General features: G+C 54.8%; 37 protein-coding genes (1 of these 37 cut by a window edge). 30 read left to right on the top strand and 7 right to left on the bottom strand.

The annotated features are described in order from the left end of the window. Positions 1-1,902: S-layer homology domain-containing protein (locus ACLD72_RS11250; RefSeq protein ID WP_458475764.1), on the top strand; the 1,902-nt coding region annotated here is incomplete at its 5' end. A gap of 134 nt (positions 1,903-2,036) precedes the next feature. Here the strand turns inward: ACLD72_RS11250 and ACLD72_RS11245 are convergent. From ACLD72_RS11245 to ACLD72_RS11230, 4 genes are all read right to left on the bottom strand, one after another. Continuing rightward, positions 2,037-3,098, bottom strand: coding sequence for a Gfo/Idh/MocA family protein (locus ACLD72_RS11245; RefSeq protein ID WP_410996963.1), 1,062 nt, complete (start codon positions 3,096-3,098; stop codon positions 2,037-2,039). Between the two features lie 19 nt (positions 3,099-3,117). Beyond that, on the bottom strand, positions 3,118-4,173 hold the full coding sequence (locus ACLD72_RS11240) for a Gfo/Idh/MocA family protein (protein WP_410997376.1): 1,056 nt from the start codon (positions 4,171-4,173) through the stop codon (positions 3,118-3,120). A gap of 125 nt (positions 4,174-4,298) precedes the next feature. After that, positions 4,299-5,147, bottom strand: a complete 849-nt coding sequence (locus ACLD72_RS11235; RefSeq protein WP_410997378.1) for a sugar phosphate isomerase/epimerase family protein — start codon at positions 5,145-5,147, stop codon at positions 4,299-4,301. A 557-nt stretch (positions 5,148-5,704) separates the two neighbouring features. Beyond that, a complete protein-coding gene (locus ACLD72_RS11230) occupies positions 5,705-6,877 on the bottom strand; it encodes a Gfo/Idh/MocA family protein (protein ID WP_410996965.1) in 1,173 nt (390 codons plus the stop codon). 312 nt (positions 6,878-7,189) lie between these two features. Between ACLD72_RS11230 and ACLD72_RS11225 the strand changes: the two genes are divergently transcribed. The 3 genes from ACLD72_RS11225 (at position 7,190) to ACLD72_RS11215 (ending at position 9,612) form a co-directional block, all read left to right on the top strand. Continuing rightward, positions 7,190-8,017, top strand: a complete 828-nt coding sequence (locus ACLD72_RS11225; RefSeq protein WP_458475763.1) for a helix-turn-helix domain-containing protein — start codon at positions 7,190-7,192, stop codon at positions 8,015-8,017. Positions 8,018-8,138: 121 nt separating this feature from the next. After that, complete coding sequence (locus ACLD72_RS11220) at positions 8,139-9,014, top strand: GyrI-like domain-containing protein (RefSeq protein ID WP_410996969.1); 876 nt, start codon at positions 8,139-8,141, stop codon at positions 9,012-9,014. A gap of 112 nt (positions 9,015-9,126) precedes the next feature. Beyond that, positions 9,127-9,612 (top strand): low molecular weight protein-tyrosine-phosphatase, encoded by a 486-nt coding sequence (locus tag ACLD72_RS11215; RefSeq protein WP_410996971.1) that lies wholly within the window; start codon positions 9,127-9,129, stop codon positions 9,610-9,612. Between the two features lie 110 nt (positions 9,613-9,722). Here ACLD72_RS11215 and ACLD72_RS11210 read toward each other — a convergent pair whose 3' ends face one another. Together ACLD72_RS11210 and ACLD72_RS11205 are read right to left on the bottom strand one after the other, a co-directional pair. Further along, positions 9,723-11,351 carry a response regulator gene (locus ACLD72_RS11210; RefSeq protein WP_410996973.1) on the bottom strand — a complete coding sequence of 543 codons (1,629 nt, stop codon included), beginning with the start codon at positions 11,349-11,351 and terminating at the stop codon, positions 9,723-9,725. Next, a complete protein-coding gene (locus tag ACLD72_RS11205; RefSeq protein WP_410996975.1) occupies positions 11,326-13,182 on the bottom strand; it encodes a sensor histidine kinase in 1,857 nt (618 codons plus the stop codon). The genes ACLD72_RS11210 and ACLD72_RS11205 overlap by 26 nt, the downstream gene beginning before the upstream one ends. A gap of 199 nt (positions 13,183-13,381) precedes the next feature. Between ACLD72_RS11205 and ACLD72_RS11200 the strand changes: the two genes are divergently transcribed. The 9 genes from ACLD72_RS11200 (at position 13,382) to ACLD72_RS11160 (ending at position 27,711) form a co-directional block, all read left to right on the top strand. Beyond that, complete coding sequence (locus ACLD72_RS11200) at positions 13,382-14,827, top strand: ABC transporter substrate-binding protein (protein WP_410996977.1); 1,446 nt, start codon at positions 13,382-13,384, stop codon at positions 14,825-14,827. A gap of 893 nt (positions 14,828-15,720) precedes the next feature. Continuing rightward, on the top strand, positions 15,721-16,590 hold the full coding sequence (locus tag ACLD72_RS11195) for an ABC transporter permease (RefSeq protein WP_410997380.1): 870 nt from the start codon (positions 15,721-15,723) through the stop codon (positions 16,588-16,590). Positions 16,591-16,602: 12 nt separating this feature from the next. Further along, positions 16,603-17,493, top strand: coding sequence for a carbohydrate ABC transporter permease (locus ACLD72_RS11190; RefSeq protein WP_410996980.1), 891 nt, complete (start codon positions 16,603-16,605; stop codon positions 17,491-17,493). Between the two features lie 61 nt (positions 17,494-17,554). Beyond that, entirely contained in the window at positions 17,555-19,072 is a 1,518-nt protein-coding gene (locus ACLD72_RS11185; protein ID WP_410996982.1) for an ABC transporter substrate-binding protein, read from the top strand. A gap of 137 nt (positions 19,073-19,209) precedes the next feature. Continuing rightward, entirely contained in the window at positions 19,210-22,620 is a 3,411-nt protein-coding gene (locus ACLD72_RS11180) for a polysaccharide lyase family protein (RefSeq protein ID WP_458475762.1), read from the top strand. A 174-nt stretch (positions 22,621-22,794) separates the two neighbouring features. Further along, complete coding sequence (locus tag ACLD72_RS11175; protein ID WP_458475761.1) at positions 22,795-24,477, top strand: glycoside hydrolase family 3 protein; 1,683 nt, start codon at positions 22,795-22,797, stop codon at positions 24,475-24,477. A gap of 46 nt (positions 24,478-24,523) precedes the next feature. After that, positions 24,524-25,594, top strand: a complete 1,071-nt coding sequence (locus tag ACLD72_RS11170) for a glycoside hydrolase family 88/105 protein (RefSeq protein WP_458475760.1) — start codon at positions 24,524-24,526, stop codon at positions 25,592-25,594. Further along, complete coding sequence (locus tag ACLD72_RS11165) at positions 25,591-27,321, top strand: hypothetical protein (protein ID WP_410996988.1); 1,731 nt, start codon at positions 25,591-25,593, stop codon at positions 27,319-27,321. Before ACLD72_RS11170 ends, ACLD72_RS11165 begins: the two co-directional genes overlap by 4 nt. A 15-nt stretch (positions 27,322-27,336) precedes the next feature. Continuing rightward, the gene (locus tag ACLD72_RS11160; RefSeq protein WP_410996990.1) at positions 27,337-27,711 is read left to right on the top strand and encodes a hypothetical protein; all 375 of its coding nucleotides are present in this window, start codon (positions 27,337-27,339) and stop codon (positions 27,709-27,711) included. 129 nt (positions 27,712-27,840) lie between these two features. Here the strand turns inward: ACLD72_RS11160 and ACLD72_RS11155 are convergent, their stop codons facing one another. Beyond that, on the bottom strand, positions 27,841-28,614 hold the full coding sequence (locus tag ACLD72_RS11155) for a Cof-type HAD-IIB family hydrolase (RefSeq protein WP_410996997.1): 774 nt from the start codon (positions 28,612-28,614) through the stop codon (positions 27,841-27,843). A gap of 693 nt (positions 28,615-29,307) precedes the next feature. Here ACLD72_RS11155 and ACLD72_RS11150 point away from each other — a divergent pair. From ACLD72_RS11150 to dhaL, 17 genes are all read left to right on the top strand, one after another. After that, positions 29,308-30,033 (top strand): FadR/GntR family transcriptional regulator, encoded by a 726-nt coding sequence (locus ACLD72_RS11150; protein ID WP_410996999.1) that lies wholly within the window; start codon positions 29,308-29,310, stop codon positions 30,031-30,033. A gap of 19 nt (positions 30,034-30,052) precedes the next feature. Continuing rightward, positions 30,053-31,240, top strand: a complete 1,188-nt coding sequence (locus ACLD72_RS11145) for a M20 metallopeptidase family protein (RefSeq protein WP_251590996.1) — start codon at positions 30,053-30,055, stop codon at positions 31,238-31,240. Positions 31,241-31,440: 200 nt separating this feature from the next. Further along, a complete protein-coding gene (locus tag ACLD72_RS11140) occupies positions 31,441-33,018 on the top strand; it encodes an ABC transporter substrate-binding protein (RefSeq protein WP_410997001.1) in 1,578 nt (525 codons plus the stop codon). A 75-nt stretch (positions 33,019-33,093) separates the two neighbouring features. Next, positions 33,094-34,011: an ABC transporter permease gene (locus tag ACLD72_RS11135; RefSeq protein WP_410997003.1), complete on the top strand. Its 918-nt coding sequence runs from the start codon at positions 33,094-33,096 to the stop codon at positions 34,009-34,011. Between the two features lie 81 nt (positions 34,012-34,092). Continuing rightward, the gene (locus ACLD72_RS11130; protein ID WP_410997384.1) at positions 34,093-35,016 is read left to right on the top strand and encodes an ABC transporter permease; all 924 of its coding nucleotides are present in this window, start codon (positions 34,093-34,095) and stop codon (positions 35,014-35,016) included. Positions 35,017-35,234: 218 nt separating this feature from the next. Next, on the top strand, positions 35,235-36,212 hold the full coding sequence (locus ACLD72_RS11125; protein WP_410997005.1) for an ABC transporter ATP-binding protein: 978 nt from the start codon (positions 35,235-35,237) through the stop codon (positions 36,210-36,212). Beyond that, positions 36,209-37,198: an ABC transporter ATP-binding protein gene (locus ACLD72_RS11120; protein ID WP_410997014.1), complete on the top strand. Its 990-nt coding sequence runs from the start codon at positions 36,209-36,211 to the stop codon at positions 37,196-37,198. The genes ACLD72_RS11125 and ACLD72_RS11120 overlap by 4 nt, the downstream gene beginning before the upstream one ends. Positions 37,199-37,649: 451 nt before the next feature. Further along, positions 37,650-39,842 (top strand): prolyl oligopeptidase family serine peptidase, encoded by a 2,193-nt coding sequence (locus tag ACLD72_RS11115; protein WP_410997016.1) that lies wholly within the window; start codon positions 37,650-37,652, stop codon positions 39,840-39,842. A gap of 16 nt (positions 39,843-39,858) precedes the next feature. Next, complete coding sequence (locus tag ACLD72_RS11110) at positions 39,859-40,317, top strand: hypothetical protein (protein WP_410997018.1); 459 nt, start codon at positions 39,859-39,861, stop codon at positions 40,315-40,317. Between the two features lie 221 nt (positions 40,318-40,538). After that, on the top strand, positions 40,539-41,291 hold the full coding sequence (locus ACLD72_RS11105; protein WP_410997020.1) for a GntR family transcriptional regulator: 753 nt from the start codon (positions 40,539-40,541) through the stop codon (positions 41,289-41,291). A gap of 227 nt (positions 41,292-41,518) precedes the next feature. After that, positions 41,519-42,310 (top strand): SDR family oxidoreductase, encoded by a 792-nt coding sequence (locus ACLD72_RS11100; RefSeq protein WP_410997021.1) that lies wholly within the window; start codon positions 41,519-41,521, stop codon positions 42,308-42,310. Positions 42,311-42,341: 31 nt separating this feature from the next. Next, positions 42,342-42,761, top strand: a complete 420-nt coding sequence (locus ACLD72_RS11095; RefSeq protein ID WP_036625494.1) for a PTS sugar transporter subunit IIA — start codon at positions 42,342-42,344, stop codon at positions 42,759-42,761. Further along, a complete protein-coding gene (locus ACLD72_RS11090) occupies positions 42,755-43,249 on the top strand; it encodes a PTS sugar transporter subunit IIB (RefSeq protein ID WP_410997023.1) in 495 nt (164 codons plus the stop codon). The genes ACLD72_RS11095 and ACLD72_RS11090 overlap by 7 nt, the downstream gene beginning before the upstream one ends. A 3-nt stretch (positions 43,250-43,252) precedes the next feature. After that, positions 43,253-44,002, top strand: a complete 750-nt coding sequence (locus ACLD72_RS11085; RefSeq protein ID WP_410997025.1) for a PTS mannose/fructose/sorbose/N-acetylgalactosamine transporter subunit IIC — start codon at positions 43,253-43,255, stop codon at positions 44,000-44,002. A 5-nt stretch (positions 44,003-44,007) separates the two neighbouring features. After that, complete coding sequence (locus ACLD72_RS11080; RefSeq protein ID WP_410997027.1) at positions 44,008-44,859, top strand: PTS system mannose/fructose/sorbose family transporter subunit IID; 852 nt, start codon at positions 44,008-44,010, stop codon at positions 44,857-44,859. Positions 44,860-44,898: 39 nt separating this feature from the next. Beyond that, the gene (locus tag ACLD72_RS11075) at positions 44,899-46,080 is read left to right on the top strand and encodes a mannitol dehydrogenase family protein (protein ID WP_458475759.1); all 1,182 of its coding nucleotides are present in this window, start codon (positions 44,899-44,901) and stop codon (positions 46,078-46,080) included. A gap of 6 nt (positions 46,081-46,086) precedes the next feature. Beyond that, a protein-coding gene (gene dhaL / locus ACLD72_RS11070; protein ID WP_410997031.1) for a dihydroxyacetone kinase subunit DhaL crosses the window boundary here: on the top strand, positions 46,087-46,215 show its 5' portion. Its footprint extends 516 nt past the window's final position; only the first 129 of its 645 coding nucleotides appear in the window; its start codon is at positions 46,087-46,089; the stop codon falls past the right edge of the window.

Here is a 46,215-nt window from a genome sequence, read left to right as displayed (position 1 = left end):
TTCAGCGAAACGATTCATCTTGGAACCGGAGAGATCGCGGTGTACCGGCAGTCGGACAACCAGATGGTAGAGCGGCTGAGCGGAGGAAACGTACGGTTAAGCGGGAATATGGCGATCATTAGCCTGAACTCTCCGCTGGTAGACGACACGTCGTATTACGTGGAAATCACCTCCGGAATGTTCCTGGATGGAGCGGGGCAAGGGTTTGGCGGTATTCGCGGCCCCTGGACGTGGAGCTTCCGGACGATGGACCAAACCGCGCCGCAGCTGGTGAGCAAGAGTCCGCAAGGAAGTGGAGCGAGCTTAACCCCTTGGCTGAACATGACGTTTAGTGAACCGGTACAGTGGGGAACCGGGGACGTAATCATCCATGAGGCAACGGATGGTAGCGTAGCGGGACAAGCCCATGTATCAGGCGGCACGTTAACCGATGGCTATGGGTACTTAAACGGAAATGAAGCCGAGTTATATCTATACAACTGGGGCCTGGAAAGCGGGACGTCATACTATGTGGAGGTCACACCGGGAACGCTGGTGGACCGGAGCGGGAACCCGTTTGCAGGAGTCCTTGGTTCGAGCGAATGGGCATTTAAAACGAAATCGAGCACGCCAAGCGCTACACCACAAAAGTCCAGAAACTCAACCGTTACCAGCCAGGATTTGATTTCCCCAGTTTCCCTGGATTCGCCACAGAGCGGAATAATGTCTTATGCCCAAATCACGGTCGGAGCAACCGAGGCCGGCGAACAGACAACGATTAATATTCATGCTGAAACCTTATCCGGCGAACTGCAACAAAATGGAGCCGCTCATGATGAACCGCGAGTGTTGATGATAGATGCTGCCAAATACGGATCGAATATTATCATCAATCTGCCTTTGGAGGCTTTTCGCAATGTGGGCCCATTGGAAAACCTGCGCATTGGATTCGGATCTTCAAATGCCCAGTACTTGTTGCCTGCAGAGCTGATCCAGCAATGGTCTAGCACGTATGAAGATGATTCATTGTCTGTTCAGATCATGAAATTGGACGAAAAGACGGGTTCATTGATTCAAGGTATAGTGCTGGATGAGGGGGCTGTTCAAGCAGAACCCGGCCCTATCGACTTTTCGATTCGGATTGGAGATGTGGAGGTATCGGATTTCTCTAAGGAATACGTAGAACGAAAAATCCTTTTGAATCAACTGGTTCCCGCAGACCGTTCGACAGCGGTTTGGATCAATCCCGAAACAAATCGGGTATCCTTTGTTCCTTCGTTGTTTCAAGATAAGAATGGGGCTACGGAGGTTTCGATAAAAACCGACCATAACAGCATATATACCGTATTGTCAAACGATAAGAGCTTTGCTGATATGAATAGCCATTGGGCTCGTAATGATGTGGAACTTATGGCGAATAAATTACTTTTGCATGGGGCAGCCTCTGATAAATTCGAGCCTAATCGTGCGATAACCCGAGGTGAATTTGTCGTTTTGGTAGTCCGTGGGTTGGGATTGAAGGAAGAAGAACCAGGGTCAGACCTATTTTTGGACGTGTCCGCTAATGATTGGTTTGCGGGAAGCATCGGAGCGGCACTAAGAGCAGGATTGGTGCAGGGTTATGGTAATAAATTCAATCCTAACACCCCAATAACCCGGGAAGAAATGGCTGTTATAGCGCAAAAAGCGGTTGAGTATGTCGAAGGTAGCGGGATAAAGACGGATTCGGAAGCCCGGACACCAGTTTTCAAGGATGAAGAAACGGTATCGCCATGGGCGAAAAACGCTATGAATCAAGCCTTGAATCAAGGGCTGATCCAAGGCACAAACCAAGATACGATTGCTCCAAAACAAAATGCCTCTCGGGCAGAGGCTGCTTCATTTGTTAAAAGGTTGCTGAAATACTTGAAATTTATCAATTAGGTAAATTTCTGGAGAAATCTAGAAGTTGAAGCTTCCCGAAAGTCGTTATGCGACTTAGGGAAGCTTTTTTAAAAGAAGTTTACTAGACTGTCCAAGTCGCTGTCGCGCTACTCATGATGATGGCGCCATATCGTTTATCCGCTTGTTGGTGTTTTGTCTCCTTGTTCGTTTTGTTTATCTCGGTCCCGCATTTGCGACGAACGGTACAACTCCATAATAATCCGCAGCGTTTTGATCCCTTCCGCCTCATCAATCCAAAACTTGCGTCCTTCCCGGACATGATCGTAGAAATCGGCAATGAGCAGCTCATGGCTGCTGCCCCAATACGATTTACCCGGAACGGTATTGTTGTTTGGGCCTGAAGCAGGCTCATCCAGTCGGGTTTCCGCGCCGTTTTGCTTTAAATAAAGGCGGTCATCACGTTGGTGGAGCGTTCCCGCTTCAAAGACGAGTTCGAGCTCGACGGGGGAATTGGCGGCGTAAGCATTGGTAGCGTAAAAAATAGCCCAAGCCCCGTTTTTAAAAGCGATGCCGGCATGCGCGGTGTCTTCCACTTCGATCGTATCAGCGAGGACGTCTGTCGTGACATTCCCCTGTACGGAGGCGATGTCGCCGCCAAACCACTGCAACAAATCGAGCGTATGAATGGCCTGATTGATCAGCACGCCGCCGCCTTCGGTTTCCCAGCGTCCCCGCCATGGGCTGCCGGTATAATAATCGCGGCCCCGGTGCCAGGTGACGATTCCCTTCATGCCAAGCAGCTTGCCCAAAGCGGCGGAATTGATCACCTCCCGGATTTTTTGCGAGGCCGCATTATACCGGTTTTGAAACACGATGCCGAGTTGGGTGGGCATTACCTGGGCAGTCTTTAGCAGCCGCTCCGCCGCCTGCAAGTTATGGGCCAGCGGCTTTTCGCACAGCACATGTTTGCCTGCTTGAAGCAGGGCTTCCGCCATTTCCGCATGCAAATGGTGGGGCGTACATAAGTGAACGACCTGTATATCCTCACGTTCCAGAATGGCGCGGTAATCCGCTGCCGCCGCGCAGTCGTATTCAGTCGCGGCTTGCTCCGCCTTACGCTCGTTGGTGTCAACGACCAGCTTCAAGCTGGCGGCTTCCATCCGGCTAACAGCCCCGGCATGTACCGGAAAAATCGTTCCGCAGCCGACGATGGCCGCCCCTGTTTGTTCCCGCATCGCTAATCCCTTCCGTTCCTTAGCAAATTCGCACCGCTTGCTGCTGCGCTTTCAGGCACAATTCCGCGGCTTTGAAGGCATGCTCCTGGGGCATGGCGTTTTCCGTCCGGTGGATGCAGTCGAGGATCAGCTCCCCGAAATACGGGTAACCAACCTGCCCGCGAACGTTAAAATAATGCTCCCCGCTCCGGTTGACGAGATAAACGTGATCGCCGCCGGCGTCCAGGGCGATATCGGTGTATTTCCGCAGCTCAATGTATCCTTCGGTGCCCAAAATAAACGTCCGCCCGTCGCCCCAAGTACCAAGCCCGTCCGGCGTGAACCAGTCAACGCGAAAATATTGCGTGGCCCCGTTGTCCCCGACCAGGGTAGCGTCCCCGTAATCCTCCAGCTCGGGATATTCCGGGTGATGGTAATTGGCAACTTTGCTGTGCAGCACCTGCGCATCCTGGCAGCCGGTGTAGTACAGAAACTGCTCGATTTGATGGCTGCCGATATCGCAGAGAATGCCGCCGTATTTTTCTTTCCGGAAAAACCACTCTGGACGCGAGGCGGCGTTCAGGCGATGGGGGCCGAAGCCCGTAACCTGAATCACCCGGCCGATCGCTCCCTCCCGAACCAATTGGCCGGCGTACACGGCGGATTCGACGTGAAGGCGTTCGCTGTAATAGACGGCGTATTTTTTGCCCGTCTCGCGCACCTTTTGTCTGGCGGCTTCCAACTGGTCCAGGCTCGTAAACGGCGTTTTGTCGGTAAAATAGTCTTTGCCCGCATCCATCACCCGCAGGCCGAGCGGCCCGCGTTTCGACGGGACGGCTGCGGCCGCGACCAGCTTGACCTCGGGATCGGCGAGCACCTGCTCAAGGCTGTCGGCCGCAGCGGCCTGGGGAAACTGTGCGGTAAACGCCTTCACCTTGGCCGGGTCGGGATCATAGACCCATTTCAGGGTGGCCCCGGCTTCGATCAGCCCGCCGGACATGCCGTAAATGTGGCCATGATCGAGGGCGACGGCCGCGAATGCGAACTCGCCCGGCTCTACCACAGGGTTCGGGCGTCCTTTCGGAGCGTAATTCATGCCGTCGCTCGTCTGAAAAGACTCGGGCTGGCGCGAGGGCGAGGGGCGGCTGTCGTTTTGCTGGTCTGGGACATGCTCCTTCATTGGACTCGTCGGCTTCTTTTCGAATGGTCCGCTCATCGGTTTTACATCCTTTCACGCATAAATTCGGCAAACGCTTTGAGCAGCGTCTTGGTATCGTACTGACCGCTGAAATCCTCAATGCCGAGATAGCCGTCATACCCTACTGATTTCAGGGCGCCCAGCAGTTTGCGGAAATCGACGATCCCGCCCGCCAACGGGGCCCATTCGGAACGCCAGCCGGTCGTCCCGTCAGCGCGTGCGCCGTCCTGCACCCAAAGAGCGTTTTTCATGTGCACATGCGCCAAATACGGTCCGAGCAGTTCCAGCCCCAATTTGAACCTTTCATACCCTTCATGCACCATGTTGCCGGGATCAAACAACACGCCGATATATTCCGGATCGCAGTGGCTGACTAGCCGATGGGCAAGCCCGGCGCTGGGCGCGATCGTATAGTGATGCGTTTCGACAACGCCTTTGATTCCGTATTGCTTCGCCATCCGCTCGGCTTCCTTCAAATAGCGGACGGTGGCTTCGTACAGCTCGGGATATGGCGCCGACCCGTCGTAGCCGGCCGCGCCGACGCGGATCATCTTCGCCCCAAGCAGGCGGGCGGCGCGGAAGGCCCGCTCCGTCTCCTCCAGGTTCAAGGAATTTAAGTACGGCGTTACACTAACGACTTCCAGGCCCTGCGCCTCCGTGATCTCCTTGAACCGCAGCATTTCCGCTTCCGAAAGCCCCGGGTCGATCGAGCACAGATTGTTGCGCCAAAACGACGGCGCTTCGCCCTTGGCTTCGGCGGGCACTTCCTTGAAGCGCCACTCGACGCCATCCATCCCGGCTTCCCGCGCCGCAAGAACCAACTCCTCCGGCGTTAAATCCGGCGTGGCCACCGTAAACACGGACAACTTCATCATCGTACATCGCTCCTCCTTTGGTACAATCCTTAGGTATAAGCTTGTGTCGGCATAAAACAAGTCGCTCGGACCAGCACGGCGGCTTTCTTAGAGAGGGGGTGACTGAAATGAAAATGGGATGCATTGACTACAGTAGCAGGGGAAGGGGAAAATAGCGGAATTTTATGGCGTTATTTTTTTACCAGGGGGCTTTGAACGCAAATAGCGGAAAATATTGTCTCTATTTTTAGAGCAACCCCGGCTGAACTGGCATTTTTCCACTCTGTCCCTTAAATAGTGACATAATTTTCCCTTATTTTCCTTAATCAGTAGAAAATCGAACAAATAACGACGTTTTATACCGCTATTTTTACGTCCAGCCGCTTAGCTATCCAATCGCCTAACGTCCAACCGCCTAACGTCCGCCTAGCTTCCAACCGACTAACCATCCAGCAACCTGTCCACCTACCCGCCCATACTCCTACCCGCCCAGATCACCACCCCCGCCAACCTACACTAATCACATCAGTCTCCACTAACCTCATCAGCTTCGCCCAGCCTCAGTTGGTCCTCCATCAATGCGTACTCGACACATCCAGCATTTTGTCGCCGCCTGCGCCCCCGTTGTCTTTGCGGAAGACTGACGTTTTGATTTTCTCCTGCAGCTTTTCATGGAACAAATCTTCATCGAGCGGCAGTTCCACCCAATCCCCCGTCCACGCGGACAGGTGCATGGCGTTGGAAATTGTCAGGCCAAGGATGCCTTCTTCTCCCGGCGCCAGCAGCGGTTCGCCATGCAGCACCGCGTTTGTGAAGTTCTGCAGGATGCCTCTGTGCTGCGAGCCTTCGCCGCCTTCCACCGGGATTTCGCATTTCCAGCATTCCGGCTGCCCGAATCCCCCGGTATATTCGGCGTTGAATTTCGGCTCCGGAACACGCAGGCGCCAAAACGTCAGCTTGCCGTCCTCTACGACGATTTTGCCGCCCTCACCAGCCAGCTCAAACCGGTTCGTCCCCGGCGTTTCGCCGGTAGTCGTGACGAACAGGCCGGTTGCGCCGTTTTCGTATTCCACATAGGCGGTGACGTCATCCTCGACCTCGATGTTGCGGTGCTTCCCGAAATGGCAGAAGGCGCGCACCCGCTTCGGCATCATGCCGGTTGTCCATTGCCACAGGTCAAGCTGATGCGGGTCCTGATTCAGCAGCACGCCGCCGCCTTCCCCGGCCCAGGTTGCCCGCCAGCCGCCGGAATCGTAGTAGCTTTGCGACCGGTACCAGTTTGTGATGATCCAGTTCGTCCTGCGGATCGCTCCCAGCTCTCCGGACAACACGAGGTCGCGCAGCTTGGCATACAGCGGGTTCGTCCGCTGATTGTACATGATGCCAAACCGTTTGCCGGATCTCGCGGCGGCTTCGTTCATTTCGCGGACCGCTTTGGTGTACACGCCGGCCGGCTTTTCCACGAGCACATGGTAACCGCTCTCAAAAGCCTGCACCGCCAGCGTCGGATGGTCGTAATGCGGTGTCGCGATCAGCACCGCGTCCATAGCTCGCGAAGCGAAAAAAGCATCCGCCTGATCAAACACACTCACTGCCCCCGGCAATTGCTCCTTTGCCCACTTTAGTCTTTCCGGGTTCCGGTCGCATACGGCCGTCAGCTCCGCGCCTTTAATGTCGCTAATTAGAGACAACGCGTGCGAGGTTCCCATATTTCCGATGCCGATGATGCCAAACCGTATTTTGTCCATGCTGCTCCCAGCCTTTCTCATTTTTTTGGGTGGAAGGATGTTCCGTTCGGTAACGGTGAATCTCCTTAAGCTCCCTTCTCCGCTACAGTTTTTAAATTACCCGGGTATGTACCTCATGCCCCCTTAGCTTAGCTTGAATTCCGAAGGATGAGAATGGCAAAGATTAAGTCTATTTTGCACAAAATTAAGGTGTATTTGGTAAAAACGCGATGCTACAATAAAAACATCGAACAACCAATGAAAGTGCTTGCAAAATGGATCCGTAAGAGCCGAACCAACGAAGCCAAGGAAACGAAGGAGACGACAGTTCCTATGAATGAAACTGTACTTTTGGCCGGGCGGCTGCCCGAAAGTCTGACCGTAACGGTAACGCATGTCCAGCTTAAAAGCGGGTTCCTCGGGTGGAACCGGGCGGAGCAAGCCCCAAGCTTCAACCGGCTGTATTTCATTGCCCAAGGCGAAGGTTCGGTGATCATCAACGGAGCGACGTATTATCCGCGGCCGAACCAACTGATGATCATGCCGGCGGGGTCAAGCCAAACGACCTTTACTGCCCCGGACAATCCGTATACCCGGTATTTTTGCCATTTCGACGCGCAGGTGGGGGAGTGGCCGCTGTTTCACGCGGGGAGCAAGCTGTATATCAGCGATGTCCGGGACCCGGAATATGTCCGCACGACGTTTGACGCGATGATCGATCTGTTCCAGGCGGGCGGACCGTTTGCGGGCCTCAGGCTGCAGGCCGGTCTGCTCAATTTGCTGGCGTGTTGTTTGGAAGATGGCGGATACCAGGAATATTTGAAGGATTACATGCAGTTTACCGAGCGGGAAAAGCTGGCGGGCGTGCTGAAATATATCCACGAGCACCTGCACGAGCCGATAGAGATCGAAGCTTTGGCCGATATCGTCCATTTGCATCCGAATTATTTTATCCCGTATTTTAAAAAAATCATGGGCATCACGCCGATGCATTACGTGCAGCGCAAGCGAATGGAAGAGGCCAAGCGGCTGTTGACGTACACCGACGAAAGCATCGCCGAAATCGCCGAACAGATCGGCATGCAGTTGGCCCATTTCTCCCGCCAGTTTAAAGGACATACGGGGATTTCCCCGACCGCTTACCGGGCCTGCACCCGGTAAAATCCGCTTCTGCTCCTAATGGCTGCGGAACAAGGTGAACGCCCCGCCATTTTCGGGCACGAAAAGTCGGATCAGGCGAGCTTGATCCTGTTATCCTGTGAATGTGAAGGAGGTGCAGACGATGGATTCGCTTAAAAACTTAAACGCCGCATTAAACTATATCGAGCAGCATCTGGCGGATGAAATCGATTATAAGGAAGCGGCCAGGCTCGCCGTTTGTTCGGAATATCACTTCAAACGGATGTTTTCTTTTCTAGCCGGCGTGACGTTGTCCGAGTATATTCGCCGCAGACGGCTGACGTTGGCCGCGTTCGAGCTGCAGCATCAAGACGTCCGGATTATCGATGTGGCGGTGAAGTACGGATACGGTTCGGCGGACGCTTTTACCCGGGCGTTTCAGATCATGCACGGCATCACGCCGTCCGAAGCGAGAAATCCGGGCCAACAGTTAAAAGCTTATCCGCGTATGACCTTCCAACTTACCATTCAAGGAGGAAGCGAAATGAACTATCGTATTGTGGAAAAAGAGGCTTTTCGGATCGTAGGGTTATCCAAACGAGTGACGATCCAATTTCACGGCGTCAATCCGCAAATCGCGGAAATGTGGCAGAGCTTGGACGAGGAGACCATTCGGCTCCTGAAGGAGCTGTCCAATGTGGAGCCGGCCGGCATGATCAGCGCGTCGGCGGATTTTTCGGAGGGACGGATGAAGGAGCAAGGGGAACTCGATCACTATATCGGTGTGGCCACCACACGGGAATGTCCTGGGCATTTAGCATCGCTTGAAGTCGCCACTTCAACATGGGCTGTGTTCACGGCGGTAGGGCCTTTCCCCGAGACGCTGCAAAACATTTGGGGACGGATTTACGCCGAGTGGTTCCCGTCCGCAAATTACGAGCTGACCGAAGGGCCGGAAATTCTCTGGAACGAAAGCCCAGACGTCACCTCGCCGACGTACAAAAGCGAAATCTGGATTCCGGTGGTGCGGAAAGAGTAACGTTTGTCCCGGGGACGGCGGATTTGCCCAACCGGGGCAGCCGGAAAAACCACCGCGGCGGGTTGTTCTTGCGTAGATCCTATAGTAATATCTGACCAGGGGGGAAAGCGTAATGAAGGACAAGCAACGACCGATCGGCGTTTTGTTTGTATGTCTCGGAAACATCTGCCGCTCGCCGATGGCCGAAGCCGTGTTCCGGCATCTGGTGGCCGAAGCGGATTTAAGCGGCCGGTTTCGCATCGATTCCGCGGGAACGGGCAACTGGCATACCGGTAATCCGCCGCATCACGGGACACGCCGCATTTTGGATCAATACGGCATATCGTACGAAGGGCTTCAGGCCAGGCAGGTTGCGCCTGCGGATTTTTCGGATTTCGACTATATCATCGCTATGGACAACCAAAACGAGCGGGATTTGAAGTCGCTGGCACGGCAGCCGGACGCCCAAATATTGAAGTTGCTCGACCTCGTTCCGGAGTCTACGGTCAAGGAAGTGCCCGACCCGTACTATACGGGCAACTTCGAAGAGGTTTACGAGATGGTGCAGCAGGGCTGCCGGGCTTTGCTGGAACGGATCCGGCGGGAGGCCTTGGCGTAGGCTGAACCGGCATGGTGCCGCATGTTACAATGTGCGGCATTTTTCTTTGCTTGTTCGGCGATTAAATGCCGCACGAACCGTTCAGGATATGCCGAGGACATACAGCGGCGCTATATCTGGCCTTTCCCGATATCCTCGCGGTATTTAAGCGGGTGGCAGCCGACGTTCTTTTTGAAGACCGTGCTGAAATAATGCGGATTCTCGTAGCCGACTAGCTCGGCGATTTCCATGACCCGCAGGTCGGAATTGTGCAGCAGCTTTTTGGCCTGCTCGATCCGTACTTTGGTGATGTAATCGCTGATCGTCTCATTCGTGCCCTGCTTGAAAATCAGGCTGATGTAATTGGGAGTCAGATACACCTGCTCGGCGATTTTCGCGACGGACAGCTCCCGGGCGTAACCCTCGTGGATAATCTCTTTGATTTTGTTGATCGTCTTGCTGTTTTTCGTCGTGTTTTTATTTACCAGATAACGGGTCAGATCGGTGAAAAGCTGCAGCATATAGTCCTTAAGCTGTCCGATTTCGGTTTTGCCGTAAATTTCCTTGATGACCGTCATCCGATCGCTATGGACGTGCTCGCCTCCGCCATCCAGCTCATAAAGCGTGCGCGCGGATGTGAAGATCATTTCCGCACACAAGCTTTGCACATAATCCAATTGCGGCTTCGGTTCGCTGAGACGCCGGAACAGGTCCTCAAGCAGGGCGGCCGTTTTGCTCGTATTGCCCACCTTTAGCGCGTTCATCAGGTCGGTATGCAACTTGTACAAATAAGAGCTTTGCAGTGTTTCGTTGTCAGGCCGAATGTCCCGGATATGAATGATGGAGCGCTGACCGGTATAAAACTTATAGATAAGGGCGGTTAACGCTTCTTTATAGGACTCTTCCACCCTTTGGATTAGCCTGCAGGTATTCCCGATGCCAATCGACACGGAAAGCTGCAAATACCGGCCGATATTAAGGGTGCAAGCCTCGCACAGCCCCATGATCTCCTGGACTCCCACTCCGCCGCCGCTGCAAAACAGCAAAATGAATTCATTTTCCCGAGCGACGAAGCTGAGGCCGGCCCGTTGCTCCGCCATGATCTCGTTGATAATATTTTGCATGGAAAAATAAAGCAGCTGCTTGTATTCCTCGGAGTACTTCTCCAGCGCTTTTTTATAGTCGTCAAGCTGCAGGACGCCCACCGTAAATTGCTGGTCCGGGGATAATGGCATCCCGAAAAATGCGATCTTTTCCCAAATTTCCTTCGCCTCGGGGTACAGCCCGGCAAGTAAATTTTGCAGAAATTTATCCCGGATCAAGGGCGTATTCTCCTGCAGTTGTTTTTTGAGACGATCCAGATTGAACTGCACGGTCCGGTCATTATGGATGCCATCCACCGTCTTGCGAAAAATTTCCTTCAGCTCGGGCAATTTCACAGGCTTTAAAATGTAGCCTTCCGCATTGATCTTTAATGCGTTTTGCGCATAAGAGAAATCCTGCACACCGCTGATAATGATGATTTTAGCCGGGCATTCCGCCTCCTTCAGCTTCGCGGCCACCTGCAGTCCGTCCCAATACGGCATCATAATGTCGATAAACAATATGTCGGGCTTGAGCTTTAAACAAAGCTCGTAGGCCTCCTGTCCGTCCTTCGCCTCGCCAATGATCTGAATGCCGAACTCCTCTTCCCAGCGGATGGCCGTTTTCAGGCTGTCCCGGATAAACGGCTCGTCATCCGCGATGATCATCGTGATCATCTTCGTTCACCTCGTTCCATGTTGTCACCACAGGACAGCTTACAACCACCAGCAATCCCTGCTCGTCCTCATCATTGCGGTAATACTTGATCCCGTAGGCCTCACCGAAAAATTGCTTAATTCTCGCATGGACGTTGCGGATTCCATACGAGCCGCCGCTTGGCTGCCTGGCGTTCAGCAGATCGTTCAACTGCCGGGGATCGGCGCCGGCGCCGTTGTCGAAGACGGAAATCGTCAGCAGGTTATCGGATTCCTGCCGCACCCTGATCCGGATCATCCCCGGTCCCTGTTTTTTCTGGATGCCGTGGACGATGGCGTTTTCCACCAGCGGCTGCAGCGTCAGCTTGACGATCAGGCAGCTATTGAGCAGTTCTTCATCCACTGCCTCCAGCTGGTATTCCAGCTTATCCTGAAAGCGGAAGCGCTGAATTTCCAGGTAGCTTTCCACCTGCCGCAGTTCGTCCCGCAGCGGAATGACGTTGTTGCCTTTACTGAGGCTGTACCTGAAAAAATCGGCCAAAGAAGTCACCATGCTGCTGAGCTCGGGAACATTATGCCGGATCGCCAGCCAGTTCATCGAATCCAGCGTGTTATACAGGAAATGGGGGTTGATCTGAGCCTGCAGCGATTTCAGCTCGGCTTCTTTTTTGCGCAGCTCGGTCACGTATAATTTATCGATCAGCGCTTTGATCTGCTGCATCATTGCGTTGTAGCGCTGGAACAGGTAGGCAAATTCGTCCTTGCGTTTATAAACGATTTTGATGTTGAAATTCCCGGTCTCGGCATGGGACATCGAATGCACGAACTTGCGGATCGGGGCCGAGATGTTTTCCGACAGCAGTAAAGCCATCATCAGCGATAACAGCATGCAAACGGTGATGACCAAATACATGACCCGCCGAAAAGAGAACAGATCGCCGCTCAGCTCAGAGATCGGGGACAACGCAATCACCTTCCACCCATAGGGCGTGATGTCTTTGTAGGTCACGAGCATGTTTTCGCCGCCCTGCTTGTATTGAAATGAACGGAATGGATCGTCCGTTTCGGAAGTGGACATGTTTCGCGAATATTCCAGAGTGCTCAGGCTTTTTCCGATGAGTTCCGGGTCGGGGCTGAGCACAATCCGGTCGTTTTGATCGACGACATAGATGTTGCTGCCTGGGGTAGGCTTGTAATTCTCGACGGTGGAGCTGAAATCGCTGAGCGGGATGTCGAGCGTCAAGATGCCCACATAAGGAAGCTGAATATGGCGGATGCCGAACAAGCGCTTGGCAAATTTCAGCGTGTATTGGGAATCCAGCGAGCTTAAGCCGATCACGCTCATATCCGATTTGGCCGGAATGTCCAGATACCACGGTTTTAGGGAAATCAGATCGATGTTGAATACTCGGCGCGAAAAGTTATATTGCGTATATTCGGGCCGGTTCACCATGTAGAGCATCGGGACGAACCGGACGCCGGTAGCCCCGCTGCTGGGGAAATTCTCCAAAATTTTGTTCAGTTCATTCAGCTCGTTAATGATTCCGGTGCCGTCCGTTGCCCGGTCGGAAGAGATCAAATCGGCGAACTCCGAATTGAGATAGAGGGAGATCATCGCATCATCGGCGTTATTAAATTTTTGCATAAGATGATCCTCAACCAGGTTCAGATTGTTTTGGATCGACGTATTCGCATTCCGGGCAATAATCTCGGTGGACTTGTTGTAGATCGTGATGGAGATGATCGTGGTAGGCAGCAGCACAAGGAACAGAAAGTACAGGATCAGTCTGCTGCGGATGCTGAAATTGTACAGGAACAAAAATTTGGACAGCGTATCGAACCACTGTTTCATCGCGAATCTCCCCTCTTGAGGATCGATTTGAAAAGGTAGTTCAAAAAGGTGCTGAAAACCTGACTTTTTGAACTTGCATTTGAACTCGCACATAAATTGACTCTTGCCAAATGCGGCCGATTGTCGGAATATGTAGGCAGATCGGAACGGCTTTATTGTAAAAGCATCGGTTCGGATATGTCAACGTGAGGGGATAGCTATGAAACGGGGATGGAGTTTGGCCATAGGTCTGTTTGTCGGCATGGCGCTGTTTGGATTTTTTGTTTTGGACCGTTCGTCGCTGATCGAGCGGGGAGAAGAGGGGGAAAAGGCACCGGCGAAGATTCAGGTGAAAATCGCCCTGAACGATTGGGCGGACAATCTTGAAGTCCGGAACGCGATCAGGCGGTTTAACGAGACCAATCCGGATGGAACGGAAATCGTCATCATGGATATACCGACAGAGGCTTACAACGATACGCTGAACATGCTGTTAACTTCAGGCAAAGGTCCGGATGTGTTTGTCGCCGACCGCATCTGGCTTGCTTCTTACGTGAATAAAAATTATTTGGAAAATTTAAAGCCGTATCTCAGTCAAAGCGAATTTCGGCGTTACCCGCAGTGGAGCCTGGACTATGCGCAGAGCTCCATGTTCAAGGGAGGCATTTATTTTCTTCCTTCCAGTGTGGAGACGCTCAGGCTGATCTACAGAAAAGATTTGTTCAAGAACGCGGGACTTGATCCCGACCGGCCGCCGGCCACGCTGGCCGAGCTGAAGACAGCCGCGGAGCAAATCACCGCCACCGGGGGCGGAGTGCGAAAGTACGGTTTTGCTCTGCCGGCGGGAGATCTTCAGCACAGCTTCCAGCTCGATTTGGAAATGTCAAACACGTATAGCGGCGTATTTTATTACGATTACCGGACAGGCAAATACGATTTAAGCGTCTACTTGCCTTGGCTTAAAGCGATGAGAGAGATCAAACGGGCGGGAAGCCTGTATCCGGGCGAGTCCCTGCTGAAACGTGAAAACGCTTTGAAGCAGTTTGCCGAGGGAAATATCGGGATGATGTACGCCACCAGCCAGGATTACGTGAAAATCCGCGAATATGCGCCGCGGGGGGATTGGGGAATCGCGATGCCGCCGGCTATTAGCGAAGAGCTGAGCGGAGCCGGCGCGTTAATGATGCAGCCGCAGTCTCCCCTGGTCGTAGGCTCTGGCGCGAGTGCGAAGGAGGAGGCCGTGAAAGTCTGGAGCTTTCTGCAATCGGCCGACTTTCAGACCGTTTTGTTTCAGCAGGCGCTGGCCATCCCGCTCGTTGACGATATTGTGAATCGGACAAATCAGCAGCCGCAATACGCGCAATTTAAAGATTTTTATCCTACCGCTCAGGAGGCGTTTTATCCGCTGTGGCCGCAAATTATGGATCAGTACGACCCCAATACTGTCGCTCCGGGCCCGCGCAATTCCGGAGATCGTCCGCGAATGGAGCTTTATTTGCAGCTCATCGCAGACCAGGAGCCGCTGCCGATGGAAGAAGCACTGCGGCGGGAAACGGAGCGCTTGAACCTGATGCTGGAAATCGCGGCGACAGGACGCTTTTTTAGCCCCGAAGATTACGTCTATCCCGACTTTGATCCTTTGCATCCTCTTGCGGGAGGCCATTGATTAGGGCAGTTTTTTGCTGTGCTAACGGTTGCCATCGTGCTTATTCATGCGAAAAATCGGTGATTTCTTTTTTAACGGTTGCCATCGCGCTTATTTAGGCGAAATCGCCCCATTACAGCCGAAAAAGTAGGAAATAAGCTCGCTGGCAACCGTTACATTTTGTATCCCCTCGTTTTTGCCCAAATAGCGTCGCTCACAACCGTTAGATTTTTCCACGCTTTCTACGTTATTGCACTTGCCTGCAGGGAATGGGTCATGGGGTAAAACCCCAAACTTACCCCTCCCCATGCACTGAGCGTATGGGTTTGCTCGGGCAAAGGACCTCGCCAGCGGCGAGGTTTTTTTAACATATCAGAAGTATAAAATTCCGAGGGAGGAGAAGAGGAATCAGGGAGCTAAGGGACACCAGAGCCGTTATTTTCGAAAAAACGGGAGTTTGCAAAATGTAGCGGACACAGATGACGTTATTTACCTCAAATCGTTCTGGATGACCGGTTTAGAGCGAAATAGGGTCGCCTGTGTCCGTTAGGCTGGGAAATACCCGGGAAATAGGCGGATAAGGTCGTTGGTGTCCCTTAGAGTAACGTCCAAAGTAGAAATCAGAGCCATTAAAGGACGCCGTCAGGCGTTTTTCTTATTGCGCGCCTCAGAAAACTATAGAATTTTGAACTTTTATTATAGCTGCGTTTATTTTGCTTTGCGGCGTCCGCCGGTAAACTTGGGTGTGAGATAACCCGTCGAAAGTCAAATAAAGCTTCCGAAGTAGTTTTGTACGAAGAGGTATTGAGGAAGCAAATGCTTAACAAAACTTTGAGGAGGTGGAGCCTGTGAACCAAAAAACACGGTTGGCTGCAAGGTTCAAAGAATTAAGGAAAAATAAAGTGCTGCTGCTCATGTTGCTGCCGGGAGTGCTGTTTCTCCTCGTCAACAATTACTTGCCGATGTTCGGCATTATCATCGGGTTCAAAAATATCAACTATATCGACGGCATCCTGGGGAGCCCCTGGGTTGGCTTCGACAACTTCAAATTTCTGTTTGCCACTACGGATGCCTGGATTATTACGCGCAACACGGTGCTGTACAATTTTGCGTTTATCATCCTTAATCTCGTTTTCGCCGTGGCTGTGGCCGTCGCGTTAAACGAATTGAAGAACAAGCTGGCGGCTAAGTTCTATCAAAGCGTGATGTTTTTCCCCTATTTCTTGTCCATGGTTGTCGTCAGTTATCTCGTGTTCGCCTTCCTCAACGTCGAATACGGTTTCATTAACAAAGGGGTGCTTGCCCTGTTTGGCGTGGACGAGATGAACTGGTATTCCGAGCCGAAATACTGGCCGTTTATTTTGCCGCTCATCAATATCTGGAAAAGTGTGGGATACGGCTGTGTCATCTATCTCTCCGCGATTATCGGCCTGGATAACGAATACTACGAGGCCGCGCTGATCGACGGGGCCAGCAAGTGGAAACAAATCATCCACATTACGATTCCGCTGATCCGCCCGGTGATGATCATCACCACGATTTTGGCCATCGGCAATATTTTCCGTTCGGATTTCGGCTTGTTTTATCAGACGACCCTGAATTCGGGCGCGCTGTACCCGACCACGCTGGTCATTGATACTTATGTCTACAATGCCCTGATCAATATGGGGAACCTGGGGATGTCTTCGGCAGCGGGGTTGTACCAGGCCGTCGTCGGATTTTTCCTCGTGCTTCTCTCCAATTGGGTGGTGCGCAAAATCGACAAAGACCAGGCGGTTTTCTAGGAGGAGCCTCATATGAACAACGAAATTTCGAAAACGACCAATCTGATTCTCCATCTGATTTTTATCGTCATTACCGTGCTTTGCGTGCTGCCGATCGTCCTCGTCTTTATGATTTCGATTACCGATTACGACTCGATCGTGCTGAACGGCTATCAATTTATCCCGGACAAACTGAGCCTGGAGGCGTACCGGTATATTTTTAAAGATTATGGCACGGTTGTCAGCGCCTACGGAATTTCCTTCTTCGTCACCATTGTCGGGACTTTGCTGAGTGTGCTGCTCACTTCGCTGTATGCGTATCCGCTCTCCCGGGGCGATTTCAGATACAGAAATGTTTTTGCTTTCCTCGTGTTCTTCACGATGCTGTTCAGCGGCGGCTTGGTACCGTGGTATATCATGTACACGCAGGTACTGGATTTGAAAAACTCGATCTGGGCGCTGATTTTTCCGATGCTGCTGTCGCCGTTTAACGTGCTTATTATGAAAACTTATTTTCAAATGACCGTGCCGCCCGCGCTGATCGAAGCTGCCAAAATAGACGGTGCCGGGGAACTGCGGACCTTTTTCAAAATCGTGTTTCCGCTGTCTTTGCCGGTATTCGCCACGATCGGTCTGTTCAATACGCTGCACTACTGGAACGACTGGTTTAACAGCATGATCTTTATTACCGACACCAAGCTGTATTCCCTGCAATATCTGATGTACAAAATGATTTCGCAAGCCGATTATTTAAGCCGGAACAGCGCGCTGATTCAGGGGTCGGCCACCGAGCTGGCCAAACTGCCGGGGGAAACGATCCGGATGGCGATGGCGCTGATTGGGATCGGTCCGATTGTGCTTGCCTATCCGTTTTTCCAGCGCTACTTCATCAAAGGCTTAACGATCGGCTCCATTAAAGGCTAATCCCGGTTATCCGGTTAGCATATCATACACGCTTTATTGACCAAAAGGGAGGAGAACTAGCATGAAAAGCTTCAAATGGATGGGCCTGTTGCTGGCGTTGACCTTGCTTGCCGGAACGGCGTTAAGCGGATGCGCTGGCGGCGGTCGCGGGGGCAGTCCGGGCACCACGGCTGGAAATGCCGACGGAAACGCGGGAGCACAGCAAGAAGCTGCCCCGAACGGGCTTGCGCCCGTAGAGCTGTCGCTCTATTTGCCGGGAGGGCCGGATAAGGACGTAGCGGCCGTGGAACAAGAAATTAACGCTTATTTAAAAGATAAGATCAACGCCACGCTAAAAATCAATCAGTTAAGCTGGGATAAGCCGGCGGATAAAGTGAATCTGATGATTCAGTCGGGCGAAGTGTTCGACATGACTTTTACCTGGGATTTTTTGACCAATGCTTCCAAAGGGGCGTATTATCCGCTCGAGGATCTGCTTGACAAGTACGCCAAGGAGACGAAGGAGCAAATCAATCCGGCCTATTTACAGGCGGCGACCGTGAACGGGCATTTGTACGCGATCCCGACGGAGAAGGAATTGGGGCAATCGGTCGGGTTTGCCTTTGACAAGGCGATCGCGGGCAAATACAACTTCGATATCGAAAGCCTGCAAAAGCTGGAGGATATCGAGCCGATGCTGCAAACGATCAAGGAAAAAGAGCCGGCCATCACGCCGTTTTTTATGAACCATACGGACACGAGTTTCTGGTTCCCGGTGTATCCGAACGCAGAGGATATCGACGGCAGCAATGACATCCCGGCGATGCTGGATTACGGCACGATGAAGGTTTTTAACGAATACGACACGCCGGAGATGCTGGAGCGCCTGAAATTGATCCGTAAATGGTATGAAGCCGGGTACATCAACAAAAACGGGGCAACGGACAAAACCGAGCTGAAGGATGCGGTAAAGAACGGGAAAGCCTGGTTCACCTACGGCAATATGAACCCGACCTCGGCCAACGACTGGACCAATCTGACCGGCAGACCGATGCAGATCAAGACGCTGCTGCCTGTCAAGGTGGGCACAAAAAGCCTGCAAGGCTCCATGCTGGCGATTTCGCGCACCTCCAAAAATCCGGAGCGGTCGATGATGTTCATCAATCTGATCCATACCGACCCCGTGCTCTATAATATGCTGACGTTTGGGCTTGAAGGAAAGCACTATAACAAGCTCAGTGACGGGAACGTCGAACTGATTCCCGACAGCGGTTACAATTCGGTCTCCCAATGGATGATCGGCAACGTGCTGCTTAGCTACATTAACAAAAACGAAGACCCGGCCCGGGTGGAGTTGTACAAAACGTGGAACGAGAATGCAACCATTTCGCCGGTGCTTGGCTTTGTTTTCGATTCCTCCAAGGTGCAATCGCAAATCGGCGCTTTAACGAATATCGTCAAACAATATAAAAATACGCTGTTTACCGGGCAAAAAGATCCCGAGCCGGTGCTGGGGGAAATGAACCAGAAGCTGAAAGCGGCGGGGATCGACGAAGTGATCAAGGAGCTGCAGTTCCAGTTGGACGCTTTTCGGGAGTAACCAAGATTGCGACCTGTTTTAAGTAAGTGTTCAAAAAGTAGGCTTTAGCTACCTCTATAAAGGAGTGAACCGGACATATGCGAAAAAAGTACTTATCATGTATCCGTTTTGCGGTAATGTTGACACTCGCAGTGAGTATGCTCCTTCCTGTTAGTCCTAATGTATGGGCAGCGGAGACCGAAAGCGGTCTTGCCGGCGGTGCTGCCGAAGAGACCGCAAACTTTTCATCCGGCGGCGGCGAAGTGTCATTATCCCCGCTCTGGCAGGTTGGGAACCCGGATAACAGCAGCGCCGAGTTTGCCGCGGAGTACGCGAACGGAAATGAGAGCGTTTCCATCCCAGCGGATTCCGGCACATGGAGCAGCATATCCAAAGGAATGAAAGGCAATGCCAACGGAACGCTGAATATCTCCTTCAATCTCCCGGAGATTCCTGAATACGGCGTACAGTTCAGCTTTAAAGTACTGGACGCAAGTAATGCGATTCCCCAGCTTGCCGTATTTACGAACGGCATGATGAGCGGGCTGATCCAGATTACGGGCTTGAACAACGGTCAAGTTACCCTGGAAAACACCTGGAAGCAGACCTATAAACTGTACATCCCCAAGGAGCAACTGCGTCCGGGCGAAAATGAACTTCAGTTGAAGCTGGATCGCGGACTGTACGCCGATGCGACGGCGCCTGGCTACGACGGGGATAAATATTTATGGTTCGTATGGGATTATTTCCAGCTTGAGGCGCTTGCGGCTCCCGCCGCCGAGCCGGTTCACGGCAGATACGTGCACCTTGGCACAACGCTCATGAACCGAAGCTTCAAATATGATGAAAATTCCCTCCGCCATTTGGCTCCGCTGACGAAGTGGATGGGCGTGGCCTATAGCGGCAACTGGATGCGGGTGGCCTATTGGTCCGACACCGTATCCGAATGGAAGCCGCAGGGACGCAACTATTTGCTGGCGCTTCGCGAGCTGAATCTGCAGCCGATGCTGGGTTTTCTGGGCGGAAATTGGCGAACCAACTCCAGTCTGGCCCAAGGCGTGATTCCTGCCGAACTGCGGGACTATTACAGAAACTTTGTCGCCGAATACGGGGACCTTTACGAATATATGGAAGTGAACAACGAGCCCGGGGTATTCGACTGGCCGCAGCAAACGATATTGGCTGCCGCCCGGCTGCTGGACGAGGAACGACGGACGAACGATCAGCCCTATTTGAAGATTGTGGCGCCGGGCTGGGCATATTGGCCGTACAAAGGTATTCCCGACGGCTGGGAAAGAGACGCCGAACAGCGCCGGCCGATTGAGGAAATCGCGGATATCACGAACGGGCACAGCTATGGAGGAACCGGGGTGCAACCTGTACCGGGCGGAGCCTTGTATGAAAACTTGCGCGTCTATCCGGATGCGGATGAAGGCTTTGGCAAAGAAATGGCGATGAGCGAAGCCGGAGCCAACGACAATCATGCGGACAATACGAAATACGGGACCTATGCTTACCGTTTCGCCGCGGCGTTTGACCGGGAATTGCGCGGCGATATCGGATATGCGGATCACATTATGCAGCATGCCGCTTTTTTTTACGATAACGTCGATTTCGGATTGTTTGACAGTCAGGTGGACTGGAATACGCACCGGTATGAGGACACGCAGGCCGTTTCCGCCAATGCCAACGAACCGGGGGAGACCCGGCTCAAAACTTTCCGCCGTCTGGCCGCGGCTTATGCAACGCACGGAAGCCCGTTAACCTATGAAGTCCTGAACAAGGATGAGCTTGCCGGGAAAAAGGCTTATTTTCGCGGGGTGGACACCTCGGCGCTGGGAACCTCTACGGTGGGGGCGAGCGCGGATAAGCTGCTGCTGAGTTTCGTCAATTTCGAGAATACACCGGTGACGATGCGGGTTTCGGTCACGATGCCGGAGCAGGGGCAATACGCCGGGGAGCGCTTTGGACCGGGGGAAACTTATGACGAAGCGCATTCTTGGGTGAACCTGTCCGCAGGTCCGGCGCTGGAGCTGGAGGTTACGCTCGGAGCGGGGGAAACCGTGCAGTATATTTTGGACAAATATGAAGGCGCGCCGCCAGAGACGCCGCAGAACGCAGCGGCAAACGCGGTGGGCTACAACGAGATTGCCCTGACCTGGGATATGCCTGCCGGGGAACCGGAAACAACCGAGGTGCGCATATACCGGAACGGGCAATCCGAGCCGGTCATGACGGTTCCTGGCATGCTGAACTTTTTTCATGACCGGGCGGTCGAGCCGGATACCGAATACAGCTACCGGCTGGAGGCGGTTAATGAATTCGGAGAAACATCGCCGCTGACCGCTCCAGTGAGCGCCGTGACGCCTGTGCTTCCGGTAACCCCGCCCGCCGAAGGAGATCCGACGAAGTTCGAGGCCGAAGCCACGCAATTTGCCGCTCCGCTTGTGGCGGTGAACCGGGCTGGAGCTTCCGGCGGGAAGGCGGTGGAGCAAACTCACCGCGGCAGCTTGACGATCCTCGGGTATTCGTCCGCAAGCGGCGGCGATTACACGTTAACCGTCGCGTATGCTTCGCAGGAGGAAGCGAAAAAGAATGTGCTCGTCAACGGGACCAAAGCGGCGACGATCACGCTGCCGGCTACGGGCGGATGGATGGGAACTTACACGGAGAAAAAGTTTACGATTCGCCTTCAGGCCGGATACAACAATATTGAAATCGCCAACGCGGGCGGGGGCAGCAACATCGATTACTTCCGTCTGGAGGAAGGCGCTTATGAGGAAGAGAGCAGGTGGCATCCGGTGGAGCATGACGATGAGGCGATTTTGTACTCCGGGTTTGCGACGGCCGACAACGGGGTGTCCCATGTTTCCAGTACGCCCGGTTCCGCCGCCTCATTGTATTTCAATGGAACGGGCATCCGCTGGAGATCGGATATCCGCGCCGATATGGGCAGTGCGGAAGTATATGTGGACGGTGAACTGAGGGGCACCGTGAACATTGTCGAAGCCGGACTGGAGGGCGAAGACAAGGAGGTGTTCCGGCTTGACGGGCTGGAGAACGGTCTGCACCGGATCGACATCGTCGTTAAGGAAGGCAAGGTGATGGTGCACGGCTTCGAGTATGAGGGCGCGGAAGCCTCTCTGCCTGTACCGCAGGCCGATATGATCGTGACGGAAGTGGGCTGGAATATCGTGACGGACAGCGGCGAGCCTGCCGATCACGAGACGCCGCAGGCCGGGGATGCTCTGGTCTTCTGGGCCAAGGTCAAAAATGTCGGCGCGCGGCCGACGCCGCTAAATGCCACCACTGGCGCGGGAATGATTACGGGCGGGGCCTTCTCGGTCAACGGCGGCACCGTATCCTGGTCGGACACGTACGCGAACGTGATTGAACCCGGGGAAGAGGTGCTGTTAACGGCTAACGGCAGCGCGCAAGGAACGCCGCAATGGATCGTGCCGGCCGCCGGCGATTATCAGATCAGCTTCCTGGTCAACGACATTAAGCGTTACCCGGAAATGAACCGGGATAACAATACCGGAACGGCCACCCTGCACATCGGCTCCTAGACCGCGGGAGTCCGGCGGAAGCAGGGCTGGCGGGAGAGAGAACGGCAAAAACGAAGGCGACAACAGCCGCCGTTTACCGGTCTTAACGAGGCCCTTGATCCGCTAAGCCGCGCAGGCTTGCGGAATCAGGGGCCTGATTTTGAGAGTACCAACGACACGGAGGGGACTTAGGCAATGTTGAAAGATTTGAGCGAAGAGGAACGGCGTTGGGTGGAGCGCACTATGAACAGCATGACGCTCCGGGAAAAGATCGGGCAAACCATGCAGGACCATGCCGGCCGGCTGCCGTTCAAAGAGGCGGATGAAGACAAGATCGCGGCTTATATGGAGCGCTATCCGGTGGGCAGCTTTTTTATCGGCGGCGAAATCATTCTCAAGGCGACGGGAAAAGCGGGGGATTACCGCAAATGGATTGAAACATATCAGAAGCTTAGCCGCTATCCGCTGCTGTTTTCCGGCGATCTGGAATTCGGCGCCGGATCCGCCGTACGCAGCCTGACGGCCTTTCCGCCGCTGCTGGCGCTTGCCGCGGCGAACGATGAGGCGCTGGCCTACGAGTACGGCAAATACACGGCGCTCGAAGGCCGCGCCGCCGGCTTCACCTGGGCGCTGGCCCCGGGCATGGACCTGCTGCTGAACTGGCTGAATCCGGTGATTACGACCCGCTGCCTGGGAGACAATCCCGAGCGGGCGGCCAAGCTGGCTTCGGCGATCATCCGCGGGATGCAGGATCACGGACTGGCCGCTTGCGCCAAACATTTTCCGGGTGACGGAGTGGATTTCAGGGACCAGCATATCATCACGACGGTAAATGATTTATCCGAAGCGGAATGGCTTACGACCTATGGTGAAGTGACGAGCCGAGTGATCGAATCCGGGGTGTTGTCCGTCATGACCGGACATATCGCTTTGCCCTGGGCCGAAAGCGCCGGCCGAACCGAAGCGCCGGTCCCGGCGACCGTCTCGGCCGCCGTTACGAATGGACTGCTGCGGGAGCGGCTCGGCTTTGACGGGGTTGTTATCTCCGATGCGCTGGATATGGGCGGATTTTTGTCCTGGGGGGATTACAGGAAGCGGATCATCGATTGCTTTGCCGCCGGAACGGACGTCCTGCTCTGGCCGGGCACCCGCTATTTCGCGGTGATGGAGCAGTCCATCGGCGACGGCGCCATCACGATGGAAAGGCTGGACCAAAGCGTACGCCGGATTCTCGAAATGAAGGCGCGGCTCGGTGTCCGGCATCTGGATGAACAGGGCCGGGATAGCCAGGCCATGGAGCTCTTTGATGACAGGCTTACGCCGGAGCGGACGGCAGAAGCGCAAAGGGTTGGGGCGGAAATCGCCCGGCGCTCCGTTACGCTGGTCCGGAACCGGGCGGACGTGCTTCCTCTTGAAGCTGCTTCCGTCTCCAAAGTGCTGGTGATTATGCTGAACAAGGTGACCGAGGGGCGGCAATTCGACAAAATGGGACGATTCGTAGAGCTGCTGCGGGCGCGGGGGCTGGAGGTTGATATTTTAGACCAATTTGAGCCGCTGAGTACGCTCCGGACCTGGGAGGAAGCGGGGAGAAGATGGGATGCGGCGTTTATGCCCTATTTTATGCCGCTGCACGGCATGATGAATACGGCCCGGCCGGTTGGCGACGCCGCAAAAGCCATATGGGCGATGCAGCATGCCGAAACGATCCGCCCGATCGGCATCTCGTTTTCCACTCCGTATTTGCTCAAGGATATCCCTTTTCTCGATACCCTGGTCAACGCCTATTCCCTGCATGAAGAGACGATCGAGTACACGATTAAGGCGATTTTCGGAGAAATCCCGTTCGAGGGAAAGTCTCCGGTGGAACTGACTGTATAAGTACGAGTTCACTCTATAAGAGGGGCCGCGGGAGGAGCGAAAAATGATGGCAAAAGCGAAATTGCAGGAAACTAGTCAAAGTTTGTTTGCTTATATGACAGCCGGCCAGAGAGACCACTGGGGAATGGATGCCGAGCACTGGGACTGGGTGCCCGGTGTCGGCCTGATCTCTTTGCTGGATTATGGAATCCATGCCGGGGAAAGGCACGCTGTCGATTATACCGTACAGTGGGTGGAACGGAATCACAGCCAAGCCGGCCAGGCGAAGGTGATTAATTCGATGGCGCCGTACGCCGTATTTCCCTTACTGTACCGCTTGAGCGGGCAGAAGGAATACCTCGCCGAAGCGCGGGAAATCGCCCGCTGGATGATCGAGGAGGCGCCCCGCACCCGGGAAGGGGCCTTCGAGCATACCGTGACCGAAGACGCCGATTTTCCCGAACAGGTCTGGGCCGATACGGTTTATATGGCGGTGCTGTTCCTGGCCCGGCTGGCTCAGGCTGCGGCCGATCGCAGACTGGCCGAAGAGGCGCTGCGGCAGACGCTGCTTCATCTGCGCCTGCTGCAGGATGCCGATTCCGGTCTGATGTTTCACGGTTGGGACTGCGCCCGGCAAAATCATTTGTCCGCTGCCAAATGGGCGCGCGCTAACGCCTGGCTGACATTAGCGGTCCCTGAAATCGTGGTGGCCGTCCGCGGTCTTACCGAGATTCCGGAAGAGCTGCTCCGCCGCTACCGGGCTTTGGCGATGGGGCTGCGCGCGGTCCAAGCCGAAGACGGACTATGGCATACGGTGCTGGACCAAAGCGATTTTTATAAGGAAAGCTCGGCCAGCGCGGGGATCGCCTGCGGGTTCATCAAGGCGGTTAAGTCGGGATTGCTGGATGAGGCGTACCTCGACAGCGCGCGGCTGACCGTGGAGGGGCTATTGCCGCTGATCACAGCCGAAGGCGAGGTTCGCAACGTCTCCGGCGGCACGCCGGTGCTGGCGTCGATCGCCGCTTATAATGAAGTGCCCCTCTATCCGACCTTGTATGGACAAGGGCTGGCGCTGCAACTGCTGACCCAGGTCAGTTTGCTGGAGATTAAGGCACGCAAGGGGGCGGACGAAGAATGATCGATGAACGCAAAATGTTAATCCGCAAAATGAAGGAGATGGACTCCCGCTACAACCCGGAGCTTCAGCTTCTGCGGTCTCCGTTCAGCAGCCCAGGGTATCATACGACGCTGACCGGGGTAGAGTGGGTTCATTCCACCCGGGATTCGCTTAGCTATGCGCTTGGTCTGCTCGATACGGAGCTTGCCGAATACGAAACCCGGGCGCTGCAGGTGATCGACCGGGTCATCTCGCTGCAGGACACGGATCCGGATCGCAGCACGTTTGGCATTTGGCCGTGGTTTTACGAAGAGCCGCTTGCGCGGATGGCTCCGCCGGACTGGAACTGGGCGGATTTCTGCGGCAGCAGGCTGATTACCGCCCTTTGCCGTCACGGCCATCGCTTTCCGGAGGAGCTGCGCGCAGCCGTGATCCGCTCGGTAGGTTATGCCTGCGAGGCGATCAGGAAGCGAAACGTAGGTCCCGATTATACCAATATCGCCATCCTCGGCGCTTTTGTGACTTTGATTTACGGCGAACAGTATGCCCATCAAGCGTTCGAAGCTTACGGCCTGGACCGGTTGACGCGGCTTTATGAGTATACCCGGAAGCGGGAGGTGTTTGAGGAATACAACAGCCCGGTTTATACGTATATCGCTATTCTCGAGCTGTCGAAGCTGCGCGGGTTGACTCTGAACGGGAGAGCTAGGGAATTGTGCGACAGGCTGCTCCAGATGACCTGGAAAACCGTAGCCGAGCATTACCATGTCGCTACTAAGCAATGGACGGGCCCGCACGCCCGCCGTTACGAAACGCTGCTTGACGAGCGGAGCAAGGCGTTTTTGCAGCTGGCTACGCAGGGCCGGGTCATGTTTTTTTCCTGGGGACAGCTTCCTTATGAGGAAGAATGGTTTGGCAGCGGAATGGCTTGCCCGCCCGAATATCTTGACGATTTTACGCTGCCGGACACACGGCTGGTCGCCAGGTGGTACCGGGGGGATCAGGGGGAAACCACCCAAAGATGGGCTACTACCTATATTACGCCGCAGTACAGCCTGGGAACCTTCGATGAGAGCGACTTCTGGAACCAAAGAAGCGTGTTGCTGGCTTATGTCGATAACGGTGGTTCCCCCGCCTACTTAAGACTGCGTTTCCTGCATGACGGTTACGATTTCTGCTCCGCGCTGTTCCACAGCCGCCAGCGGCGGGGGCGCGTATGGTTTGGCGTTGATTTTGCCAGCAATGGGGGCGATACGCATATCAATCTTGATAAAATCGACGGCTCCGTGCTAGCCAAGGATCTGCGGCTGCGCCTGGAGCTGGGCGGCCGGCTCGATGAGGTGGATATTCGCCAAGTGAAGGACGGCGCTATCATTCAAATCGGCGGGCTGCAGTTCAGCTTCAAATCCTGGCTGACGCTGTTCGCCGAAGGGCCCGGTCCGCACCAGGCGCTGTTTGCCGGAGAACCCGATCCACGGCAAACCTTTGCCTGGGAGTTGAACCGCGCGGGCGCAAACGGAACAATGACCCTCGATCTCGTCTTATATTCGGGTCCCCGCCAAACCATCGCCCTGGACCGGATGAAGCAGGCGGCGCTGGTTATGTCGCTGGCAGCCGGGACCGAAGTGCCAAGCGACAGCGAGTTGGCCCCGTTCATTGAGCAGGAGGACGGGCTTGTCAAGGTGACGCATCACGATTTTGCCGACGGACCGCCGCTTTATCTTCATTTGCAGCCCCGGAGAATCTAACTGGGGAAATATCGGATGTTCTGCCGCTATAACGCTGCTTTTTTCGGTGATCCGGAATTCGGTGGTTACAGGCGGCGTACAGAAAAAAACGCCCGACGGCGTGCCTTTGAAAAAGCTCAGGGGCACCGTCGGGCTTTTTTTAGGGATCAACCTAAAAATCGTTGCTTGACAGCAGGCAACTGGAACAACCAACTGCCGGAACAACCAACCGCCAGCCTCCCAAATAGCGGAATTTTATGCTCTTATTATCCGGAGCCCGGCATGTTCATCCCCATTAGCGGCACTTTTTGTCCCTATTTTTCTATGAAGGGTCCAGAACGCGGGCATTTCCTTGTGATCCGAGAAAATAGCGACATAAATGTCTTCTATTTCTCTCAAATGGACGGATAGCGCCGGAATAGCGACATTTTATGTCCTTATGTTTTTGCAGGAGTTTCTCAGTTAGTCTAGCGGACCTTCTCCTTTGATGTTTAGCGGCGTACCGCTGCTCGCCTGGGCCATCGGCCCAAGCGCATAAACCTACAGCAATCCCGCATATTTTAAGCCGTTGGCGATGCCGTCATTGTCCACGTCGGTGGTGATGTGATCCGCGCAGGCTTTGAGCTGCTCGTGACTGTTCCCCATGGCTATGCCCAGTCCGGCGAGGGCCAGCATTTCCCTGTCATTAAGCCCGTCGCCAAAGGCCACGACTTCTTCGGGGCTTACGTTTAAGTGGCTGAGCAAGTCCTGGATGCCCCGCGCTTTGGAGCCTCCCACAGGCATAACGTCCATGGCGTGCTTATGCCAGCGGACAAACCGCAGATGGGGAATATCGCTCATGTATAGATGCTCCTCCTCCGCCGTACAATGCAAAAACGCTTGGTATACGTTGGAATGCCGCCAGAAGTCCGGATCGTAGCCGGGAAGCTCTACTTTTAAGGAAGAGACTGATTGCAGCAGGGCGGGATGCTGCTTGGCATTGGAGAAGTAAGCTTCTTTTCCCTGGTAAACCAGGTAGTGATCATGTTTTCCCGCCCGCTCGACCAGCGGTTCAAGATGCTCTTTGGGAATCGTATATTCTACGACCGGTTGCCCTTTGTATACAACGTAGGCGCCGTTCAGGCAGACGAACGACTCTATGCCTAGCTGTCCGGCAATGTTCGTCATGAAATAAGGCGCTCTTCCCGTGGAGATGACTGTTTCAATCCCTTTGTTTTTTAGCTCAAGCACAGCCTGCCGGGCGGATTCCGGGATTTCCTTTTGCTCGTTTACCAATGTTCCGTCAATGTCAAAAAATACGATTTTGTAGCTCATGTTGCCTCCTCTTTTAATTTCGAGTTCAAAAAGTCAGGTTTTTAGCACCAAAGCGTATGCTTCCGAAGTGCGTTTTTTCAAAACGCTTTAGGTCGGATGAAGCTAGGGACTGAGTAGCGGAGCAACACGTTTTCGGAGAAAACGGCTTCGGAAGCATAGGCTGTAAGGTCCTACGTGAGCAACTGAAATGTTTCCGCAGGAAATATACTTCGGAAGCATATGCTTGGCTCGGCTGAATTCAAGATTCGCCGTCGAGTCCGCTCCTTGACCCGCTTCGTGATAAGAAAAACTCTATCGATGAACAATCAAAGAAGACAGACCGCCCTAAGATGAAGTTTTTCTTGCGATTTAAGGAAGAAACGCTGCGGTGACTATTCATTCTTAAATCTTCAAAAGATGACTTTTTGAACTACCTCTTTAAGTTTCTATTTAATTAACGTATCTTTGTTTGTTACCTCTACTATAAAGTATGAAAAGCATTTCAGGTCAAGCTAAATTCGCTGGAAAACGGCCATCCCCACGGATTATCCCTGATATCAAGGAATTTAGAAGAAAACGTAGAAATCATAAGATAAGGGATTTGAATCTATTTCATCCAAAATGTTGAAAAAAAATTTTAGATTGCATATCAGTTTACTTGGTATTATAGTAATGGTATGAGATCTAGACCATTAGTAGATCGGAGTGTTAAACATGTCGAATCAATTTCCCCTGCCCTTTGAGAAGGTATCGACCAAAAAGGTCAGTGAATTCATCAAGGAGCAGCTGGAGGAAGCGATCATTCTGAAGGAATTTATGAGCGAGGATCAGCTTCCGTCCGAACGGGATCTTGCGGAGATTTTTAATGCCAGCCGCATTACGGTGCGTGAGGCGCTTGCCGCGTTGGAGGCCAAAGGTCTCATCGAGAAGCGGGTTGGAGCCAAGGGGGGAACGTTCATTCTGCCGGTGACGGCCCATGCGCATAAGCGAACCCGGGAGGAGATCAAACGGGATTGGAATCAGATGCAAAAGGTATTCGAATACCGGTCGATTGTGGAGCCGGAGAGCGCTTTTCTCGCCGCTGAGCGGATCACCGCAGGCGAGCTGCAACTCCTCCAAGGCTATCTGGAACAGAGCTTGGAGCCGGACTGTACGCGGGAATGGTTCCGGGCGTTGGACGTCAAATTTCATCTGACTATCGCCAAAGCTTCGGGTAACCCCTACTGCGAGGCGGCGGTCAGAAAGATTCGGACCAAGATTAATCCGGCGCTTGATCTGATGCCTTATGACGAAAATGTGCGTTCGGCAAACAGAGGAGAGCACATGGAGATTCTCGAAGCGCTCAAAACCCGGGACAAAAACAAATCGCGCGCCGTGATGAAACGGCATATCAGCTTTGCCGCAGAGGCCATTTATGCCCGCGTGGTTGCCGGGGATTAGGGAGGAGACCGTGGAGTTTATGGAAATCAAAGAGCTTTTGCAATTGGCAAAACCGCTTCAGGAGCAGTTGACCGCCTGGCGCAGGGATTTTCACCGCCACCCGGAAACGGGGTATGAGGAGTTCCGTACGTCGGCGATCGTTGCCGAACACCTGGAGAAGCTGGGGTTGGAAGTGTCCCGGAATGTGGGCGGGACCGGCGTTGTAGGGCTGCTGCGGGGCGAAAACCAGGGCCCGACGATCGGCCTGCGAGCGGACATGGACGCGCTCCCGATCCAGGATCAGAAGACGGCGGAGTACTGCTCGCAGGTAGCGGGAAAAGCGCATTTATGCGGCCATGACGCGCACACGGCGATTTTGATGGGAACGGCTAAGCTGCTGACAGGGCTTGGAAAGCCGAAAGCGGGGAACATCAAATTCATCTTCCAGCCGGCGGAGGAAGGTTTGGCGGGCGCGCGGGCGATGATTGAAGACGGGGTGCTGGACAATCCCAAGGTCGATGCCATCGCGGGGCTGCATATGTTTCCCGACCTGAAGACAGGGACGCTTGGCGTAAGCAAAGGAGTCGCTTTTGCTTCGGCTGATGCCTTCACCGTCAAAGTGCTGGGCAAAGGCGGCCATGCGGCCCGGCCGCATGAAGGGATCGACGCCATCGCGGTGTCCGCACAAGTGATCAGCGCGCTGCAAAACATCTCCAGCCGCATGGTAGACCCTTTGGAGCCGGTCGTTGTAACCATCGGCAAAATTTCCGGAGGTTACATGGGAACGGCCATCGCGCCCGAGGTGGAGATGACGGGTACGATCCGCACGTTGTCCCGGGAGCTGCGGGAACGGATGCCGGGGCTGGTCGAGCAGGTGGTCAGCGGCGTGTGCGCTTCGTTTGGCGCCGGATATGAACTGAAGTTTGGCCCGGGATATCCGCTTGTCATCAACGATGCGGACATGGTCGATCTGATGACCGCAACCAGTGAGCAAGTTTACGGCTCCAAGGTGTGGAATTACATTAAACCGTCCACGGGCGGGGAGGATTTCGCTTTTTATTGCGAGCATGTCCCGGGTGTATTTTTCCGGCTGGGGTCGGGCAACGACGAGGAGCGGACGAGGTACCCGCTGCACCATCCGATGTTCGACCTGGACGAAACGGCTTTGCCTTATGGAGTAAGCATGTTGTCGGCGATTGCGCTGAATTTTTTGAATAGAGAATTGTAAAAATGTGAGTTCAAAAAGTCAGGTTTTCAGCACCGAGAAGGTTGGATGAAGCTAGGGACTGAGGAGCGGAGCGTACGTTTTGGGTACGTGAGCACCGGAAGGCCCGGCTGAATTCAAGATTCGATGTCGAATGCGCTCCATGTTCTTGCTTCGTGATCAAAAGATGACTTTTTGAACAACCTCTAAAAGGAGTGGGACAGATGAGAAAACATAAATGGACTAGCGCCTTGTTAACGCTGCTGATCGCGATGGTGGTGCTGACGGCTTGCGGCGGAGGCAATGGCGGCGGAAGCGCGGCGGCTCCCGATGCGGCGAAAGGGAACGGCACTGCGGCGGAGACCGGCGGCAAAACGCTGACGATTGCGAACGCCACCGACATTGAAAGCTTTGACCCGCACAACAACAACAATACATCCAGCGAAGCGGTGCTGGTCAACGTCTTTGACTACCTGCTGAAAAATGACGGCGGAGCGGACAAAGTTCCCGGGCTCGCCACCTCGTGGGAGCAAGTGGATGATACGACCTGGCGGTTCAAGCTGCGCGAAGGCGTGACGTTTCATAACGGCGACCCGTTCACCGCCGAAGACGTGAAGTTTACGATTGAGCGGGTGGCCAAGGACAGCACTTTGAAACAGCACTCCTATTTTAAAAATATCGCGGAAGTGAAGGTCGTAGGCGAGCATACGGTGGATATCGTGACGGACGGACCGGACCCGCTGCTGTTAAACCGGCTGTCGAAGATGGGCGCGGGAATTTTGCCGGCCAAATATATTCAGGAGAACGGCATAGAGGCTTTCCTGAAGCAGCCGGTGGGCACGGGGCCTTACAAATTCAGCAAATGGCTGAAGGATGACCGGGTGGAGCTGGTCAAAAACGACAGCTACTTCGGCGGTCAGCCGAAATGGGATACCGTCGTGTTCCGCGTCATTCCGGAAGCCTCGACCCGCGTATCCGAGCTGCTCGCCGGCGGCGTGGATATCATCTCCGGCGTTCCGTCGACGGACATCTCGCGAATTGAGAGCACAGACGGTAAAAAAATCGTCAAAACGCCGACCCAGCGCGTGCTGCAATTGATTTTGCGCCATACCGCTGGCACCGTGGCCGCCGATCCGAAGGTAAGGGAAGCGATTGATCTGGCGATCGACAAGCAGGGCATCGTGGACAGCATCGCCGGTGGCGCGGGCATCGTGACCCGGACCTCGGTAACGCCGGGCAACTTCGGCGCCGATCCGTCGCTGTACAAACAAACGTTGTACGACCAGGAGAAAGCCAAGCAGCTGTTGAAAGAAGCCGGCTATTCGGACGGCGGTCCGGCGCTGACGCTTTCCGTATCATCGCAATATAAGGAACAGGCCGAAGTGGTGGCTGCCATGCTGGATCAGACCGGCTTCAAAATTAACCTGGATGTGCTGGAGCCGAGCGCATTCAGCGAACGTTACAGCTCCAAATCGTTTAAGGAAATTTTTATGATCGGGATCGGCAACTCGCTGTTCGACGCCTCCAACAACTACAACCGCTACCTGCTTGAGGAAGCGAAAGGCGAGACGGATTACAACAATCCGGAGGTGGAGAAGCTGCTGCAATCGGCGCTGGTCAACATGGATCCGGCGGCCCGGGAAAAAGAGTACCAGCAGGTGCAGCAAATTTTAGCGGAAGAACGTCCGGCGGTGTATTTGTATCAAATGGAAGGGGTATACGGCACGGATGCCCGCGTGAACTTCCAGCCGCGCAGCGACGAATTGTTTTATGCCGAGGAAATCGCGCCGGCGGCCGAATAATCCCGTCTACAGAAGGTCTGCGGGTAGCCTGCCCCTGACCGGCCTGTTCGCGATGGTGATGGAGGTGAATACCGCTTGGGAAAATATATCGTCAAATCGCTGCTGCAGGTGATTCCCGTTCTGCTGATCGTCTCCCTGATCGTTTTTATTCTGGTCAGGGTGACCGGCGATCCCGTTGCACTTATGCTGCCGGAGACGGCTACCGCGGAGGACCGCGCGGTGCTGGCGCAGGCGCTGGGACTGGATCAGCCTTTATATACGCAATACGTGAAATTTCTGGGGAGCGCGCTCAAGGGGGATTTCGGCAGCTCGTTCCGCTATGGCGAGCCGGCGCTGCCGCTCGTGCTGGAACGGCTGCCGGCCAGCTTTGAGCTGGCGGCCGCAGCCATGCTGTTCGCGGTGCTGATGGCCGTGCCGCTGGGCGTGGCTTCGGCTGTCAAACGCAATACATTTCTGGATCTGGTGATTTCGGGCCTGTCGGTGATCGGGAAGGCGATGCCGAACTTTTGGATGGGGATTATGCTGATTTTGCTGTTTTCCGTCATGTTGGGCGTGCTGCCGGTGTCCGGCCGGGGCGGATTCGCTCATCTGGTGCTGCCGGCGTTTACGCTTGGCGTAGGGCTGGCGGCGCAAATGACCCGGCTGATCCGCTCCAGCATGCTGGATATCCTGAACCAGGATTACATCCGCACTGCCAGGGGCAAGGGGATCGTGGAGATGCTCGTGATCGGCAAACACGCCTTCCGCAACGGGCTGATCCCGGTGGTTACCATTATGGGCCTGCAATTTACGAGCCTGATCGGCGGAACGCTGATCACCGAGACCGTGTTTGCGTGGCCGGGCCTGGGCCAGTTGCTGGTCGTAGCCGTCAACACGCATGATATGGCGATCGTGCAGGCTGCGGTATTTGTGATCGCTGTTATCGTGGTGGTCACCAATATTTTGACGGACGTGGCGTACCGGCTGCTTGATCCGCGAATCAAATACAACTAGAGGGGGCGAGAAGCTGTGGCAGCGATAAATGAAAGCTCTTTGCCGGCTGCGGTGCCGGAATGTCCGGTTCAGGGCGGTCCGATGCGGCAAGGTCTGGTGCCGGAAGGCCCGGGGGTTGCGGGACCGGAGCAAGGGCGCAAACGGACCGGCTTCGGGATTATTTTGAAGCGGCTGCTGAGAAGCAAGACCGGAACAGTCGGCGCTGTGCTGGTGCTGATCGTGTGCCTGACGGCGCTGTTCGCGCCCCTTCTGGCCGGCCATGATCCGGCCGCGGTTGATCCGCTCAACCGGCTGAAGCCTCCGATGTGGCTGGAAGGCGGAACAAAAGAACATTGGCTCGGCACCGACAATCTGGGCCGGGACATGTGGAGCCGGATCGTTTACGGTTCGCGGGTTTCGCTGATCGTCGGGATCGGTGCGGTGCTGGTCTCTGGGGCCATCGGCGCGGTGCTTGGCCTCGTCTCGGGTTTTTACGGCAAGTGGATCGATGCCGTCATTATGCGGGTGGCCGACGGGTTTATGGCGATTCCGACCATCCTGTTTATGCTGGTCGTGATGGCGGTGGCCGGGCCGGGCCTGACGACGCTCATTTTTGTGATCGGTGTAACGAACTGGGTGTCCTATACCAGGGTGGTGCGCGGGGAGGTCCTGAGCATCAAGGAGCGCGATTTCGTTAAGGCGGCCAAAGCGGTCGGGGCGAAAAACGGGCGGATTATCCTGAAGCATATTTTGCCGAATATCCTGTCTTCATTTATTGTGATCTCCGGCATGAATGTGGCGACGACGATTATTATGGAAGCTTCACTCAGCTTTTTGGGGCTGGGCATCAAACCTCCTGACGTATCCTGGGGCGGCATGCTCAGCGACGGCAGACAATATGTGGCGACAAGCTGGTGGGTGGCGACGTTCCCGGGACTGGCGATTACGGTGACCGTGCTGGGCGTTATTTTTCTCGGAGACTGGCTGCGCGATGTGCTGGACCCTCGCATGAAAACCAAAGCCTAAAGAGGTAGTTCAAAAAGTCAGCTTTTGATCACGAAGTGAATCAGAAAGTAACTCGACGTCGAATCTTGAATTCAGCCGGGCCTTCCGGTGCTCACGTACCCAAAACGTACGCTCCGCTACTCAGTCCCTAGCTTCATCCAACCTTCTCGGTGCTGAAAATCTGACTTTTTGAACTCATACTTAAAGGAAAACTTAAAGGAAAGGTGGCGCGAAAACCTATGACTGCGGAATTGCTGGAGGTTCGCAATCTGCAAACTTCTTTCAAGACGGAGGCCGGGACGGTTCCTTCCGTGCGCGGCGTCAGCTTCACCGTGAAATGGGGCGAGACCTTGGCGATCGTCGGGGAATCCGGCTCGGGCAAAAGCGTCACCTCCTTGTCGATCATGGGGCTGATCGGCGCTCCGGGCAAAGTGACGGACGGCGAAATCCGCTTCGAGGGCCGGAACTTGCTGGGGCTGTCCAAAAAAGAGCTGCGCAGCATTCGCGGCAATGAAATTTCGATGATTTACCAGGAGCCGATGAGTTCGCTTAATCCCGTGTTTACAGTCGGCAATCAGGTGCGGGAGGCGATCCTTCAGCATCTGAAGGTGAACAAGGCGGAGGCGGCCCGTTTAAGCATCGAGATGCTGGAGCGGGTGGGCATTCCCGATGCGGCCAAAGCGGCCCGAAGCTTCCCGCACCAGCTGTCTGGAGGCATGCGGCAGCGGGTGATGATCGCCATGGCGCTCGCCTGCCGGCCAAAGCTGCTGATCGCCGACGAGCCGACGACCGCGCTGGACGTGACGATTCAGGCGCAAATTTTGCGGCTGATCGCCGAGCTGAGCCGGGAGGAAAACACCGGCGTCATCCTGATTACGCACGACTTGGGCGTGGTGGCGGAGATGGCCGACCGGGTGGCTGTGATGTACGCCGGTGAAATCGTTGAGGAAGCGGACGTGCTCGACCTGTTTGCCAAGCCGGGACATCCGTATACGATCGGCCTGCTGGGTTCGCTGCCCCGGTTGGATGAACATAAGGACAAACTGGATTCAATTCCGGGCACCGTGCCGGATATGCTTCATATGCCGGGCGGCTGCCCGTTTTGGCCGCGCTGCCCGTACGCGCAGGAAGCATGCGCGAAGGAATATCCCGAGCTGCGCGTCAAGGAAGCAGGCCACCATGTCAGATGCCTGCGGATGGAGGAGGTGTCGCCATGAATAAGACCGAACAGCCGCTCCTTGAAGTGAACGGGCTGAAGAAGTATTACCCCCAGAACAAAGGCTGGTTCTCCAGAAAAAGCGGTGCCGTCAAAGCCGTCGATGGCGTGAGCTTTCAGGTAATGCCGGGAGAAACGCTCGGGATCGTTGGGGAGTCGGGCTGCGGCAAATCGACGACCGGACAGCTGATTACCCGGCTTCAGACACAGACGGAAGGCCGGATCGTCTTTCAGGGCCGGGACTTGGATGAACTGTCGGAAGAAGAAATCCGCAAAGTGCGGAGGGACTTGCAGTTTGTGTTCCAGGACCCGTTTGCATCGCTGAACCCGCGCATGAAGGTATTTGACATCGTGGCCGAGCCGCTCCAGGTGCATGGTTTGGCCAAAGGCCAGGCGCTGAAGGACGAGGTTTACCGGCTGCTGGAGACCGTTGGCCTGGGACCGCATCTGGCCGACCGCCATCCGCATGAATTCAGCGGCGGACAACGCCAGCGGATCGGAATCGCCCGCGCTTTGGCGATGAAGCCAAAGCTGATCGTCTGCGATGAGCCGGTATCGGCGCTGGACGTGTCGATCCAGGCGCAAATTCTCAATCTGCTGAAAGAGCTGCAGCGGCAGTTTCAACTGACTTATATTTTCATCGCCCATGGTCTGCCTACGGTCAAGCATATCAGCGACCGGATCGCGGTCATGTACCTGGGCAAAATCGTCGAGCTGGCCGGGCGCGACGAATTGTTCGCTCAGCCGCGTCATCCATATACGGAAGCATTGCTGGAGGCGGTGCCCGTGCCCGATCCGACGCTGCGCCGGGAGCGGATTTTGCTCTCCGGGGAGATCCCGGGTCCGGCGAACCCGCCTTCGGGCTGTGTTTTCCATCCGCGCTGCCCTTATACGCAGGATCTATGCCGGACACAGGTACCGCCGCTGGCGGAGCATGACGCTGGGCATTTTGCGGCCTGCCATTTTCCGTTATCCGGCTTGAACTGAGCGCTCAAAAAGTCGGATTTTCAGCACGGAAGCGAATGCTTCCGATGTGCAACGGCGTATATTTCCAGGAAGCCAGATCTCGATTAGTGGCAGTTCTTCTTGTGATAATTAAAAAATTTGGGAGTAGGGAGAAGGGCATGCGGTTGCGTATTTGTGGAGACGGGGGGAGACTGCGGAGGAAATAGCGGTAAAAAAGGTTCTTATTATCGGCAAAAAGGGAGGTTGGCTAAAATAGAGGAATTTTTTACCGCTATTTCGGAACAACGAGGGTGAAAAGCTGCTTTTTCCAAGCCTGTTCTCCAAATAGAGCCTAAAAGTACCGCTATTTTGCGCAGGAGAGGGACAATCTCGAAATAGCGACACAAATTACCGTTATTTCCGGGGAATAGAGGCAATAGTAATCTCCCTTCCCCCTTCCCTCTCCCACGCCTATAGTAAGGGAGCGATTGGAATGAATAAACGGCCGATTATGCCGGACGATTTGTACGGATACCAGTGGGTCAGCCAGCCGTCGGTCAGCCCGCACGGCACGGTGGCTTACGTGAACCAGACGGTAGACCGGGAAAAAAATGACTATGTGACGCATATCCGCGCCGTCGCTTTGGACGGAAGCGGTGACCGGCGTTTGACCGAGGGAGACAAGGACTCCGCGCCGGCGTGGTCGCCGGACGGGGCGCGGCTGGCTTTTCTGCGCGCGGCCGAAGGCGCTAAACAGTTGTATACCGTCCCGGCGGAGGGAGAGTCGGCGGAGTCGGACCAGACTCCGTCATCGCGCCCGGCCGTGAAGCACACGATGCTAACGCGGGGCGTAAACGCCTTCGTCTGGTCGCCGGACGGGCGGTATATCGCTTTTATGAGCCGGGCCGGCGCGGGTGTGGAGCGGCAACCGGCGCCGGCCGGCGTGGGAAGTGAGCAATCGGGGGACGGTGAACAGCGGGAACAGCAGGCGCATGGAGAAAGGCAGTTACAGGAGGAGCCACAGGTACAGGCGCAGTATCAGGCACAGCATCAGGCACAGGAACAGGCGCAGCATCAGGCACAGCATCAGGCACAGCACGCCCAGCCCGCCTTGCGGGGCCGCGTTTTTGAGCGCACCACTCCTAAGGCGGAAGGCTCCGGCTGGTGGGACGGATTGTACAGCCAGTTGTTTGTGCTGGAGCTGGAAACCGGCCGGATCACGCAACTGACCTCCGGTCCCTGGGACGTTTCCGCGCCGGTCTGGTCGCCGGACGGCGAAGCTTTGTCATTCGTCTCGAAACGGGTAGAGGATGCGCGGCTGGATGCGGATTTGCAGCATTTTGCCGATGTGTATACCGTGAAACTTAGCGGCGGTGAATCGGTAGGCGAACCGGTAAAAATCACAAAGTCCAATTTGCTGATCAGCCAGTTTGCCTATGCGCCGGACGGCCGGCGGCTGACGCTGATCGCCAGCGACCGCGTTTACGGCAGCGGCAGCCATAACCGGCTGTATAAGGTGCCCGCCGCGGGAGGCACACCGGAGCCGTTCGCCCCGGGGCTAGACATGCAGCTCGGCAACGCCGCGCTCGGCGATATGAAGTCGGCGGTGGCCAGCCCGTCCCCGTTATATGATCCGCACCATCCGCAGCTCGGCGTGTACGTGCTCGGCACCGATCATGGCAACGTCAACGTGTACCGGATCGGCGAAACGGGTGCTTGCGAGGCGGTTACGGGCGGCGGCGAAAAGGATGTCTACCAATATACGTTGTCCCCGGACGGCCGTTATGTGGTGACTGTCGCTTTGACGGCCGAGCGGCCGGGCGAACTGTACCGGGTTGATGTCCGGACCGGAGAAGAACTGCGGCTCACGCGGCGCAACGATGAGTTTCTGGCCGAGCTTGAGGTCCGCATCCCGGAACGGATCGCGTTCAAGGCTTCGGACGGGCCAGACATTCATGGCTGGCTGCTGAAGCCCGCCGAGCTGACCCAAGGTGCGAAGGTTCCGCTGATTTTGCAGATTCACGGAGGGCCGCACGCGATGTACACCGGCGTGTTCAGCCATGAAATGCAAACCCTGGCCGCCCAGGGGTATGCCGTGTTGTGGGTGAATCCGCGTGGAAGCATGGGGTACGGGCAGGACTTTGCCAAGGCATGCCGCGGCGACTTCGGCGGCGGAGACTGCCGGGATTTGCTGGAGGCCGTTGATTACGCGCTGGCCGCATTCGATTTTATCGACGAGACGCGGCTGGGGATTGGCGGCGGCAGCTATGGCGGTGTCATGACCAACTGGATCGTCGCCCACACGAAGCGCTTCCGGGCCGCCGTGACGCATCGCAGCATTTCCAATTGGCTGTCTATGTATGGGACGAGCGACATCGGCATCTCGTATGTCGAAGGCGTGATCGGCGGCAATCCGCAGGAGCACGCGGAGCTGCTTTGGTCCAAATCGCCGCTGGCCCATGCGCACCGGATCGAAACGCCGCTGCTGATTTTGCACGGCGAAAATGATTACCGCACGCCGATCTCCCAAGCCGAGGAGCTGTACACCGCTTTGAAGCGGTATGGAAAAACGACGAAACTTATCCGTTATCCCGGCTCCAACCATACGCTGCTGAAAAGCGGCAAGCCATCGTTGCGCGTCGACAGCTTCGAGCAGGTGAGCGCGTGGTTTGGGCAATATTTGTGAAAGGAAGTGCTCTGACATGAGCCATGTGCAGCTATCCATTCCGGTGGCGCTGCTGGTGGAAAACGTGTTGACCAGCGGCGAGCCAAGCGAGGCGATTATCGCGTGTTTGCGGAGCGGGGATTTTTCCCTTTTGCTGAAGAAGGTCAAGGAACCGGAGATGGATTTTGCGGAAAGGCTGCGGACGGCGGAAGAGATCGGCGACGATTGGGAAGAAGCGCTTCACAGCGGCTATGAATTTAAGTTTTTGCACATCAATGGGCTGAAAAGACTGTTGGCTTTCCGCTTCGGCAAGGAGGCGGATCGCGATTACACACAGGAAAATTTGTCGCTGCGGCGTCTTCGCCTGACACCGGAGGAGATCGAAATCCTCCGTACCCTGATCGGCCGGCAGTGGCGGGTGTTTGCGGAAGAAGCAAGCGAAGGGAACGGAACCGAACCACAGGTTGTCGTCGGCATCGAGTTAAAGTACCGGTGAACCAAGAGCGCCATCGTGTGCTGTAAAAAAACATTTCAAGCTCAAGCCCCCGGCCGGGTTCAACTGACCGGGGGCTTAATATTTCAGCGCGAGCGGAGGGTTCACGGTTACCAGGGCCCCTATGGAAATCATCGGAAATAAACCGTTTGTACATCAAATCACAACTGCTGTATAATAGAGGTACGGACAACGTGACATCATTAATTATATAGGAGGAAAAAATGGGTAATTCAGCGTCTTTTGAACTGGAAAAAAACAGTCCAATTCCTTTATATTTTCAACTCAAAGAGGACATGATTAAAAAAATCAACAATGAGGAATACAAAGTAAACGAAAGTTTGCCTTCCGAAACCCAGTTGATGACGATGTACGGCGTCAGCAGAACGACGGTCCGCCAGGCGATCGATCTGCTTGTCAACGAAGGTTACTTGGAGAAGCGGAGGGGAGTAGGCACTTTTGTGGCCAAGCCGAACCTGAATCAATGGGACTTGGCCGAATTGCGAAGCTTTAACGAAATCGCCGGCCTGCAAGGTTTGGCGGCCAGAACCGAGCTGCTAAGCATGCAGCGGGTCAAAGCCAACGAGACGATAAAGAGCGTTTTCGGCGAGGGGCATAGCTCGTACTATAAGCTGGAAAGGCTCCGGTTTATTGAAAATGAGCCATCCGTACTGGTAACGACGTATGTGCCGGTGGATGTAGCGCCCGATTTGGAACGGTTTAACTTCTCGGAGGTTTCTTTGTTTGCCACGTTAAGAGAGCATTACGGCCTCAAAATCAATTACGCGAACAAGATGTTCCGCGCGATCAACGCCAGCCCCGAGGACGCCGCGATTTTGAAGGTGGAGCCGAACTTTGCCATCCAGTTGGTGGAGACGGTCACTTATGATGACAAAGACAGACCGTTCGAATATTCCGTGTCCAGGGACAGAGGCGATCTCAACCGGTTCCGGGTGCTGCTGAGATACAAGGATTAGACATTTTCCCACACATATCCAATAAGTATGATGGACAGGATAAACCTGCCGCTTTGAATATTTCCGCCAACCGCGGGAATGAACGGATGCGGCCGGTTTATTTTTTTTGTACCGTTTTTCCAATGAAAGCGCTTGACAAAAAGAAGAGATAGTGTCATTATAACGATAAGACATAACGACGTCATGATGTCTTGAGGAGAGGTAGAAAAAGAAAGGCGGGAGCAGCTATGAAGGACGATTGGTTGAATCTGCAGGGAAAGGTCATCGTGGTCACGGGGGGAAGTTCGGGCATCGGCGCAAAAATTGTGCAAAGTCTTGACGAGCATGGCGCGCAGGTCGTCATCGCCGATGTTTCAGGGAGCGCTCGCGGAAACGTGGATTTTATGCAGTGCGACATCACCGACAAGCGCCAGGTGGAAGAGATGATCGGCAAAGTTGTGGCCAAATACTCCCGGATTGACGGCCTGGTTAACAACGCCGGAGTCAATCGGCCCAAATTGCTGGTGGATTATTACCACGATGACGAGAATCATGAGTTCAACGAGCAAGATTTTGAGTTTATGTTTAACGTCAACGTGAAAGGGGCGTTCTTTTGCACTCAGGCGGCCGCAAGAGTGATGATCAAGCAAAATTACGGTGTGGTGGTCAATATCAGCTCTGAAGCCGGCATGGAAGGCTCGACAGGGCAAAGCATCTATTCCGCCACTAAAGGCGCGCTGAATTCTTTTACCTTATCGTGGGCAAAAGAGCTTGGCCGCTTCAACATCCGGGTGGTCGGTATCGCTCCCGGGATCAACGAACCTACACCGATGGGCAATCCCGAACATGTCAAAGCGCTGGCCTATACCCGGGGAATGGAAGCCGGCAGCGTATCCACCGATTATATGAAAATCATCCCTTTGGGCAGACAGGGGAGGCTGGAGGAAATCGCCGATCTGGTAACGTATCTGTTGTCCGGCCGCTCCTCCTACATTTCAGGCACCATCGTGAATATTACCGGCGGTAAATCGCAGGGTTAATAAACATCAAGGAACTTGGAGGGAGCTAACCGTGAATACCAAGCCGTGGATTATCATCATCACCCATGGGACCTTCGGCGAAGAACTGAAACGAAGCGCGGAAATGATCATCGGAAAAATGGAGGATGTGTACTGCTACTCCTTAATGGAAGGCATGGAATCCAAAACGCTGATTGAAACGATCCGGAACGCGCTGGCCGTGGCACCGCCGAATTCCATTTTTCTAACCGATCTGTACGGGGGGACTCCGTCGAATATCGGCGCTTATTTTGCCAAGAAGGATGGATACTCCGTAATCTGCGGAGTCAATCTGCCGATGCTGATCGAGGCGGAAACACGCAGGTCCTTGGGGGAATGGGAAGGAGTCGAGGACAAAATTATCGCGTTCGGAGCCGAGGGCATCCGCAACATCACCAAAATCATTAAAGAAAGGAATGGACCAGCATGTTAAACGGAATCAAACTGGTGCGCGTCGATTTCAGACTGATTCATGGCCAGGTTGTGACCAAATGGAGCAACACGATTACGGCCAAAACGATCATCGTCGTCAATGATGAGCTGTCCGAAGATGAATTTATGGCCGACATTTATGTCATGGCGGCTCCGCCCGGCATCAAGGTGGAAGTGCTTTCCATCACCGCTTTCGTAGAGCAGGCGAAGACCGGCCAATATGATAAAGGCAGCATTCTCGTGTTGTTCAAAAATATCGAAGATGTGCGCCGGACGGCGGAGCTGGGGATCTCTTTCAAAGAAGTGCAGATCGGAGGGCTCGGCGCGGCCGGCAACAGAACCTCCGTGGTTAAAGGCATTTCCATCGACCGGGAAGACGCGGACAATCTGCTTTATTTGAAGGACCGGGGCGCGGAGGTTTCATTCCAAGTCACCCCGGAGGAAACCAAACTTCCGCTGGATAAAGCGCTGAAAAAATTGGGGGTATAGACGATGGCAATGTTGGCAGTAAGTATTTTTGCGGGAATATGGTACTGGATCTGTAAAACCGATGTCGGTTACGCGATTACCCACGCGATTCGCCAGCCTCTGTTCGCCGCGCTTCCCATCGGTTTGATGATGGGCGATGTGCAGCAAGCGATGATTATCGGAGCAGCCGTGCAAATTTTGTATATCGGTCTGGTGGCGGCGGGTTCCAATCTTCCGGCCGACGATTGCCTGGCAGGACTCATTGCCATACCGATCGCGATTCAGTCGCATCTTACCCCGGCGCTGGCGATTGCCATTGCCGTTCCGGTCGGCGTCATGGGCGTGTTCGTCGATCAATTGCGCAAAACGATCAATGTCATGTTCGTCCATATGGCCGACCGCTATGCCGAAGAAGGCAACACCCGAAAAATCGTGCTGGCTTCCGTTGTTTATCCTACCGCTTTGAGCTTTTTCTTCCGTTTTCCGATTCCCTTTTTCGCGATTCTGTACGGCGCCGATGCCGTAAATTCCTTCATGAATAGCGTTCCGCAGTGGCTGGTTCACGGTTTTAGCGTGGCCGGAGGTCTGCTGCCCGCTCTCGGATTCGCTTTAACGATGTTCGTGATCGGCAAAAAAGAGCTGTTTCCCTGGTTTATCATCGGCTATTTCCTGATTCAGTTCAGCGGGATCCCGATTATCGGGGCGGCGATCTTCGGTCTGTGCGCGGTGCTCTTGATCACTTATTACAACAATAAGAAGAACATGGAGGCGTGAGGAAAATGACGGAAACGCAAAATGTAGCGGAAACCGGCCAGGAAACCGGCAGATTGATCACCGAAAAAGATGTGCGCCGAAACTGGCTGACCTATTACATGGTGGCGGAGATGGGCATTTCTTACGAACGGTTGCAGGCGCTCGGATTTACGACGGCCATGATCCCGATTTTGAAGAAGCTGTACCCGGATCCTGAGGATCTGAAGGAAGCGTTGAAGCGGCATCTCGTCTTTTATAATACGGAAGCGGTGTTCGGCTCGCCGGTCAACGGCATCGTGATCGCGATGGAAGAGCAGAAGGCCAAAGGGGAACCGATCACCGACAAATCGATCACCGGTATGAAGACAGGACTGATGGGACCGCTCGCGGGGATCGGCGACTCCATCGACTGGGCCACACTGAAGCCAATTATTTTCGCGCTTGCGGCGACGCTGTCCGCGACCGGGAGTATTATCGGCCCATTTGTCTTGCTGCTGCTGCCGCTGATCCAAATCCTGGTCGGCCTAAGATTGTCCGTGTACGGGTACCGGGCCGGCAAGGCGTCGATTCGGGAACTGCTGCACTCCGGAAGAATCAAGGAGCTGATCGCGGGCGCGAGCACACTCGGGTTGTTTATGATGGGGGCGCTCTCGTCCACCTACGTTAAGCTCAGCACCCCGTTGCAATTCAATTTCGGCAGCGGCAACGAACCGTTCGTGCTGCAGAAGATTCTCGACGGGATCGTGCCCGGCCTGCTGCCGCTTTTGGCCGTGCTGGGGCTGTACTGGTGGTTGAACAAGAAAAATCAAAATTTTACGGTCATCATGCTTGTCATTATTGCAATTAGTATCATCGGCGCCATCACGGGTATTTTTTAAGATTATAAAATTCATGGCCACACAAAAGAGGTGCTTGTTTTGAAAGCGGTACACTTTGGAGCCGGGAGCATTGGCAGAGGTTTTATCGGCGATTTGCTGCATGCGTCGGGGTACGAAATTACGTTTGTCGATGTCGATCCCGCGATGATCGCGCAGATCAACCGGGACAAAGCTTACGATTTGTATGTGATTGAACAGAACTATGCGAGGAAGACGATTGACCACGTGTGCGCCGTCTCTTCGGTCACCCAGGAGCAAGAGGCCGTGGCGGCGTTGGCGGATGCGGATATCATTACGACCTCGGTATGGGCCGACAACCTGCCGCGGATAGCGCCCGTTCTCCTGAAGGGGCTGCGGGCCCGGCGGAAGGCGGGCAAAAGCAAGGTGAATATACTCGCCTGCGAAAACGCGATGTTCAACTCCGATATTTTGCGCAGCAGCCTGCTCTCCATCGAAGGCGGGCTGTCAGCGGAAGAATTGGCGGAAACCGCCGCTTTTCCGAATACGGCCGTTGACCGGCTCGTACTTGAGGATGAGCGGGAAGGCAGAAAGGTCATTAACATCGGCCAAGACTTCGAGCTGGTCATCGAGCAGAACAAGCTGGCCGAACCCGGCAGCATCCCGATCCAAAATGCCGTGTATACGGTCAATCTGCAGAAATTTCTGGAGCGGAAACTGTATATCATCAATTGCGGCCATGCCTGGGCCGGCTACATCGGCCATATTTACGGCTACGAGATCATTCAGGACGTATTCCAAAATGACGACCTGCTGCGGCAGATCCTGGAGGCGATGATGGAGTCGGCGAGGCTGCTGGAGCGCAAATACGGGTTCCCGATCCGGGAGCTGGCCGAATATGTCGATTTTGCCGTCGCCCGTTTCCGGACGCCGGGCATCGTCGATACGATCAGCCGGGTCTGCCGCTCGCCGATTCGCAAGCTGCAGCCGGATGACCGGCTGGTCGGGCCCTGCCTCGGCTGCGAGGCTTACGGGCTGAAGAACGACCGGATGCTGCAGGGAATCGCCGCCGCTTTTCTGTTCAGGAACGCGGAGGATGCCCAAAGCGAGGAAGTGCAGCTGTATATCGCGGAGCAAGGTATCGGCGCGGCGATAACGCGCTATACCGGGATTGCGGAGACAACCCGTTTACACCAGGCCATTTTGCACCATTACGAAGAGCTGTCCCGGATCAAGCGGCAGCGCTGGGAAGAGAAGGGATGAACGAGTATGAAATTTACGAACCGGGCGGGTTTCGCCGTTGTATCCGCGGTCATTGAAGCGGTCTGCGCCAACCGGGATTATTTGAGCCGGGTCGATGCCGCAGTGGGAGACGGCGACCATGGCATCAACATGAGC

It is taken from the genome of Paenibacillus lacisediminis (assembly GCF_046567315.2).
The sequence above is the reverse complement of the archived record's forward strand: the minus strand, read 5'-3'. Positions and strand labels throughout refer to the sequence as shown.

Bases quoted from the DNA above. Each gene is read 5' to 3' on its own strand.
- ACLD72_RS11160 (WP_410996990.1), top strand. From the start codon at position 27,337: ATGTTCTGCCGCTATAACGCTGCTTTTTTCGGTGATCCGGAATTCGGT.
- ACLD72_RS11230 (WP_410996965.1), bottom strand. From the start codon at position 6,877: ATGGACAAAATACGGTTTGGCATCATCGGCATCGGAAATATGGGAACC.
- ACLD72_RS11140 (WP_410997001.1), top strand. From the start codon at position 31,441: ATGAGAAAACATAAATGGACTAGCGCCTTGTTAACGCTGCTGATCGCG.
- ACLD72_RS11220 (WP_410996969.1), top strand. From the start codon at position 8,139: ATGGATTCGCTTAAAAACTTAAACGCCGCATTAAACTATATCGAGCAG.
- ACLD72_RS11210 (WP_410996973.1), bottom strand. From the start codon at position 11,351: ATGATCACGATGATCATCGCGGATGACGAGCCGTTTATCCGGGACAGC.
- ACLD72_RS11130 (WP_410997384.1), top strand. From the start codon at position 34,093: ATGCGGCAAGGTCTGGTGCCGGAAGGCCCGGGGGTTGCGGGACCGGAG.
- ACLD72_RS11085 (WP_410997025.1), top strand. From the start codon at position 43,253: ATGGCAATGTTGGCAGTAAGTATTTTTGCGGGAATATGGTACTGGATC.
- ACLD72_RS11090 (WP_410997023.1), top strand. From the start codon at position 42,755: ATGTTAAACGGAATCAAACTGGTGCGCGTCGATTTCAGACTGATTCAT.
- ACLD72_RS11175 (WP_458475761.1), top strand. From the start codon at position 22,795: ATGTTGAAAGATTTGAGCGAAGAGGAACGGCGTTGGGTGGAGCGCACT.
- ACLD72_RS11115 (WP_410997016.1), top strand. From the start codon at position 37,650: ATGAATAAACGGCCGATTATGCCGGACGATTTGTACGGATACCAGTGG.
- ACLD72_RS11200 (WP_410996977.1), top strand. From the start codon at position 13,382: ATGAAACGGGGATGGAGTTTGGCCATAGGTCTGTTTGTCGGCATGGCG.
- ACLD72_RS11235 (WP_410997378.1), bottom strand. From the start codon at position 5,147: ATGAAGTTGTCCGTGTTTACGGTGGCCACGCCGGATTTAACGCCGGAG.
- ACLD72_RS11185 (WP_410996982.1), top strand. From the start codon at position 17,555: ATGAAAAGCTTCAAATGGATGGGCCTGTTGCTGGCGTTGACCTTGCTT.
- ACLD72_RS11205 (WP_410996975.1), bottom strand. From the start codon at position 13,182: ATGAAACAGTGGTTCGATACGCTGTCCAAATTTTTGTTCCTGTACAAT.
- ACLD72_RS11240 (WP_410997376.1), bottom strand. From the start codon at position 4,173: ATGAATTACGCTCCGAAAGGACGCCCGAACCCTGTGGTAGAGCCGGGC.
- ACLD72_RS11190 (WP_410996980.1), top strand. From the start codon at position 16,603: ATGAACAACGAAATTTCGAAAACGACCAATCTGATTCTCCATCTGATT.
- ACLD72_RS11125 (WP_410997005.1), top strand. From the start codon at position 35,235: ATGACTGCGGAATTGCTGGAGGTTCGCAATCTGCAAACTTCTTTCAAG.
- ACLD72_RS11110 (WP_410997018.1), top strand. From the start codon at position 39,859: ATGAGCCATGTGCAGCTATCCATTCCGGTGGCGCTGCTGGTGGAAAAC.
- ACLD72_RS11165 (WP_410996988.1), top strand. From the start codon at position 25,591: ATGATCGATGAACGCAAAATGTTAATCCGCAAAATGAAGGAGATGGAC.
- ACLD72_RS11180 (WP_458475762.1), top strand. From the start codon at position 19,210: ATGCTCCTTCCTGTTAGTCCTAATGTATGGGCAGCGGAGACCGAAAGC.
- ACLD72_RS11100 (WP_410997021.1), top strand. From the start codon at position 41,519: ATGAAGGACGATTGGTTGAATCTGCAGGGAAAGGTCATCGTGGTCACG.
- ACLD72_RS11145 (WP_251590996.1), top strand. From the start codon at position 30,053: ATGGAAATCAAAGAGCTTTTGCAATTGGCAAAACCGCTTCAGGAGCAG.
- ACLD72_RS11195 (WP_410997380.1), top strand. From the start codon at position 15,721: ATGTTGCTGCCGGGAGTGCTGTTTCTCCTCGTCAACAATTACTTGCCG.
- ACLD72_RS11150 (WP_410996999.1), top strand. From the start codon at position 29,308: ATGTCGAATCAATTTCCCCTGCCCTTTGAGAAGGTATCGACCAAAAAG.
- ACLD72_RS11170 (WP_458475760.1), top strand. From the start codon at position 24,524: ATGGCAAAAGCGAAATTGCAGGAAACTAGTCAAAGTTTGTTTGCTTAT.
- ACLD72_RS11155 (WP_410996997.1), bottom strand. From the start codon at position 28,614: ATGAGCTACAAAATCGTATTTTTTGACATTGACGGAACATTGGTAAAC.
- ACLD72_RS11225 (WP_458475763.1), top strand. From the start codon at position 7,190: ATGAATGAAACTGTACTTTTGGCCGGGCGGCTGCCCGAAAGTCTGACC.
- ACLD72_RS11120 (WP_410997014.1), top strand. From the start codon at position 36,209: ATGAATAAGACCGAACAGCCGCTCCTTGAAGTGAACGGGCTGAAGAAG.
- ACLD72_RS11105 (WP_410997020.1), top strand. From the start codon at position 40,539: ATGGGTAATTCAGCGTCTTTTGAACTGGAAAAAAACAGTCCAATTCCT.
- ACLD72_RS11215 (WP_410996971.1), top strand. From the start codon at position 9,127: ATGAAGGACAAGCAACGACCGATCGGCGTTTTGTTTGTATGTCTCGGA.
- ACLD72_RS11245 (WP_410996963.1), bottom strand. From the start codon at position 3,098: ATGCGGGAACAAACAGGGGCGGCCATCGTCGGCTGCGGAACGATTTTT.
- ACLD72_RS11080 (WP_410997027.1), top strand. From the start codon at position 44,008: ATGACGGAAACGCAAAATGTAGCGGAAACCGGCCAGGAAACCGGCAGA.